Here is a 57,028-nt window from a genome sequence, read left to right as displayed (position 1 = left end):
CCGGCACGGTGCGCGACGTGCCACAGACCATCACCGTCGTGCCGCAGCAGGTGCTGCGCGAGCAGAATGTCACCACGCTGGACCAGGCGCTGCGCAACGTGCCGGGCATCACCTCCACCATCGGCGAGGGCAATGGCGGCGTCAGCGGCGACCAGTTCCGCATCCGCGGCTTCTCGGCCCAGAACGACGTGCTGATGGATGGCTTGCGCGACTTCGGCTCCTACCAGCGCGACGCCTTCACCTATGAGGATGTGCAGGTGCTGAAGGGGGCCGGGGGCCTCGCCATCGGCACCAGCGCCATCGGCGGCGGCATCAATGTGAACAGCCGCATGCCCAGCCTCACCAACCGCGCCGCCTTCGCGATGACGGGCGGCATGGGGCCCTATGGTCGCTTCACCGCCGATGTGAACCGCGCGATCAGCGACACCGCCGCCATGCGCCTCAACCTGATGGGCCAGCACAGCAGCCTGGTGGGCCGCGACGGGCAGGACACGCGGCGCTGGGGCATCGCGCCCTCCATCGCCTTCGGCATCGGCACGCCCACCACCTTCTCGCTGGAATACCTGCACTATGAGGACCGGCGGATCGTGGACAGCGGCATGCCCATCGTCTTCTCGGGGCCGGGGGCCATCGGGCGCCCCGCCTCGGAATACGGCGTGCGGCGCGGCAACTGGTATGGCATCCAGAATGACCGCGACGATGTGACGGTGGATCGGCTGACCGCTCGCTTCCAGCACCGCTTCGACAACGGCATCACCTTCAACAACGACACGCGGCTGATGCGGGTGGACCGCACCACCGCGCTGACGGCCGTGAGCTGCCCTGGCGGAACGACGGCGACGGCCTACGCCAGCAGCTGTTCGGGTCAGTTCTTCCGCGGGTTGAACCCGGTGCTGACCTATGGCGGCGGCAGCAACGCGCCCTTCCAGCAGATCAACCGCGCCATCCAGAACGTCACCAGTGTGACGGCGCGCTTCAACACCGGCCCCTTCCGCCACGAACTGGTCGCCGGCGTGGACGTGGCCCATGAGGTGGTGGAGCGTCGCGCCTTCCCCTATGCGTCGGCGCGGCCCTCCGTGCGACTGCTGAGCGCCTTCACCAACAATGAGCTGACCCTGGAGACGGGCCCGGCGAACAATCTGCGCGAGACGGTCTCCACCAATCTCGGCCTCTTCGTGAATGAGCGGCTGTGGCTGCTGCCCACCCTGTCGGTGTTCGGCGGCGTCCGCTGGACGCATTTCGACCTGGACTACCGCGCGGGCACGCCGGGGGCCGCGCCCACCACCGCCATCAACATCCGGGAGAACTACCTCGACCCGCGCATGGGCGTGATCTTCGAGCCGACGCCGGCGCAGACCTACTACTACTCCTACTCGACCTCCACGACGCCGCCCGGCACCTTCTTCACGACATTCCCGGCCAGTGCCGCCAACTTCAACGCCGGCTTCCAGCCGGAGCGCAACACCACGCACGAGATCGGCGCGCGGTTCGAGCTGTTCAACGGCCGTCTCGGCCTCAGCGGCGCGCTGTTCCAGTCGGAGAAGGGCAATGCGCTGGTGCAGGACGCGGCGGACCCGACCTCGCTGATCCAGACCGGCGACCGCCAGCGCGTGCGCGGGGTGGAGCTGGGCGTGGCGGGGCGCATCACGCCCGCCTGGTCCGTCCAGGCGGCCTACAGCTACATGGACAGCGAGACGACGCGCTCCACCACGCCCGCCAATGTCGGCCGGCGCGTGCAGTATGTGCCCACGCACGCGGCCTCGCTCTGGACCACCTATGACATCGCGCCGGGCGAGCGGTGGAACCTGACCCTCGGCGGCGGCGTCACCTGGCGCGACCAGGTTTTCCTGACGGCCGACAACACGGCCGAGGTCCCCGCCAACTTCACCTTCGACGCCATGGTGCAGCACCGCGTGCACGAGAACCTGACGGTGCGCGTGAACGGCTACAACCTGACCGACCGCCGCAACTACGACGCGCTGTTCGGCAACCGGGCGACCGTCGCGGCGGGGCGCACCGTGCTGGTCACGGTGGCGGCGGAGTTCTGAGCGCGTGCTGGTCCTGATCCCCCAATTGCTGACTCAAGCGGAGGTGGCGTATTGCCGCGAAAGGCTGGAGGCCGCGCCGTGGATCGACGGCAAGGCCACGGCCGGGCAGCAATCCGCGAAGGCGAAGTTCAACCTGCAAGTGCCGCAGGATTCACCTGAGTGCCGGGAGCTGGGGGAGCTTGTGCTGCGCGCGCTCGGCCGCAACGCGCTCTTCGCCACGGCGGCCCTGCCGCTGAAGGTCTTCCCACCCCTGTTCAACCGCTATGACGAGGGGATGACCTTCCACGCGCATGTGGACAACGCCATCCGCCCGGTGCCCGGCACCGGGCAGCGCATCCGCACCGATGTCTCCTCCACCCTCTTCCTCTCGCCGCCCGACAGCTATGACGGGGGCGAGCTGGTGATCCACGACACCTATGGCCGGCACGAGGTGAAGCCCGAGGCGGGCGACATGGTGGTCTATCCCGCCACCAGCCTGCACAGCGTGAACCCCGTCACCCGCGGCAGCCGCTGGGCCTCCTTCTTCTGGACGCAGTCCATGGTGAAGGAGGATGCGACGCGCGCGCTGCTCTACGAGATGGACATGGGCATCATCGCCCTGCGGCGGGACCTGGCGGACGACCATCCGGGCGTGCTGGCCATGACCGCGGCCTATCACAACCTGCTGCGGCACTTCGTCGAGATGTGACGCGCATCACACCGCGGGCCGCGCCAGGCCCAGATGGTCGCGCAGCGTGCGCCCCGTGTAGTCATGTCGGAACAGCCCGCGTGATTGCAGGATGGGCACCACCTGGTCCACGAAATCGTCGAAGCCGCCGGGGAAATAGGGCGGCAGGATGTTGAAGCCGTCCGCGGCATCGGCCTCGAACCATTCCTGCAAGGTGTCGGCCACCTGGGTGGGCGTGCCGCACACCACCCAATGGCCGCGCGCCGCGCCGGTCAAATTGTGCAGGTCGCGCCAGGTCATCTTCTCGCGCCGGGCCTTGGAGAGCATGGCGCGGGCGAAGCCGTGCGAGGTGTCGGGCAGGGGCAAGTCGGGCACCAGATCGTCCATGGCGAAGCCCGAGACATCCATGCCCAGCCGGTTCTTGAGCATGGTGGCCGCGTTGTCGCCGGTGACGAAGCTCTGCAGCGTGTTGAGCTTGTCGCGCGCCTCGGCCTCGGTGGCGCCCAGCACGGGCATGACGCCGGGCAGCAGCGCCACCTCCCGCCCCTCGCGGCCGAAATCTCCCATGCGGGATTTCAGCGCGGCCCAGGCGACGCGCGCCTCGCCCAGATCCTGCACCACCGAGAACACCACATCTGCCGTGCGCGCGGCAAGCGCGAGGCCCGGTGGCGAGGAACCCGCCTGGATGATGACAGGCCGCCCCTGCGGCGAGCGGCTGGCGTTCAACGGGCCCTTCACCTGGAAGAAGCGGCCCTTGTGGTCCAGCGTCCGCACCTTGGATGGGTCCACGTAGAGGCCCGTTTCGCGGTCCGCCACCACGGCGTCGTCATCCCAGCAATCCCAGAGGCCGCGCACCACGTCCACGAACTCCTCCGCCACCTCGTAGCGGGCGTCATGGCGCGGGTGCTCGCGGCCGAAATTGGGACCGGCGCCCGGCTCACTGCTGGTGACGGCATTCCACGCCGCGCGGCCGGAGGTGAGATGGTCCAGCGAGGCGAATTGCCGCGCCAGGTTGTAGGGCTCGTTGTAGGTGGTGCTGGCGGTGCCGCCGAGGCCCACATGCGTCGTGGTGCCGGCCAGCGCGGCCAGCATGGTCAGCGGCTCGAAGCGCACGAGGAAGGAAGGGTGCGCGCCCATCTGCGCCGAAAGCCCGTCGCCCACGAAGAGCAGGTCGAACTTCCCGCGCTCGGCCGTGCGGGCGATCTGCTGCACGACATCGAGGCGCACGAAGCTGTCGGCGGCACCCGGATAGCGCCAGCCCGCGATGTGGTTGCCGGTGCCGAGGACGAAGACGCCCAGATGCATCTGCCGGTGTGTGCTGGACATGCTTTCCCCGCCTGCCTGACGATGTGCCGATCATGCCGCCGGCGGGCCGGTGCGGCTGCCCGGGGGCATGGGCAAGACCTCGGGCGTCCGCACAGGAAATGCCCAAATGAAAGTCGGTTGGTGCGGGTTTCGCCTCGCGTGCGGGCAGATGTCCTGATGGTAAGCATATGCGCCGGGCGCGGGCCGTTGTGCGCCTCTCGGGCATCGCTTCAACTTCCCTCCGGAAGATGAGGGACGCCCCATGATGCACCGTCTGCTCCGCTGCGCGCGCCTTGTGCTGCTTCTCGCCGCCGCGCCCCTGATGGCCAGCGCGCAGACCGCGCCGCGCCCCCTCGTCTGGGGTGACACCCTGCCGGCCACGCTCGACCCGCACGCCATCTTCGACGTGCCGAGCCAGTTCATTCTGCTGAACGTCTATGACGGGCTGTACCGCTACCAGGGCAACCCGCCGCGCCTGGAGCCCTGGCTCGCGGAATCGCACACCGTCTCCGCGGATGGGCTGACCTGGGAGTTCACGCTGCGCGCCGGGGCGAAGTTCCACGATGGCAGCGAGATCACGGCCGAGGACGTGGTCTATTCCTTCCGCCGCCTGCTGGCCATGCGCCGCGCGCCGGCCGCCGCCTTCACGCCCGTGCTGACGGCCGAGGCGGTGACGGCGGTGAACCCCCGCACCGTGCGCTTCGTGTTGAGCCGCCCCTACGCGCCCTTCCTCTCCGCACTGCCGCTGGTGGCGGTGGTGAACCCGCGCGTGCTCTCGCAGCACGTGGCGGGGGATGACTGGGGCAGCGCCTGGCTCGCCGCCAACAGCGCGGGCTCGGGGGCCTATCGCGTGAACGCCACCAACTACCAGCCGCGCGTCTCGCTGGACCTGGAGCGCTTCCCCGAGCATTTCAGCGGCTTCGCCGGCAACCCGCGGCCCATAGAGGCGGTGCGCGTGCGCCCCGTGCTCGAAACCTCCACCCGCGTGCTGGCGCTGCTGCGCGGCGAGATTGACGCCACCGACAGCTACCTGCCCGCCGACCAGGTGGAGCGCGTGGACCGCAACCCCGGCACGCGCGTGGCGCGCGACGAGAGCATGCGCGTCTTCGTCATCCGCATGAACAACCAGCGCCCGCCCTTCGACAACCACGACGTGCGGCTCTGCCTCGCCCATGCCTTCAACTATGAGGGTTTCAACAATGTGGTGCTGCGCGGCTTCGTCGCGCGCAACGCGGGGCCGAACCCCAACAACCTCTGGGGCAACCCCGAGAACCTGGCGCCCTACGCCTTCGACCTGGCCCGCGCCCGCACCCATTGCGACCGCGCGCGGGCGGCGGGCGTGGACCTCTCCCGGCCCCTCGAGATCCATGTGCAGAACGAGCTGCAGCAGACCACCCAGGCCGCGCAGCTTTTCCAGTCCGACCTGCGGCGCATCGGCATCAACCTGCGCATCGTGCCCAACACCTGGCCCAACATCACCAGCGCCACGGCGCGCGCCGAGACCACGCCGGACATGTGGATCCACTGGGTCTCGACCTACTTCGTGGACCCGGAGAACTGGATCGGCCAGATGTATGACAGCCAGTTCCACGGCACCTGGAAGGCCTCCTCCTGGTACAGCAATCCGCGCGTGGACACGCTGCTGCGCGCCGCGCGCGAGAGCCTCAGCCAGGAGGAACGCCAGCGCCTCTATGCCGAGGCGACGGCGCTGGTGGTGGCGGACAGCCCGGACATCTGGGTCTACAACACCGTGAACCTGCGCGGCCTCTCGCGCCGCGTCTCGGGCTACAGCTTCTCGCCCGTCGGCTCGGGTGGCGAGGTGCGGCTGATGTCGCTGGAGAATTGAGGGCAGGCGGGTGGCCCTCTACATCCTGCGGCGCATCGCCCTCTCGATCCCGGCGCTGCTGGGGTTGATCCTGCTCACCTTCGTGCTCTCGCGCGTGGTGCCCGGCGACCCGGCGGCGACATTGGCGGGCGATGCCGCCACTCCGGCGCAGATCGCGCAGATCCGCGCGCAATACGGGCTGGACCGGCCCATCCTGGAACAGGCGGTGATCCATGTGCGGCAGGTGCTGTCGGGCGATCTGGGCAATTCCATCTTCTCCGGCCGGCCGGTCGCGGAGGAAATCTGGCAGCGCCTGCCGGCGACGCTGGAATTGACCTTCGTGGCGCTGTTCCTCGCCACGCTGCTGGGCATCGGGCTCGGCCTCGTGGCGGCGCTGGATCACAACGGGCCGCTCGATCACCTGGTGCGGGTGGTGTCGGTGGGCGGGCTGGCCATCGCCTCCTTCTGGCTCGCCATCATGTTGCAGCTGCAATTCTCGATGGAGTGGAACCTGCTGCCGCTGCGCGGGCGCCTGGATGTGGCGCTGGGGCAGGTGCCGCGGCTGACGGGCTTCATGCTGGTGGACACGCTGGCGATCGGGCGCTTCGACCTGTTCCTCGACGCGCTGCGCCATTTGGCGCTGCCGGCCTTCACGCTGGCGCTGCCGGGCCTTGCCACCATCGCGCGCTTCACCCGCAGTGGCGTGCTGGAGGTGTTGCAGAAGGACTATGTGCTCTACGCGCGCGCGGCGGGCTATGGGCGCTTTCGCCTCGCCGCCATCTATGTGCTGCGCAATGCCGTCACCGTGACCGTCACGCAGGTGGGGCTGCTGTTCGGCGCGCTGGTCTCGGGCGCGGTGGCGGTGGAGGCGGTGTTCGACTGGCCGGGCCTCGGCACCTATGCGGTGCAGGCCATCCTGTCCGCCGACTACAAGGCGCTGCTGGCCGTGACCCTCGTCATCGGCGTGGTCTATGCGGTGGTGAACGTGGCGGTGGATGTGGCGCAGGCCATCATAGACCCCCGCGTGGCGGACCAGTGATGACCGCGCTGCGCCATTTGCTGCGTGATCCCGTGGCCGCGCTGGGCCTGCTGATCGTGGTCTTCGCGCTGTTCGTCGCCATCTTCGCACCCTGGATCGCGCCGCGGCCGGAGGATGCCTTCGAGAGCAACATCATGCTCCGCCTGCAACCACCCTCGGCGGAATTCCCCTTCGGCACCGATGACCTCGGGCGCGACATCTTCTCGCGCGTCATCCTGGGCACGCGCAGCGCATTGGTCGTGGCGGTGTCCGTCGTGCTGGCGGCCATCGTGATCGGCGTGCCCATCGGGCTGGCGGCGGGGTGGCGCGATGGCTGGCTGTCGGAGGTGCTGATGCGCGTCACCGACGTGTTCCTGGCCGTGCCGCAACTGATCCTGGCGCTCGCTCTGGGCCAGTTGCTGGCGCCCGGCCTGACCACGGCCATGGTGGCGCTGGCGCTGACCTACTGGCCCTTCTTCGCGCGCACCGTCTTCGCCGAGACGCGGCGGCTGCGTGGCGCGCTGTTCGTGGACGCGCTGGCCGGCATCGGCGCGCACCCCATGCGCATCCTGCTGCTGCATGTGTTGCCCAATGCCGCGCCGGCGGTGCTGGTGCGCGCCACCATCGGCATGGGCTTCACCATCCTGACGGCGGCGCTGCTGGGCTTCCTGGGTGTCGGCGCCGCACCCCCCGCACCCGATTGGGGCCTGGCCGTGGCCGAGGCCCGCCAGCACCTGCCCGACGCCTGGTGGTACGCGACCTTCCCCGGCCTCGCCATCATGCTGCTGGTGCTGGGCTTCAACCTGCTGGGCGACGGGCTGCGCGACGCGGCCGATCCTCGGCTGCGTCGGAGCCGCAAGTGATGGACGCCGCCCTGGTCATCGAGGACCTGGCCGTGCAGCTGCGCGGCCGGGGCGAGGTGGCGGACATCCTGGACGGCATCACCCTCACCGTGCCGCGCGGCAGCGTCACCGGCGTGGTGGGGGAGAGCGGCTGCGGCAAATCCACGCTGCTGCGCGCCATCCTGGGCATCCTGCCCGGCCGGGCCACCACGCCGCGCGGCCGCATCCTCTTCGAGGGGCGCGACATCCTGCCCGCCCGCGCGGCCAAACCCCATGGGCGCATAGGCTTCGTCCCGCAGGACCCCTATCTCTCGCTGAACCCCGTCTTTCGCGCCGGCGACCAGATCCTGGAAATCATGCGCCGCCACGCCCCCGGCACCCGCGCCGAGCATCGCGCGAAGCTGGTGGAACTCTTCCGCGCCGTGCAGCTCCCCGACCCCGAGGCGGCGCTGCGCAAATACCCACATCAATTCTCCGGCGGGCAGCGGCAGCGCCTGTTGATCGCGGCGGCGCTGTGCTGCGACCCGGCGCTGATCGTGGCGGATGAACCGACCACCGCGCTCGACGTCACCACCCAGCGTGAGATCCTGGGCCTGCTGCGCGAACTCGTGCGGGCGCGCGGCCTGTCCATGCTCTTCGTCACGCATGACTTCGGCGTGCTGGCCAGCCTCTGCGACCAGATGAGCGTGCTCTACGCCGGGCGCGTGGCCGAAAGCGGGCCCACGCGCGCCGTGCTCGACACGCCCACCCACCCCTACACGCGCATGCTGCTGGCCTGCCATCCGGACCGCGCGGTGGAGCTGCTGGGCATTCCGGGTGCGGTGCCGCCCGCCACCGCGCAGCCCGCCGGCTGCCGCTTCCATCCGCGCTGCCCGGTGGCCCAGCCCGATTGCCGCCAGGACGTGCCGCCCCTGCTCCCCTGGTCCGGCGGGCGCGCCGTGGCCTGCCCGCACACCGCGCGCATGGAGGCGCACGCCCTTGCCTGAACTGCTGCGCGCCGAGGCGCTCACCACCGATCTCGGGCGCCGCGCGGGCTTCCTCCGCCCCGCCGTCTCCCTGCGCGCGGTGGATGGCGTGACGCTTTCCATCGCCGAGGGCGAGGCCTTTGGCGTGGTGGGCGAAAGCGGCTGCGGCAAGACGACGCTGGCGCGCACGCTGCTGGGCCTCCAGCGCGAGGCGGCGGGCGAGATCACGCTGGGCGGCCGGCGCGTCTCGGGCCTTGCGCCGGCCGAGGCGCGCCGCCTGCGCGCCGACATCCAATATGTCCACCAGGACCCGGGCGCGGCGCTCGACCCCTGGTGGCGCGTGGGGGCCACACTGGATGAGGGGCTGCGAATCCATGGCGTCGGCAGCGCGGAAGAACGCGCCGCGCGCATCGCGGAAATGCTGGCGGCCGTGGGCCTCGATGCGGATTTCGGGCAGCGCTACCCGCATGAGCTGTCGGGCGGCCAGCAGCGGCGCATCGGGCTCGCGCGCATCCTGCTGCTGCGGCCGAAGCTGGTCATCCTCGACGAGCCCACGGCGGGGCTCGACCTCTCCGTGCAGGCCTCGGTGCTGCGGCTGCTGGCGGAGCTGCGCGCGCGCTTCGGCCTGACCTACCTCTTCATCTCGCACGACCTGACGGTGGTGCGCCGCGTCTGTGACCGCGTGGCGGTGATGTATCTCGGCCAGGTGGTGGAGGAGGGGCCGGCGGAGTCGCTCTTCGCCAACCCCGCGCACCCCTACACCCGCGCGCTTCTGGCCGCCGCGCCGCATCTCGACGGGCGCGCCGCTGGCCCTTCGCTGCCGGGCGAGCCGCCCTCGCTGCGCCGCATCCCGGCGGGATGCCGCTTCCATCCGCGCTGCACGCGGGCCACCGCGCTTTGCGCCGCGCAGGCGCCGCCCACGGAGGCCGCCGGCCCCGCGCACCAGGTCGCATGCCACCATTGGCGGGAGGCGGCATGAGCTGCGACGCCGTCACCCTCGAGATCATCCGTGGCGCCGCCCGCGCCGCCCAGGCCGAGATGGAGGCGTTGCTCGAACGCACCGCCATGTCCGCCTTCATCCGCGAGAAGAAGGATTTTTATACCGCTCTGTTTGATGCAGACGGCACCATGGTCGTGGGCAGCGATCTGCCCATCTTCGGCGATATCGTGGGTCCGGTCGCGAAAAAATTCCCGCTGGAGACGATGCGGCCGGGCGACCTCTACTGGTACAATGACTGCTACGGCAGCCAGGGCGCCGTCTCCCACACCAATGACCAGGTGTTTCTCGCCCCCGCCTTCCTCGATGGCGTGCGCGTCGGCTTCGTCATGGGTTGGGCGCATTTCTCAGATGTGGGCGGGCTGCGCGCGGGCTCGCTCAGCCCCGACGCCACCGATCATTTCCAGGAGGGCATCATCATCCCGCCCGTGCGCCTCATGCGCGATGGCGAGACCAATGACGCGCTGCTGGAGGTGTTCTGGCGCAATGGCCGCTTCCCCACCCAGTCGCGCGGGGACACGCGCGCGCTGATGGCCGCCGTGCGCCTGGGCGAGCGCCGCCTGGAGGAGATCGCGCGGCGCTTCGGCGCGGACACGCTGGCCGACGCCTTCGCCCAACTGCTCGCCCGCACCGAGGCCGTGGTGCGCGCGAAATTGCGCGAGGCCTTCCCCATCGGCACCACGCGCTTCACCGACGCGATAGACAGCGACGGGCAGGGGAATGGTCCCTTCCACCTGCGCCTCGCCCTCACCCGCACGGAAGATGACCGCTTCCTGCTGGACACCTCCGCCACCGACGACCAGGCGCCGGGCCCGGTGAACTTCCTCATGCATCCGGACGTGCCGGGCATGGCGCTCGGCCTCTACTTCCTGCAGAGCGAGACGGGGCAGGTGCTCAACGCCGGAGCGCCGCGCGCGCTGGACGAGGTGCGGCGGCGCGAGGGCTCCTTGCTCGCGCCGCGCGCGCCCGCGCCGCTTGGTCTGCGCGGCATCACCATGATGCGGCTGCTGGCCGCGCTGCACGGGCTGGTGGCGGTGGCCCGCGGCGGCGAGGCGCCCGCCGCCCACTCCGCCTATGTCGTGCTGGCGCTGCGCGGCATGCACGAAGGCAAGCCCTTCCTGATGAGCGATGGCGTGGGCGTGGGCTATGGCGCGCGCCCCTTCGCCGATGGCACGGACGCCGTCTACTTCGTCGCGCAGGAGAACTACCCGGCCGAGTTCATGGAGCATTCCTACCCCGTTCGCCTGCACCGCTACGCGCTGCACATGGATTCAGGCGGGGCAGGGCGGTTCCGCGGCGGCTGCGGCGTGGTGCGCGAGTATGAAATCCTGGCCGAGCAGGCGGTGCTGGCCATCCGCCTCGACACCGTGAAGAACCCGCCCTGGGGCGTGGCCGGCGGCATGAGCGGGGGTGCGGGCGCCGCCGTGGTCAATCCCGGCACGCCGGGAGAGCGGCATTTGCCCAGCCTCTCCGACGGTACGGTGCTGCGGCGCGGCGACATCCTGCGGCTCAGCACCGGTGGCGGCGGGGGCTGGGGGCACCCGCATGACCGGCCGGCCGAGGCGGTGCTGGCCGATGTGCGCGGCGGCTTCGTCAGCGCCGAGGCCGCGCGGCGCGACTATGGCGTGGCCATCGCCGATGGCGCGCTGGACGAAGCGGCCACGGCACGGCTGCGCGCCCAGCGCCCGCCCGCCGACGCCTTCCATCGCGGGACCTATGCCGATGCCCTCGACTGACCTGGGACTAAAGAGGGGCCCCTTGCTGGCCGCGGTGGACATCGGCGGCACCTTCACGGACATCACCTTGCAGGAGGCGACCACGGGCCGTGCCTGGACGGCCAAGACGCCCTCCACCCCGCGCGACCCGTCGGAAGCCTTCCTCACCGGGCTGCGCCTGGCGCTGGACCTGGCGGGCCGCGACCCTGGCGAGATCGGCCGCGTGCTGCACGGCACGACCGTCGCCACCAACATGATCCTGGAGGGCCGCACGGCGCGCACCGCCCTCGTGACCACTTCGGGCTTCCGCCATGTGCTGGAGATCGGGCGGGCGGATTTGCCGCGCCGCGACAACCTCTGGGCCTGGGTGAAGCCGCGACGGCCCGTGCCGCCCGAGCATGTCTTCGAGGTGGCGGGCCGCATCGCGGCGGATGGCACCGAGCTGGCGGAGCTGGACGAGGCGGGCGTTGCGGCGGCGGCACATTCCATCGCGGCCATGGGCGCGGAGGCGGTGGCCATCTGCTTCCTGCACGCCTACGCCAACCCGGCGCATGAGCAGCGCGCCGCCGCCCTGCTGCGCGAGCTGCTGCCGGGACTGGCCATCACCGCCTCGACCGAGGTTTTGCCGGTGCTGCGGGAATACGAACGCAGCATGGCCGCGGTGCTGAACGCCGCCGTCATGCCCGCGGTCTCGACCTATATCGCGCGGCTGCAGGCGCGGCTGGCCGAGGCCGGCATCGCGGCGCCGCTGCTGCTGATGAAGTCCAATGGCGGGGTGGCGGGGGCGGCCGCCATCCGCCGCAGCCCGGCGCAGACGGCGCTTTCCGGCCCCGCCGCGGGGGTGGTGGGCGCGCGCGCCATGGCGGCGGCGGAAGGGGTGGCGGACCTCATCACCGTGGATATCGGCGGGACCAGCGCGGATATCTGCCTGATCGAGGGCGGGCGCATCGGCCTCACGCAATCGGGCCGCATCGGCCCCTGGCCGCTGCCGCTGCCCATGCTGGACATGGTGACGATCGGCGCCGGCGGCGGTTCGCTGGCCCGTGCGGGGGCGGGGGGGCTCACCGTCGGCCCGGCCAGCGCGGGCGCGGAGCCGGGGCCCGCCTGCTACGGGCGTGGCGGCACGGAGCCCACCGTCACCGACGCGCATCTCTACCTGGGCCATCTGCCGCCGCGCCTGCTGGACGGGCGCATGGCGCTCGACCCGGCGCTGGCCGAGGCGGCGCTGGCGCGGGTGGCGGGGCCGCTTGGCCTCTCGCTGGAGGCGACCGCGCGCGGCATCCTGGCCATCGCCGACAACAACATGGTCGGCGCCATCCGCGTGGTGTCGGTCGAGCGGGGGCATGACCCCCGCGGCTTCGCGCTGGTGCCCTTCGGCGGCGCGGGGCCGCTGCACGGGGCGGCGCTGGCCGATCTGCTGGGCATGCGGACGGTCCTGGTCCCGCCCGCGCCCGGCGTGCTTTGCGCGCAGGGGCTGGTGGCCGCCGACCTGCGCGCCGAGTTCAGCCGCAGCCTGGCGCGCCCCCTGGACGCGATGACGGACGCGGTGCTGGAGGCCGGCTTCGCCGCGCTGGAGGCCGAGGCCGCCCAATGGTTCGCCGAGGAGGAAGTGCCCCCCGAGGCGCAATCCCGCAGCCGGGCGGTGCTGATGCGCTATGCCGAGCAGGGCTTCGAGCTGCCCATCCCCTTCGCCCCGGTGGCGGCGCTGGGCCGGGACTTCGCCGCCGCCCACCATTCCCTCTATGGCTTCGATCTGCCGGGCATCGCCATCGAGGTGGTGACGTTGCGGGTGACGGCGACCGGCAAGCTGCACGCCCTGCCGCCCCTGCCGCCCAGCGGCGGCGATGTGGCGGCAGCCACCCTGGGCACCCAGGCCATGCGGCTGGAAGGCCGGGTGGCGGAGGCGCCGGTCATCGCGCGCGCGGGGCTGGGCGTGGGGGCCTCTGTGGCCGGCCCCGCGATCATCGTGCAGCTCGACGCCACGACGCTGGTGCCGGAGGGCTGGCGGGCGGAGGTGGGGGCCACGGGCGCGCTGCTGCTGCGGCGCTGAGCGCGTCCGCTCGGCTTGAAGACGCTCTAGCCGGGCTTGTTCAGCTCCTGGAGGAGGGCTTCCACCCTTTCCTCCGGCAGCTCGCGGATGCGACGGGCCAACTGGTTCGCCAGCTCCGTGGCGCGCGGGCTCAGGCCCGAGGTGTCCACCACAACCCTCGGGTGGGAGATGCGCGCGAGGCGGACCAGCTCCTCCGCCTCGTCCCAGATCAGCCCGAAGAACTCGTTCACCTGGTGCACCAGCCCGGCCGAGGGACGGCCGCGCTTGCCATGCTCCAGCGCCGAGAGATAGGCGGGCGAGACATGCACCGCCGCCGCCAACTCGCTGAGGGTGACGCCGCGCTGTTCGCGCAGCGCGCGCAGGCGCAGGCCGAAGGGGGTCATGTTATTGTGCCCTCAGGCGCCGGGCGCGCGCTCCGCGCGCTTGGCTTGCGCGCCACGCGCTGACGCTCCTGAACCAGCGGGCGGTCGGGGCGCGGCGGCCGCTGTGCGGCCGCATCCTCGGAGCATTGCTCGTTGCCGGCAAAGTCGCGCTGGGCGCGCTGGGCCGGGCCGCGTCTGCGGCTCACCTGGCCCGCCGCAGCAGCAGGTGCACCGCGCCCGCATTGGCCCGGTGCGGGTGGGCGGCGCCGAGGATCACGCTGCGCAGGTCGGGCGCGTTCAGCCAGTGCGGCAATTCGCGGCGCAGCACGCCCCCCTCCGTGCTGCTGCCCTTGCCGGTGACGATGCACACCACCCGCGCGCCATCCATTTGCGCCGCGCGCAGGAAGGTGCGGACGGCGCCATGCGCGCGCTCGGCGGTCATGCCGTGCAGGTCCAGCTTGCGCTCGGGCCGCAGCGTGCCGCGGCGCAGGTCGCGCCAGCGCTTCGCGTCCAGCCCGTCGGGCTGGATGCCGACATTCAGCTCGGGCGGGGGGCGGCGGGGAGGGGGTGGCGCGGGCGGTGCCGGGGCGCGTGGCGGCGGCGTGATGGTGACGCTGGGCGGGGCTGGGGGCGCTTCCGGTTCGGCCAGCGCCTTGCCGGGCAGGGGGGTGATGGTGCGCGCCACCGCCGCCCAGGCCGCGCGGTCCTCGGGCGAGAGCCCGCGGCGGCGCTTCACGACGCGGGGAGGGACGCGGGGTCGTCATCCAGAAGCAGGATGTGAAGCCGGCGCGGCCCCCCGCTCGCGGAGCGAGCCTCAGCTTCAAGCATGGGCCGCGGCCTCGCGTTCGTCATCCAGAAGCAGGATGTGAAGCCGGCGCGGCCCATGCGCGCCCAGTTCCAGCGTCTGCTCGATGTCGGCGCTGCGCGAGGGGCCGGTCACGAACATCACGTTGCGGGGCATGAAGCCGCCGGTGCGGGCGTCCTGGTTCTCGGCGCGCAGCAGGTCCCAGGCCTCCTCATAGGCGCCGACGATGCGGCTGGCGCGGAGGAACACCATCTCGGTGTCGGGCAGCAGGTTCAGCGTGGTGGGGCGCTGGGGCGAGGAGGGCAGCATCAGCGTCCCCGTCTCCGCGATGCCGGCATAGCCGTGCTGGAGGCTGACGGAATCCTCCGGGTCACCGCGCCGCGCCTCGACCTGCAGCATGGGGCGCGAGGCCCAGTCCAGCCCCTGCAATTCCGGATGCGGGGCGATGGCGAGGCGCTGGGGCAGGTTTTGGGCCGCCAGGTATTCGGCGATGGCGGCGGGGATGTCGGCGGCGTCGGCCACGCGGCGGACGGTGCCGAATTCCTTCTCCACATTGCGGATGAACAGCGCCACCTGCTCAGGCCGCGCCACGCGGGAGCGCGCGGGGATGAGGTGGCGCGGATGCGTGGCGAGCCGGCCACCCAGCATGGCCTGCTGGTCGGCGGGCAGGGGGCCGCGGCGCAGCCCGCGCCGGATGGCGGTGAGAATGGCGTCCTTGCTCATCGGTTCCGCATCCGCTTCGCGTATTGCGCCATGAAGGTGCCGCCCTGGGGCACGGGCAAATCCCGCCCCGCCGTCCAGCCGCCGGCCAGCGGCAGCGACTTGAACGCCCCCTTGCCACGCCCCAACAGCCCCATCAGCCCCACCCCGAGGCGCGAGGCCAGACGGTAGGCGCCAGGCCGTTGCGCGAACCAGGCCCAGAGCCCGAGGCCGCTGCGGACCCCTTGTGGCGACAGATGCCGCTCGAACTCGCGCTCGCGCCAATGGCGCATCATTTTGGGTAGCGGGATCTTCACGGGGCAGACGCTCTCGCACTTGCCGCAGAAGGTGGAGGCGTTGGGCAGATGGCCGGCCTTCTCCACGCCGATCAGCGAGGGCGTCAGCACGGACCCCATCGGCCCCGGATAGACCCAGCCATAGGCATGCCCGCCCACCGCGCCATAGACCGGGCAATGGTTCATGCAGGCGGCGCAGCGGATGCAGCGCAGCATCTCCTGGAACTCGGTGCCGACCATGCTGGAGCGGCCATTGTCCACCAGCACCACATGGTATTCCTGCGGGCCGTCAATCTCGGCCTCGCGCCGGGCGCCGGTGCTGAAGGTGGTGTAGACGGAAAAATCCTGGCCGGTGGCGGAACGCGCCAGCAGACGCAGCAGGCTCACGCAATCCTCCAGCGTGGGCACCACCTTCTCGATGCTGGCCAGCGCGATATGCACGCGCGGCAGGGTCTGCGTCAGGTCGCCATTGCCCTCATTGGTGACGATCACGCTGCTGCCCGTCTCGGCCACCAGGAAGTTGGCGCCGGTGATGCCGACATCGGCCGCCAGGAATTTCTGGCGCAGCCGGGTGCGCGCCTCGGTCAGGATGTCGCGGCGTTCGTGGAAGACGCGATCGGGGTCGAGGTCCGTGTGGGCGCGGCGGAAATCCGCCTCCCAATCCTCACGGTTCAAATGGAAGGCGGGGGCGATGATGTGGGAGGGCGTCTCGCGCCGCAGCTGGATGATGTATTCGCCGAGGTCCGTCTCGACCGGCTCGATCCCGTGCTTCTCCAGGTGGTCATTGATCCCGAGCTCCTCGGAGATCATGGACTTGCCCTTGGTGACGGTCTTCGCGCCGGCCTTGCGGCAGATTTCCAGCACGGCGGCGCGGGCCTCCTCCGCCGTGCTGCACCAATGCACATGTCCCCCCGCGCGCTCCACATTGGCGGCGAAGGTCTCCAGGTAGAAATCCAGGTTCGCCAGCGTGTGGTTCTTGATGTCGCGGCCGATGTCGCGCAGCGCCTCGAATTCCGGCAGGCGGGAGACGGCCTCGGCCCGGCGCTGGAGGAAGGCGCCCTTGGCCTTGCCCAGCGCCTTCTGCAGCCCGGCATCGTCCAGGGCGCGCGCGGCATTGTCCTTGAAGGCGGGGGAGGTGGTGAGCATGCCCCCAGCATAGCGCAGCCGCGCCGCGACCGGAATGCTGCGCCCGCGGCCCCCGGGTGCTAAGCCGGGCCGCATGGAAACGGAATGGCAGCGCCTGAACCGCGCGAATTGGGATGAGAGGGTCGGGGTGCATCTCGGCCCGCGTGGCTATGACCTGACCTCGCACCGGGCGGGGCGGGGGCGGCTCGATGGCATCGTGACGGGGGTGCTGGGGCCGGTGGCGGGGCTCAGGGTGGCGCATCTGCAATGCCATATCGGCCATGACAGCATCGCCATCGCCCAGGCGGGGGCCAAGGAGGTGCTGGGCGTGGATTTCAGCCCCGCCGCGCTGGACGCGGCCCGCGCGCTCGCCGCCGAATGCGGCGCCTCCGCCTGCCGCTTCGCCTTGTCCGACGCGCAGGCCTGCGCCGAGACCCTGCCCGCCGAGGCCGGGCGCTTCGACCTGGCCTTCGCCTCCTGGGGCACCATCACCTGGCTGCCGGATGTGCGCGCCTGGGCGCGGAGCATGGCCCATTTCCTGCGCCCGGGCGGCAGCCTGGCCTTCGCCGACGCCCACCCCGCCGCCCTGGTCTTCGACGGGTGGGAGGGGGACCATCCGCGCTGGTCCTACCCCTATTTCGCCCGCGCACCCCTGCCCTTCGACAGCACCGAGGACTATGCGGACCCCGAGGCGCGCCTCTCCCACTCCCGCACCATCGAATTCCAGCACCCGCTCTCGGACATACTGGGCGCGCTGCTGGAGGCGGGCTTCCGCCTGGACCGCTTCGAGGAGCATGACGCCCTGCCCTGGGCGCTGTTTCCCGGCCTGCCGCGCGGCCCCGACGGCTTCTGGCGCTGGCCGGACAAGGCCTGGCTGCCGCTTTCCCTCTCGCTGCGCGCCACGCGCATCGGATAGGCCACGGACGGGGGCCTGACGCCGGGCGCGGCAGGGCCTATCCTGCCCCGCGAAGGAGCCCCGTGCCATGAACGAGATCTCGGTCCCGCGTCCGAACAACCTCGACGCGTTCTGGATGCCCTACTCGGACAACAAGTATTTCAAGGGCACCCCGCGGCTGCTCGCCCGGGCGGAGGGCATGCATTACTACACGCCGGAGGGCCGCGAGGTGCTGGACGGCACGGCGGGCCTGTGGTGCTGCAATGCCGGCCATGGGCGGCGCGAGATCGTGGAGGCCATCCAGAAGCAGGCCGCCATCCTGGACTTCGCCCCCACCTTCCAGCTCGGCCACCCCATCGCCTTCGAGGCGGCGGCGCGCGTGGCCGACCTGACGCCGGACGGGCTGGACCGGGTCTTCTTCACCAATTCGGGTAGCGAGAGCGCCGACACCGCGCTCAAGATCGCGCTGGCCTACCAGCGCGCCCGCGGCCAGGCGCAGCGGGTGCGCCTGGTGGGGCGGGAGCGCGGCTATCACGGCGTGGGCTTCGGCGGCATGTCGGTGGGCGGCATCGGCCCCAACCGCAAGCAGTTCGGCGCCATGCTGCCTTACGTGGACCACCTGCCGCACACCCATTTGCCGGCGCAGAACGCCTTCGCCAAGGGCCAGCCCGAGCATGGCGCCCATCTGGCGGACCATCTGGAATCACTGGTGGCGCTGCATGGCGACACCATCGCGGCGGTGATGGTGGAGCCGGTGGCGGGCTCGACCGGCGTGCTGGTGCCGCCCAAGGGCTATCTGGAGCGGCTGCGGGCGCTCTGCGACAAGCACGGCATCCTGCTGATCTTCGACGAGGTGATCACGGGCTTCGGCCGCATCGGCACGCATTTCGGCGCCGAGCGGCTGGGTGTTACGCCGGACATCATGACCATGGCCAAGGGGCTGACCAATGCCGCCGTGCCCATGGGCGCGGTGGCGGTGCGCAACGAGATCTACCAGACCATCGTGGACGGCACCCAGGCGGGCATCGAGTTCTTCCATGGCTACACCTATTCGGGCCACCCGCTGGCCGCCGCCGCCGCCATCGCCGCCATTGACATCCATGTGCGCGAGGATCTGCCCGGCCGGGTGCGCGCCATCGAGGGCTATTGGGAGGAGGCGACGCACGCCATGCGCTCCGCCCCCAACGTCATTGATACCCGCAACCACGGCCTGATCGCGGGGATCGAGCTTTCCCCGCGCGAGGGGGCGCCCGGCGATCGTGCCATGCGCGTCTTCCGCCGCTGCTTCGACGAGGGCGTGCTGATCCGCGTGACGGGCGACATCATCGCCCTCTCGCCCCCGCTCATCATCGAGAAGCCGCAGGTGGACCGCATCTTCGGCACGCTGGCCGACGCGATCCACAAGGAAGCCGCGTAAGGCGAGGCAACGCCCGGGGGGCTCAGTGCGGCTCCCCATGGCGCTGGGCATGAGCCTTGCGCGCCGCCTCCTTGCGGATGCGCTGCTGCTCCGCCGCGTCGCTGAAGGCGGCGGCGAGGATGCCCGTCGGGATGGCGATGAGGCCGATGCCCAGCACCGCGATGAAGCCCGCGCAAAGCCGGCCGAGCCAGGTGATCGGCGCCACATCGCCATAGCCCACCGTGGTGAGTGTCGCGATGGCCCACCACATGGAGCGCGGGATGGAGCCGAAGGCCTCGGGCTGGGCATCCCCCTCCACCACATAGAGCAGCGTGGCCGAGAGCACGAGCAGCCCGCTCGCCACGCACAGCCCCAGGAACAACTCGTGCCGGCGTGAGGCGATCGCCTCCTTCAGGAAGGCGAAGGCGCCGGAAAACTGCCCCAGCCGCGCGAAGCGCAGGATGCGCAGCATGCGCGCCAGCCGCAGCAGGAAGGCCTGCGGCCCCATCTCCTCCAGCAGCAGCGGGCTCAGTGCCAGCAGGTCCAGGATGCCGGCGGGCGAGGTGATGAAGCGCAGCCGCGCGCGCCAGGCGGAGCCGTCCGGGTCGGCCTCCGGGGCCACCCAGATGCGGGTGAGGTATTCCAGCAGGAAGATGCCGCCGAGGATGATCTCCAGCCAGGAGAAGATCGCCTCATTGCCCTCATAGATGGTGATCTCGCTCTCCAGCGTCGCCACCGCCACCGAGAACAGGATCAGCCCGCCGATCGTTTTGTTGGCGGGGGACATGCCCTCGGCCGGCCATTGCCGCGGGCTGAGCTGCACGAAGAGGCGGCGGCGGAGCGAGGGGCGGTCGGGTGCCAAGGCAAGCCTTCCAGCGAGGGCGGTTCAAGGGCGCGGCCCTGTCTACCCCTCCGGGGGCGGGTCGTCACCCTTGATGGCTTTCCCACGCGCCCAGACGCTGCTAAATATTCGGACAATCCATCAGGTCATGCGGGCCGGATTTCGTATGAATCCGTCCCGCACGGCCCAAGGCCGACCAGTTGTCGAATCGGAATGACGGTCAACCTGCCGTCGAGAAATTCGCCTCTGATTCGATGCATCTGTTGTTGTTGGTCGTGCGTTGGGCTCTGGAAGCGTGGTGTTCCGGTCGGATCATCTGCGGTTGAGTTTTTTCCGCAGAGGATACTGAGCGTCGTGCCGTGCTGCCCGATCCTGGTTCCCAGACCCAAGGGAGCCGCTGCCACGCCGGCCCCTCCGGCGCGGTGAAACTGCGCGAATGGAGGTCCGGATGGCGGAAGCCCGCCCGAGCAAGCCCAAGACGGCCCAACCGAAGGCCCGCGCCGCGGGTCCAGCACCCGCCCGCGCCAAGGCGGTGCCCAAGCCGCGCCCGTCCGAGGCGGTTGCCCGCGCGCCGTCACCCGCCGCACCGCCCGCACCCCGGCTCTACCTGCTGCATCCGCTGCTGGTGGGCGCCCTGCCGGCCTGGGATGCGGCGCTGGACCGCGCCGCGGCGCTTGGCTTCAACGGCGTGCTGATCCCGCCCCCCGTCGCCCCCGGCGGTGCCGGCCACCTCTATCAGATGGGCGATCCTGATGCGGCGCACCCCGTGCTGGAGGCCGCGGGCGACAGCGCCGCCGCGCTGAAGCAGCTCGCGGACAAGGCGCGCGCGCGCGGGCTCGATCTCTACATGGACCTGGTTCTGGACCGCGTGGCGGCCGATGGGCGCCTGGCCCATGACCATGCCGGCTGGTTCGAGGCCCCTGGCGCCGATGCCCTGCCGGACCCCCGCCTGCCGCCGCCCGACCGCGCCATCGCCCTGGCCCGCTGGAATGACGCGGAAGCGCTGGAGGCGCTGGGCGCCTGGTGGGAGGAACGTCTGCGCCGCTTCGTCGAGGCGGGCCTGGCCGGTTTCCGCTGCCATGCGCCGGCCTCCGTGCCGGCCAGCGTCTGGCGCCGGCTGATGGCCGCCGTCCCCCGGGCGCGCTTCCTCGCCTGGACGCCCGGCCTGCCGGCCGAGGCCGTGCCGGGCCTCGCGGGCCTTGGCTTCGCCGGCGCCTTCAACAGCCTGGCCTGGTGGGATTTGCGGGGCGGCTGGCTGGCGGAGGAGGCGCAGCGCCTCGCCCCCCTCGGCCCCACCCTCGCCACGGTGGAGGCACCCTTCGGACCGCGCCTTGCGGCGCAGGAGGCCGACCCCGGCCTCGCCCGGCTGGCCGCGCTGCGCCATCTGCGCCTCGCCGCCGGCATGGGGGCGGGGTTGCTCGTGCCCATGGGCTTCGAATTCGGCGCGCGCCGCCCGCTGGACGCCGCGCGCGACCGCCCCGGCGACTGGGAATGGCTGCGCCGCAATTCCGGCTTCGATCTGGAAGACGAGCTGCGCGCCACCAACGCCGCCCTGCAAGGCCAGGCGCTGGCGGCGGGTGAGCTGCGGCCGCTGACCGGCCCCGGCGCCCCCGTGGCCGCGCTGCTGCGCGCCCATGGGACGGATGCGCGGGGGGCGGAGGGGGCCACCCTCACCCTCGCCAACACCGACCTGCACCAGGTGGCCAGCGTGACGGCCGCGGCGTTGTTGCCTGGCACGGGCGGCGTCTTCACCCGCTTCACCCCCTGCTGTCCGGAGGAGGGCGCGCCCTTGCTGCCGGACGGTGAGGTCACGCTGCGCGGCGGCGAGACCCGCATCTATCGCGCCGAGGCATCCGCGCCCATCCGTGGCGCGGCCCTGCCCGCCGCGACCGAGGCGCCGCGCCTGGGCATCGAGGCCATTACCCCCAGCGTGGAGGATGGCCGCTTCGCCGTGAAGCGCATCGTGGGCGAGGTGGTCGAGGTCACCTGCGACATCATCTGCGACGGGCATGACAAGCTGGGCGCCGCCCTGCTCTGGCGCGCGGTGGATGAGGATTCGTGGCGCGAGGTGCGCCTGACGCCGCTCGGCAATGACGCCTGGACCGCGCGCTTCCCGCTGGAGCGCATGGGCCGCTACCTCTTCGTGATCGAAGCCTGGCGCGACGCCTTCGCCAGCTTCCACGACGAGTTGCAGAAGAAGCACGCCGCCGGTGTCGCCATCGGCGTCGAACTGGAAGAGGGCCGCCGCCTGGTCGAGGCCGCGGGCCAGCGCGCGGGCGGGGAGGTGGCGGCGCTGGCCGCGCGCATCACCGCGGCGGGCGATGCGGAGAAGCTGGCCCTGTTGCTGGCGCCCGACACGGCGCGGCTGATGGCGGCCGCCGATGACCGTCCCTTCAAGCTTCGCTCGGCCGAGATGCCGGTGGAGGCGGAACGTACCGGCGCGGGCTTCGCCAGCTGGTACGAAATCTTCCCCCGCAGCCAGTCCGGCAGCGAGACGCGGCACGGCACCTTCGACGATGTGATCCGCCAGCTGCCGCGCATCCGCGGCATGGGCTTCGACGTGCTGTACTTCCCGCCCGTCCACCCGATCGGGCGGAAGAACCGCAAGGGCCGCAACAACAGCCTGACGCCGGGGCCCGATGATCCGGGCAGCCCCTACGCCATCGGTTCCGAGGCGGGCGGGCATGACGCGCTGCACCCGGAACTCGGCACGCTGGAGGATTTCCTTCGGCTGGTGCGCGCGGCGCGGGAGCATGGGCTGGAGCTGGCGCTGGATTTCGCCATCCAGTGCAGCCCCGACCACCCCTGGCTGCGCGACCACAAGGACTGGTTCGAGTGGCGGCCCGACGGCTCCATCCGCTACGCCGAGAACCCGCCCAAGAAGTACGAGGACATCGTCAACGTCGATTTCTACGCGAAGGGTGCGAAGCCCGCGCTGTGGAACGCCTTGCGCGACGTGGTGCGCTTCTGGTGCGTGCAGGGTGTCAGGCTGTTCCGTGTGGACAACCCGCACACCAAGCCCTTCCCCTTCTGGGAGTGGCTGATCGCGGACATCCGCGCGGAATTTCCCGATGCGGCGTTCCTCTCCGAGGCCTTCACGCGGCCCAAGGTGATGTATCGCCTTGCCAAGGTCGGCTACAGCCAGAGCTACACCTACTTCACTTGGCGCAACGACAAGGCGGGGCTGACGGAGTATCTGACGGAGCTGACCACGACGGCGCCGAAGGATTTCTTCCGCCCGCACTTCTTCGTGAACACGCCGGACATCAATCCGAAATTCCTGCAGCAATCGGGGCGGCCAGGCTTCCTGATCCGTGCGGCGCTGGCCACCACGCTCTCGGGGCTGTGGGGCCTCTACCAGGGCTTCGAGTATTGCGAGGCGCGCGCCATGCCGGGCAAGGAAGAGTATCTCGACAGCGAGAAATACCAGCTCCGCGTCTGGCCCGACCGCGCGCCGGGCGACATCGTGGACGAGGTGACGCGGCTGAACGCCATCCGCCGCGGCAACCCGGCGCTGCAAAGCCATCTGGGCCTCGCCTTCCACCACGCCTTCAACGACCAGGTGCTGTGGTTCCGCAAGCAGAGCGCGGACCGGAGCAACGTGCTGCTCATTGCCGTCAGCCTCGACCCGCATGCGGTGCAGCAGGCCTCGGTGGAGGTGCCGCTCTGGGAATGGGGCCTGCCCGACCACGCGGCGCTGGAGGTGGAAGACCTCATGCGCGGACACAGCTTCACATGGAGCGGAAAAGTGCAGCAGATCACGCTTGATCCCCATGAACTGCCCTTCGGCATCTGGCGCGTCCGCCCGGCGGGGGGCGTCTGAGCCATGGCGCAGGATCCGCACTGGTACCGCGACGCGGTCATCTACCAGCTTCACGTCAAGAGCTTCTTCGACGGCAATGACGACGGCATCGGCGATTTCGCCGGGCTGATGCAGAAGCTGGACTACATTTCGGAACTCGGCGTGGACACGCTGTGGCTGCTGCCCTTCTACCCGAGCCCGCTGCGCGATGATGGCTATGACATCGCGGACTACCGCGGCGTGAACCCGAGCTACGGCAATCTCCGCGACGCCAAGCGCTTCGTGCGCGAGGCGCATGCGCGCGGCCTGCGCGTCATCACGGAGCTGGTCATCAACCACACCAGCGACCAGCACCCGTGGTTCCAGAAGGCCCGCGAATCCAAGCCCGGCTCGCCCGCGCGGGATTTCTATGTGTGGTCCGACACGGACGAGAAGTATGACGGCACGCGCGTCATCTTCTGCGACACCGAGAAGTCCAACTGGACCTGGGACGACAAGGCGAAGGCCTATTTCTGGCACCGATTCTACAGCCACCAGCCCGACCTGAACTTCGACAACCCGCGCGTGATGACCGAAGTGCTGGGGGCCATGAAGTTCTGGCTCGACATCGGCGTGGATGGGCTGCGGCTCGACGCCGTGCCCTACCTGGTGGAGCGCGAGGGCACCAACAACGAGAACCTGGAAGAGACCCACGCCATCCTGAAGCGCATCCGCGCCAAGCTGGACCAGGACTTCCCGGACAAGATGCTGCTGGCCGAGGCGAACCAGTGGCCCGAGGACACGCAGGTCTATTTCGGCGAGGGCGATGAATGCCACATGGCATTCCACTTCCCGCTGATGCCGCGCATGTACATGTCCATCGCGCAGGAGGACCGTTTCCCCATCACGGACATCCTGCGCCAGACGCCGGACATCCCCGAGGGCTGCCAATGGGCCATCTTCCTGCGGAACCATGACGAGCTGACGCTCGAAATGGTGACCGACAAGGAGCGTGACTACCTCTGGAGCACCTATGCCGCGGACAACCGCGCGCGCATCAACCTCGGCATCCGCCGTCGCCTGGCGCCGCTGCTGCAACGCGACCGCCGGCGCATCGAGCTGATGAACGGGCTGCTGCTCTCCATGCCCGGCACGCCCGTCATCTACTACGGCGACGAGATCGGCATGGGGGACAACATCTTCCTGCGCGATCGTGACGGCGTGCGCACGCCCATGCAGTGGTCGCCCGACCGGAATGGCGGGTTCAGCCGCGCCGACCCCGCCGCCCTGGTGCTGCCGCCCCTGCAGGACCCGATGTACGGCTTCCAGGCCGTGAATGTGGAGATGCAGGCGCGCGACCCGCATTCGCTGCTGAACTGGATGCGCCGCATGCTGGGCGTGCGCAAGCGCAGCCAGGCCTTTGGCCGCGGCGGCATGCGGCTGCTCTACCCTGCGAACCGCAAGGTGCTGGCCTATGTGCGCGAGTATGAGGAGGACACGATTCTCTGCGTGTTCAATCTCTCGCGCTCGGCCCAGGCGGTGGAGCTGGACCTCTCGGCCATGGCCGGCCGCGTGCCGGTGGAGATGCTGGGTGGCACGAGCTTCCCGCCCGTGGGCCAGCTTCCCTACCTGCTGACGCTGCCGCCCTATGGCTTCTACTGGTTCGTGCTGGCGGCGGACCAGGCGCTGCCGGCCTGGCACACGCCCTCGCCGGAGCCCCTGCCGGACCTGCGCACGCTGGTGCTGCGCGCCAATGTGAAGGAGATGCTGGGCGCCACCACGAGGGCGGAGCTGGAGCAGCAGGTGCTGCCCGAATACCTGCCCAAGCGGCGCTGGTTCGCGTCGAAGGGAGAGAAGCTCGGCGCGCTGCGCCTCGACGCCATCGCGACACTGCCCGAGACGCAGGGTGCGGTGGTGATGGCCGAGGTGGAGGTGAACCTCCCCGGCCGCACCGAGCGCTACGCCCTGCCATTGGCCGGCATGGAGGACATGGAGGGCAGCGGCCCGCTCTCCTCGCAGCTGGCGCTGGCCCGGCTGCGGCAGGGGCGGCGCGTGGGCTACCTCACCGACGCCTTCGCCGATGACCGCATGCCGGCCGCCGTGCTGTCCGCCTTGCGCGCCGGGCTGCGCCTGAACAGCGATGCGGGGGAGATCCGCTTCAACGCCACCTCGCGCCTCACCGACATCGTGATGCCGGAAGCCGCCGAAGTGCGGCGGCTTTCCGCGGAGCAGTCCAACTCCTCCCTGATTTATGGCGAGCAGGTGGTGCTGAAGATCATCCGCCGCATCAACCCGGGCATCCACCCGGAGGCGGAGATGACGCGCCACCTGACCGAGGCGGGCTTCGCCAACATCGCGCCCCTGCTGGGCGAGGTGGTGCGCGTGTCCCCCGACGGCATGCCGCACACGCTGATGCTGGTGCAGGGCTTCGTCCGCAACCAGGGCGATGGCTGGGGCTGGACGCTCGACTGGCTGGGCCGCGCCATTGACGACGCGGCGCTGCATGACGAAACGCCGGAGGATGTCTTCGCGGGCTACCAGGGCTTTGCCGCGCTGCTGGGCCGCCGCCTGGGCGAGCTCCACGCCACCCTGGCCTCGGCCAGCCGCGACGAGGCCTTCGCCCCGGAGACCGCCACCGAGGCCGACCGTGCGGCCTGGGCGAAGGGCGTGCTGGAACAGCTCGACCCCGCGCTGGACCTGCTGGCCCGCGCCGAGCTGGATGAGGCGGATGCCGAACGTGCCCGCTTCGTCATCGGGAAGCGCAAGGCCCTGCACGAGGCGGCCAAGCGCCTCGCGCAATCGGCGGAGGGCGCGCTCAAGACGCGCGTGCATGGCGACTTCCACCTGGGCCAGGTGCTGGTGGCCCAGGGCGATGCCGTGATCGTGGATTTCGAGGGCGAGCCCGCGCGCACGCTGGAGGAACGCCGCGCCAAGGGCAGCCCGCTGCGGGACGTGGCGGGGCTTCTCCGCAGCCTCGACTACGCGGCGCATGTGGGCGAGGGCAACGACACCGTGGCCGCGGCCCCGGCCGATCGCCGCGCCGCCCTCTTCGCGCGCTGGAAGCAGGAGACCGCGACGGTCTTCCTCGACGCCTATCGCGAGGTGCATGCCGCGGCACCCGAGCCCTGGGTGCCGGCGGGGGCGGAGGCCGCGCTGCTCGACCTCTTCCTGCTGGAGAAGGCCGCCTACGAAATACGTTACGAGGCCGCCAACCGCCCCACCTGGATCGGCGTTCCCTTGCGCGGCCTCGTGGAGCTCGCCGAAAGGATGACATCATGATCGCAGGATTGGAGGAGCTGGTTACCGGCCATCACGGAGACCCCTTCGCCATCCTGGGCCGTCAGGGCGGGGAGGTTCGCACCTTCCAACCCGGCGCGCGCGCCGTGACGCTGCTGGCGCGCGAGGGCGGGCAGGAAATGGGCCGGCTGGAACCCGTCCACCCCGGCGGCCTGTTTGCCGGCCCGGCGCGGGAGGCGCCCTACCGGCTGCGGATCGAATGGCCCGGTTCGGTCCAGGAGACCGAGGACCCCTATGATTTCGGCCTGCTGTTGGGGCCGCTGGACCTGCATTTGCTGGCCGAGGGCCGGCATTTCGAGATGGGCCGCGTCTTCGGCGCGCAGCCCATGGAGATCGAGGGCATCCCCGGCGTGCGCTTCGCCGTCTGGGCGCCCAATGCGCGCCGCGTCTCCGTGGTGGGCGACTTCAACGGCTGGGATGGCCGCCGCCACCCCATGCGGCTGCGGCGCGAGGCGGGGGTGTGGGAGCTGTTCGTCCCGCGCCTCGCCCCCGGCACCGCCTACAGTTACGAGATGCTGGCCGCCGATGGTTCCGTGCTGCCGCTGAAGGCGGACCCGGTGGCGCTTTCCACCGAGGCGCCGCCCGCCACCGCCTCGCGCGTGCCGGACGCCGCACCTTTCCACTGGACGGATGAGGCCTGGATGGCCGGCCGCGAGGCGCGCCAGGCACTGGACGCACCGATCTCCATCTACGAGGTCCATCCCGGTTCCTGGTGGCGCGATGCGAATGGCGACGCGCCCGACTGGGACCGGCTGGCCGACCGCCTGATCCCTTACGCGCAGGGGCTGGGCTTCACGCATCTGGAATTCCTGCCCATCACGGAGCACCCTTTCGGCGGTTCCTGGGGCTACCAGCCGCTGTCGCTCTTCGCGCCCAGCGCGCGGTTCGGCGATGCGGCGGGCTTCGCGCGCTTCGTGGATCGCGCCCATGCGGCGGGGCTCGGCGTGCTGCTCGACTGGGTGCCGGCGCATTTCCCGACCGACCCGCACGGGCTGTATCGCTTCGACGGCAGCCCGCTCTATGAGCACGCCGATGCGCGCGAGGGTTTCCACCGCGACTGGAACACCGCCATCTACAATTTCGGGCGGAACGAGGTGCGGTCCTTCCTGATCTCCTCCGCGCTGCACTGGCTGGAACGCTTCCATGTGGACGGGCTGCGCGTGGATGCGGTGGCCTCCATGCTCTACCGTGACTATTCGCGGCCGCAGGGCGAATGGATTCCCAACCGCCATGGCGGGCGCGAGAATCTGGAGGCCGTGGCCTTCCTGCGCGAATTGAACACCATCGTGCGCGAACGTTGCCCCGGCGCGGTGATGATCGCGGAGGAGAGCACCGCCTGGCCCGGCGTGACCAAGGCGGTGGACGAGGGCGGCCTGGGCTTCCACTACAAGTGGAACATGGGCTGGATGAACGACACGCTCGGCTACATGCACCAGGAGCCGATCCATCGTCGCCACCATCATGGCGCCATGACCTTCGGCCTCGTTTATGCCTGGAGCGAGAACTTCATCCTGCCCATCAGCCATGACGAGGTGGTGCATGGGAAGGGCTCGCTGCTGGGCAAGATGCCCGGCGACCCATGGCAGAAGCTGGCCAATCTCCGCGCCTATCTGGGCTTCATGTGGATGCACCCGGGCCGCAAACTGCTCTTCATGGGCAATGAGCTGGCACAGCCCGCCGAATGGAACCACGACGCCGCCCTCGCCTGGCCGTTGCTGGACCAGCCCGCGCATCGCGGCGTGCAGCACCTGCTGCGGGACTTGAATGCCCTCTACCGCGCGCAGCCCGCCTTGCACCGCGCCGATGCGCGGCCCGAGGGCTTCCGCTGGATCACCGCCGACGATGCCGATCACAGCGTGCTGGCCTGGCTCAGGCTGGGCGCGGAAGGAGACGAACCCGTGCTGGTCGCCTGCAACATGACACCCGTGCCCCGGCACGGCTATCGCCTGGGCGTCCCCGCCACGGGCGAATGGGCCGAGCTGCTCAATACAGATGCCGGCCTCTATGGCGGCGGGAACATGGGCAATGGCGGCGCGGTGAGGGCCGAGCCCCATGGGGCGCACGGCTTCGCGCAATCGGTCACGGTGACGCTGCCGCCGCTGGCCACCCTGGTCCTGGGGCGGCGCGCCTAGGATGGCCCCCCTCCCGGACCGGCTGCTGCCTGGCCGCGCGGACCCGCTCGGCGCCCATTGGGATGGGCTCGGCGTGAACTTCGCGGTGTTCTCGGCCCATGCCGAGCGCATTGACCTGTGCCTCTTCGACCCGGCCGGCCGGCGCGAGATCGCGCGCCTGCCCCTGCCCGAATGCACCGACGAGGTGTGGCACGGCTACCTGCCCGAGGCGCGGCCGGGCATGCTCTATGGCTATCGCGCGCATGGTCCCTATGATCCGCGCAACGGCCACCGCTTCAATCCGAACAAGCTGCTGCTGGACCCGTATGCGCGGCAGCTCTCGGGCGAGGTGCGCTGGTCCGATGCGCTGTTCGGCTATCGCCTCGGCGCGGGCCGCGGGGACCTCACCTTCGACCGGCGCGACAGCGCGCCCGCCATGCCCAAGGGCGTGGTGGTGGATGAGAGCTTCCACTGGGGCGACGACCGCCCGCCGGAAATCCCCTGGGACCGCACCGTCATCTACGAGGCGCATGTCCGCGGCCTGACCAAGCTGCGCGAGGACGTGGCACCCCGCGAGCGCGGCACCTTCGCCGCGCTCGCCGATCCGGGCATGATCGAGCACCTGAAGCGCATCGGCGTGACGGCGGTGGAACTGCTGCCCATCCATGCCTTCCTCCAGGACCGCTTCCTGGTGGAGAAGGGCCTCAGGAACTACTGGGGTTATTCCACCCTCTCCTTCTTCGCGCCCGAGCCGCGCTACCTCATCGAGCCCTGGATGCGGAACGAGCTGAAGGTGGCCGTGCGCCGCCTGCACGCCGCGGGCATCGAGGTGATCCTGGATGTGGTGTACAACCACACCTGCGAGGGCAGCGAGCTGGGGCCGACGCTCTCCTGGCGCGGCCTGGACAACGCCTCCTACTACCGGCTGCTGCCCGACAACCCGCGCCACCTCATCAACGACACCGGCACGGGCAACACGCTGAACATCAGCCACCCGCGCGTGTTGCAGATGGTGATGGACAGCCTGCGCTACTGGGTGCAGCACTTCCACATCGACGGCTTCCGCTTCGACCTCGGCACCATCCTGGGGCGCGAGGCGCATGGCTTCGACCCCGGCAGCGGCTTCTTCGACGCCATCCGCCAGGACCCCGTGCTGGCGCGCGTGAAGCTGATCTCGGAGCCGTGGGACATCGGGCCGGGCGGCTATCAGGTGGGCAACCACCCGCCCGGCTGGGCCGAGTGGAATGACCGCTATCGCGATGGCGTGCGCCGCTTCTGGCGGGGCGACAGCGGCATGCGAAGCGACCTCGCGGCGCGGCTGACTGGCTCGGCCGAGATGTTTGATCGCCGCCGCCGCCGCCCCTGGGCCAGCGTCAACTTCCTGGCGAGCCATGACGGCTACACCCTCTATGACCTCACGGCCTATGAGCAGCGCCACAACGAGGCCAATGGCGAGGATGGCCGCGACGGCCATTCCGACAACCACAGCCGCAACTGGGGCCATGAGGGCGAGACGGAGGATGCGGGCATCCGCGCCACCCGCGCCCGTGTGGCGCGCGCCATGCTGACCACGCTCTTCGCCTCGGCCGGCACGCCCATGCTGCTGGGCGGCGACGAGATGGCGCGCAGCCAGGGCGGCAACAACAACGCCTATTGCCAGGACAACGACATCTCCTGGTTCGACTGGGAACACGCGGAGACGGAGGAGGCGCAATCCCTCCAACGCTTCACCGCGCGCCTCGCTGGCCTGCGCCAGCAACTGCCGCCGCTGCGCCCGGCGGTCTATGAGCATGGCGAGGCGGAGCTGCGTCCCGGCCTTTCCGCCATCGGCTGGTTCGACCAGCACGGCCAGGGGATGACGCCCGAGGCCTGGGCCGAGCCGGAGGCGCGCACATTGATCTTGCGCCGTGCGGTGGTGGCGCCGGAGGGGCATGTGGATGCGGTGCTGCTGCTGCTGAACGCGGATTCCGACGGCCACCGCTTCACCCTGCCCGAGCCCGCGATGGACTGGACCATGGTGCTGGACAGCGCCCATCCGGATCTCGCCGAACACCCGGCAGCCGGGCGCTCGGTGCTGGTGGCGGCGCATTCGGTGGTGCTGATGGCCACCCGGTTGCCGCCCGAATGACCACGCTCTGGGGGCCGGTGGCACGGCCCGGCGGCGGCACGCGCTTCCGCCTCTGGGCGCCGGACAGCGACGCGGTGCTGCTGGAGGTGGAGGGCCAGGCCCCCATCCCCATGGCCGCGCAGGCGCAGGGCTGGTTCACGCTGGACGCGCCGGTGGGGGAGGGCGCGCGTTATCGCTTCCGCGTCTCGCCGGGGCTGGTGGTGCCGGACCCGGCCTCGCGCGCGCAGGCGGGCGGGGTGCATGGGGCCTCTGTGCTGACGGACCTTGCCACCTTCTCGTGGCGGCATGACGAATGGCAGGGCCGCCCCTGGCATGAGGCCGTGATCTACGAGGTCCATGCCGGCGCCATGGGCGGCTTCGAGGGCGTGCGCGAAGCCCTGCCGCGGCTGAAGGCGCTGGGCGTCACCGCCATCGAACTCATGCCCGTGGCCGAGGCGCCCGGCGCGCGCGGCTGGGGCTATGACGGCGTGCTGCCCTTCGCGCCGCACGCGGCGCTGGGTTCGCCGCAAGACCTGCAAGCGCTGGTGGACGCCGCTCATGGCGAGGGGCTGATGGTCCTGCTCGACGTGGTGTTCAACCATTTCGGGCCGGATGGCGCCTATCTGCACGCCTATGCGAAGCGCTTCTTCGACGAGGGCGTGCACACGCCCTGGGGTGCCGCCATCAACTTCGCCGAGCCCGCGGTGCGCGCCTATTTCGAGGAATGCGCGCTGCATTGGCTGCGCGACTACCGCTTCGACGGGCTGCGCCTCGATGCTGTGCACGCCATTCCCGACGCCGACTGGCTGGATCACCTGGCGCGTCGCATCCGCGCGGAGCTTCCCGGCCGCCACATCCACCTGGTGCTGGAGAATGAGCGCAACGCCGCGCGCCACCTGGCGCCGGACGGCCCCTTCGACGCGCAATGGAATGATGACGGCCACAACATCCTGCACCCGCTGCTGACGGGCGAGCGGGAGGGCTATTACGAGGACTTCGCCGAGGATGGCGCGGCCAAGCTCGCCACCGTGCTGGGGCAGGGCTTCCTCTTCCAGGGGCAGCATTCGGCGCATCTGGGCGCCACGCGGGGAGAGCCCTCGGCCCATCTGCCGCCCACCGCCTTCGTGCTGTTCCTCCAGAACCACGACCAGGTGGGCAACCGCGCCTTCGGCGAACGTCTGCCCGCCCTGGCCGACCCCGAGGCGCTGGCGGCGGCCACCGCGCTGCTGCTGCTCTGCCCACAGATCCCGCTGCTCTTCATGGGCGAGGAATGGGGGGCCACTTCCCCCTTCCTCTTCTTCACCGACCACAATGCGGAGCTGGCGCCGTTGGTGCGCGAGGGACGACGGCGCGAATTCGCGCGCTTCGCCGCCTTCGCGGACCCCGCGATGCGCGCCCGCATCCCCGACCCGAACGACGCCACGACCTTCACCGCCTCCATCCCGGATGTGGCGGAGGCCGCGCGCGAACCCCATGCGACGGTGCTGGCGCTTTACAAGCACCTGCTCGGCCTGCGCCACGCGCGCATCATCCCGCATCTGCCCGGCGCGCGCGCGCTGGGCGCCGAGGCGGTGGGCGAGAAGGCCGTGCTGGCGCGCTGGCGCCTGTCCAACCAGGAGGAACTGACTCTGGCCTGCAATCTGGGAGAGGCGCCCGCCGCCTGCACGGCACGCGGCGCCTTGCTGTTCGAGGGGCGGGAAGGGGCCGCCGCCGCGCTCGCGGCCGGCACGCTTCCGGCGCGCACCACCGTGGCGTTGCTCGGCGCATGACCCCGCGCGCCACCGCCCGGCTGCAATTCCATGCGGGCTTCACGCTGGATGACGCGGTGCCGCTGGTGCCCTATCTCGCGCGGCTGGGCATCAGCCATCTCTATGCCTCGCCCATCCTGAAGGCGCGGCCGGGCTCCACCCATGGCTATGACATCGTGGACCATGGCGCCATCAACCCGGAGCTGGGCGGCGAGGACGCGCTGCGCCGCCTCGTCGCCGCGCTGAAGGCGGAGGGGCTGGGCCTCATCCTCGACATCGTGCCCAACCACATGGGCGTGGGCGGTGCCGACAATGCCTGGTGGCTGGATGTGCTGGAATGGGGCCGCCACAGCCCCTACGCCACCTTCTTCGACATTGACTGGGAGCCGCCCGACCCCGCCTTGCGCCACAAGCTGCTGGCCCCCTTCCTGGGCGCGCCCTATGGCGAGGCCCTGGCCTCGGGCGATCTGCGCCTGCATTTCGACGCGAAGCTGGGCAAGTTCCACGCCCAGTATTTCGAGCACCGCTTCCCCATCGCGGCCCCGCACCATGCCGCGCTGCTGCAAGGGCAGGGGCCGGCGGTGGGCTTCGCCGCGCTGCGCCCATCGAGCCGCGCCGCGGCGCAGGCCGCGCATCTGGCGCTGGCCGAGCATGCGGCCACGCCGGAGGGCGAGGCGCTGATCGCCATGGTGCTCGGCGCCCATGACCCCACGACCGAGGAAGGCCGCGCCGCCCTGCACGCGTTGCTGGAACGCCAGCATTACCGCCTGGCCTGGTGGCGCGCGGCGGCGGACGAGATCAACTGGCGGCGCTTCTTCGACATCACCTCCCTCGCCGGTCTGCGCGCGGAGGACCCCGCGGTCTTCGACGCCACGCATGAACTCGTGCTGCGCCTCTATGCCGAGGGCGCCATTGACGGGCTGCGCATTGACCATGTGGACGGGCTGGCCGATCCGCGCGCCTATTGCCGCAAGCTGCACCGTCGCATGCAGACGCTGCGGCCGGATCAGGAGCCGCTGATCTGGGTGGAGAAGATCCTCGCCCCCTTCGAGGCGCTGCGCCCCGATTGGCAGGTGCAGGGCACCACCGGCTACGACTTCATGGACGAGGTGGGCGGCGTCCTGCATGACCCGGCGGGCGAGGAACCGCTCACCCGCATCTGGACCGAGCGCACCGGCCGCCCCGCGCATTTCGAGGAGGAGGCGCAGGAGGCCCGCCGGCAGATTTTGCGCGACAACCTCGCTTCCGAACTCAACGCCACCGCGGCGGCGCTGAAGCGTGTGGCCAATCAGGACATCGCCACGCGCGACCATTCGCTGACGGCGCTGCGCCGCGCGCTGGCGGAGGTGCTGGTGCATTTCCCGCTCTATCGCCTCTACATCTCCAAGGGCGGGCGCAGCGAGGAGGACCGGCGCATCCTGGACTGGGCCATCGCCGGCGCGCGCCGCACGCTGCGCCCGACCAGCCGCCATCTGCTGCCGCTGCTCGATGACTGGCTGGGCGGCGAGCCGCCGCGCAGCCTGCCCCCCGCGCAGCGGCGCGAGAGGTTGGTGGCGGCGGTGCGCTTCCAGCAGCTTTCGGCGCCCGTTGCGGCCAAGAGCGTGGAGGACACGGCCTTCTACCGCTATGGCCGCATGCTCTCGCGCAACGAGGTGGGATCGGAGCCGGGGCGCTTCGCCGTATCGCCCGGCGCCTTCCACGGCACCGCGCGCATGCGGGCGAAGCGCTTCCCGGGGGCGATGCTCGCCACCGCCACGCATGACCACAAGCGCGGCGAGGATGTGCGCGCGCGGCTGGCCGTGCTGTCCGAGATTCCCGGCGAATGGGAGGCGGCGGTGGACCGCTGGACGCGGCTCAATGCGCCCTTGCGCCGCGAATTGCCCGACGGGCCCGCGCCGGGGATGAGCGCCCAGCTCATGCTCTACCAGATGATGGTGGGCGCCTGGCCGCTCGATCTTTCGCCCGCCGATGACGAGGGCGTCGCCGCCTTCGCCGCGCGCCTGGCCGACTGGCAGCGCAAGGCGCTGCGCGAGGCGAAGCGCCGCACCGAATGGGCCGTGGAGAACGCGGATTACGAAGCCGCCTGCCAGGATTTCCTCCACACGGCGCTGGCCGCGGACCGCGCCAGCCGCTGGCGGGAGGAGGTGGCGGGCTTTGCCATGCGCCTCGCCCCCGCCGGCGCGGTGAACGGGCTCTCCCAGGCGCTGCTGCGCTGCACGGCGCCGGGTATTCCTGATCTCTACCAGGGCACGGAGTTCTGGGATTTCTCCCTGGTGGACCCCGACAACCGCCGCCCGGTGGATTTTTCCGCGCGCATGTCCGCGCTGGAGCAGGGCGTGCCGCCGGCCGAGCTGCTGGGTCATTGGCGCGATGGCAGGGTGAAGCAGGCCATCATCGCCCGCGCCCTGGAGCTGCGCCGCGCGCGGCCGGAGGTCTTCGCGGCGGGCGACCACCTGCCGCTCCAGGCCGAGGGCCCCTCGGCGCAGCACGCCCTGGCCTTCGCGCGCCCGCACCGCACGGGCACGGTGCTGGCCATCACCACGCGACTGCCGGCGGCGCTGCTTGGTGCGGCCGAGGCGCCGCTGGTGCCGGGGGCGGCCTGGGTGGAGACGCATCTCGTCCTGCCCGCGCGCCTGTCCGCCGCCACTTGGCGGGACGTGCTGACGGGCCAGATGCTGCGCGCCCGTGGCGGGCGGCTGCGGCTGGACGAGGCGCTGTCTCAGCTTCCCGTGGCGCTGCTCGAGATGGAATGAGCCAGCGCCGCATGGGCGCGCGCGCTGGCGCGGCCCAGGCGGATCAGGGCGGGCAATTCCCAGGGCCGCCGTGCGAGCCCGGCCAGGACGGGCCACAAGGCGGGGCGCCCATCCGGGGTCAGCGCGTGACGGGCGGCGTGCGGCAGGGCGTCCTCCGGCCCATCGGCCACGGCGCGCAGCACGGCGAAGGGCAGGCCGCGCGCCGCTGCGAAGCGCGCCACGGCGCCGCTTTCCATGTCCACCGCCTCGGCGCCGGTTGCGGCGTGCAGGGCGCGCTTGGCCTGGACATCGGCCAGCAAGGTGTCGCTGGCGGCGAGCGGCACCACGCGCGCCCCCGTGCCGATGGCCAGCGCTGTGGTCCAGCCCTCATCGGGGGCGAAGGGTCGGCCCGCATGCAGCGTGCCGGCCAGCAGCACATCGCCGGTGCGGGCCTCCGGCGCCAGACCTCCGGCGATGCCAAAGGACAGCACGCAGGTCACATCGGCGGGCAGGGCGTCGAGCATCGCCGCCAGCCGCGCCGCATCGCCGCCCGAGACCAGCACGCGCGTGCCGGCCGGCAGCAGCGCGGCCTCGCTCGCCAGCCCCACCGCCACAACCGCGCCATCCGGGATCAGCAAGGGGGCGCGTAGTCCTTCCAGGGGGCGGCGCGCTCATAGCCATGGGCGGCGCGCAGCAGCAGCGCCTCGGCATGGGCGGGCGCGGCCAGTTGCAGCGAGAGCGGCAATCCCTTCGACGACAGCCCGCTCATCAGCGTGATGGCGGGTTGGCCGGTCACGTTGAAGGGCGTGCGGGCCTGGCGGGGATAGGTGCGTTCCACCTCGGGCTCGTCGTCAATGAGGGCGGCTTCCTCCATGCTGCTCGCGGTCAGCAGCAGGTCCACCTGGCCGAAGACCTCGTTCACCCGCGCCAGCAACTGGGTGCGGCGGCGGGCGGCGTGCATGTAGTCCACCGCCGGCAGGAACATGCCAGGCAGCAGGCGGCGGCGCGTGACGGCGGCATAGTCCTGCGGGCGGGTCTTGAGCCATTCCTCGTGCACCACGCTGCTCTCCGCGGCCAGGATGGTGCGGTTCACCGCGGCGAACTCGTCGAGGCTGGGCAGCGTCACGTCCATGACGATGGCGCCCTCGGCCGCCAGCAGCCTTGCCGCCTCGTCCAGGGCGGCCGCCATCTCGGCCGAGGCCGGCTGGTCCTTCTCATGGAAGTGCCGGACATAGCCGATGCGCAGGCCGCGCAGCCCGTCCGTCAGGCCGCGCGTGTAGTCCTGCCCGCCATCGGCCATCACGTTCAGCATCAGCGCGGCGTCGCGCACCGTGCGCGTCAGCGGCCCCACATGGTCGAGCGAGAAGGCCAGCGGGAAGACGCCCGCGCGCGGCACCAGCTCATAGGTGGGCTTGAGACCCACGATGCCGCAATGGCTGGCCGGGTGCCGCACCGAGCCGCCCGTGTCCGTGCCCAGCGCCGCCGGCAGCATGCGCGCCGCCACCGCCGCACCGGAGCCGGAGGAGGAACCGCCTGGATGATGCGCCCGGTTCCAGGGGTTGCGGGCGGGCGGGAAGGGCAGGTCGAAGGCCGGTCCGCCGATGGCGAATTCATGGGTGGCGAGCTTGCCCGGGAACACCGCCCCCGCCGCGCGCAGCCGCGCCACCACCGCCGCATCCGCATCGGCCATATGGTCCAGGCGCTGCTTCGAATGGCAGGTGGTGGGGTGGCCCTTGAGGTCGATGATGTCCTTCAGCCCCACCGGGATGCCATGCAGGGGCGAGCGCGGGCCGTGCCGGGTGATCTCGGCCTCGGCCTCGCGCGCGGCCGCCTCGGCCTCTGCGATGGTCATGCGGATGAAGGCGTCGAGTCGCGGCTGCAGAGCGGCGATGCGCGCGAGGCAATCCTCCAGCAGCTCCACCGGCGAGAGCTTGCGGGCGGCGATGAGGGCGGCGGCCTCGGCCAGCGTCAGAAGGTGCGGGCTCACGGGCGGGGCGCCACGAAAGCAGGCGTCGGTTCCAGCGCGGGGTCGCCGCTGCGGGGCAATTGCCCGCGCTGCCGGGCCAGCTGCGCCAGCGCCGCCCGCACATCGGCCGGGTAGCGCGCGGCGGTGTCCTCCAGCCCCGCGGCCTTCACGAGGGCGGCGATCTCTTCATCGGTCATGGTGGGCACCCCTGCTGTCCGCGCGCAGCTTGGGCCGGGCGGGAGAGGCGGAAAAGGGGGGAAAAGCAGGGGGCGGCCGCAGTCGGGGGGGAGATTTGGCGCGGCCGCCCCCTGAAGTTGGGCTCCCTGGCGGCGAGGCGCCGCCCTGGGAGGTCCGGGAGAGACGGGAGTGCTCGGGGGGAGAACACATCCCATGCCGCAATGTGGGGAGGCCGAGTTACGGAAGTGTTGCCGGTGCCGCACGAATTGTCGCGGGCGGCGGCCGGGTCTATGCCGGGGGCCGGATCTGGGAAGGATGACGGATGCTGCCGCTCACGGGCCTCAAGGTGGTGGAACTCGGGCACTACATCGCCGCCCCCTTCTGCACGCGGCTGCTGGCCGATCTGGGCGCCGAGGTCATCAAGGTGGAGCCGCCCGGCGGCGACCCCTTCCGCGGCTGGGGCGCCAAGCACAACGGGCATTCCGTCTGGTTCAGCGTGCATGGGCGCAACAAGCTCTCGGTCACGCTCGACCTCAAGAGCGAGGAAGGGAAGCGCCGGGTGAAGGCGCTCTGCGCCCGCGCGGATGCCGTGGTGGAGAATTTCCGCCCGGGCTACCTGGAGCGCATCGGCCTCGGCCCCGAGGTGCTGCACGCGGCGAACCCGAACCTCATCATCGCGCGCATTTCGGGCTATGGGCAGGACGGGCCCTATCGCGACAAGCCGGCCTTCGGCGCCATCGGCGAGGCCATGGGGGGCTTGCGCCACCTGACGGCCAATCCGGGCCAGAGCGAGTATCCGCCGCCGCGCTGCGGCGTCTCCATCAGCGATGATCTGGCGGGGATGTATGCGGCGCTCGCCATCGCCTCGGCCTGCTGGGGGCGGGAGCGGGGGAACAATGCGGGCAAGGTGCTGGACCTTGACCTGGTGAGTTCGGTGTTCTCGCTGATGGAGGGCATGCTGCCCGAGCACGGCCTCTTCGGCTGGGTGCGCCAGCCGGCGGGGGCGGCCATCCCGACCGCGGCCCCCACCAACACCTATCCCTGCGCCGATGGGAAGTGGCTGTGCGTCGCCGGCAATTCGGATTTGATCTTCGCGCGGCTGATGGCGCTGATCGGCCGGCCGGACCTCGCGGCCGATCCGCGCATGGCCACCAATGGCGGCCGCTGCGAGCACGCGGCGGAGCTGGACGCCGCCATCGCCGACTGGACGCGCACCCTGCCCGCCAAGGAGGCCGAGGCGCTGCTGGAAGGGGCGGAGGTGCCGTGCTCGCGCCTCTACGACATCGCGGATTGCGCGACGGACCCGCATTTCCTCGCGCGCGGCATGGTGCAGAAGGTGGCGGACCCCCTGCTGGGCGAGGTGCTGCACCCGGCACCCCCCTTCCGCTTCGACGGCGTCAGCCCCGCCGAGATGATCCGCTGGCCCGGCCGCGCGGCGGGGGCGGACAATGACCATGTGTTCCATGAATTGCTGGGAGAAGCCCGATGAACGTCACCCTCTCCGAAGTCTCCCCGCGCGACGGGCTGCAGCCCATCAAGGAATGGGTGCCGACCGAGACCAAGGTGGCGCTGGTGCGCGCCCTGCACGCGGCCGGCGTCACGCGCATGGAGGTGGGCAGCTTCGTCAGCCCCAAGGCCATCCCGCAGATGGCCGACACGAATGAGGTGCTGAAGGCGGCCAAGCAGCTCGATGGGCTGGAATGCACGGTGCTGGTGCCCAACCGGCGCGGCTTCGACACGGCCATCCAGGCGGGCGCGGACCGGCTGGGCTTCTTCATGTCGGTGACGGAGAGCCACAACAAGGCGAACCTGAACCGCACGCGCATGGAGAGCTTCGCGGAACTCGCCAAGCTGGTGCAGGAGACGCCGAAGGGCACGAAGATCCGCTTCAACCTCTCCTGCTCCTTCCACTGCCCCTTCGAGGGCGTGGTGCCGGAGGCCGAGGCGCTGGACTGGATCGAGCGCGCCCAGGCGCTGGACGCCGACATGGAGGTGGCCATCGCCGACACCACCGGCAATGCGGCCCCGGATCAGGTGCGCCGCGTCTTCACCCACGCGATCGAGAGCTGGGGCAACCGCTTCGCCTTCCATGGGCATGACACCTACGGCCTCGGCCTGGCCAACATGCTGGCTGCCTGGGAGGCTGGGTGCCGCGTCTTCGACGCGGGCTCGGGCGGTATCGGGGGCTGCCCCTATGCGCCGGGTGCAACGGGCAACACGGCGATGGAGGATGCGGTCTGGATGTTCGAGCGCATGGGCGTCTCGACCGGGCTGAACTGGCCGAAGCTGCTGGAGGCCGCGGACATGGCCGCCGCCATCCCGGGCGCCATGCCGGGTGGGCGGGTGCGTGGCGTGCCCGGGGCGCGCGGGTGAAGTTTTGGCCCGGGGCGCGCGGATGACGTTTTGGCCGGGGCCGCGCGCGGCCTGACGGGCCGCACGGCGCCGCACGGACGCAAGGAAATCTTCAAGACTTCCTGGCATTTCTTGCCGCATGCGGGACCAGGAAGCTTCCAGCCACCCATTCGTTCTGGTTCTGCTCGGGGCCAGTTGCATCTTCCTGCTGCTGGCCGTGCTGTGGCCGCGCGCGGGGCAGCCGGTTCTCCTGACACTTCCCGCCGCCGCGTCGCCCTCCGTGCTTGCCGTCGCCGGCTGGCGCGTGACGGGCTGGCGTGACCTGGGACCGCTGCGCCTTCTCCACCTCCAGCCCGATCACCCGCAGGCCAGCCCCATGGCGCTGCTGCGGCAGACGGGCGGCTGGCTGGCCATCAACTCCACCCGCTCCGGCGGGTGCCTGTAGGGGCTACACCATGGACCTCACGCATTTCCGCGCCCAGACGGGCCGCTTCCTCCTGTGCCTGATGGCGGGGATGATCCTATTGACGCCCCTGGTCGGGCTCTCCTCCAGCGCCCCGATGGAGGACCTTCTCCTCGGCACGCTCGGGGTGGCGCTGCTGGCCCTGGCCGCGGGCCTCGCGGCACGGCGTGGCGCCGGCAGCCCCGTGGCCGGGCAGACCATGGCGGTGGCGCTGATGGCGGCCATCTCCGTCCAGGTCTGGCTGGCGCCCGCCGCCTGGACCCTGGACGCGCATATGGCCTATTTCGCCGGCCTCGCGCTGCTGGCAGGCTATTGCGACTGGCGCGCCGTGCTGGTGGCCACCGTCACCGTCGCCCTGCACCACCTGGTGCTGAGCTACCTGGCCCCCATGGCCGTGTTCGGCGTGCCGGACGGCAATCTCGGCCGGGTGCTGCTGCATGCCGCCATCCTGCTGGTGGAGGCGGGCGGGCTGCTGCTGCTGGTGCGTGGCCTGCCCCGGGCTGCGGCGGCGGCCGATGCCGCGCTGGCCGAGGCCCGCGCCGCCCGCGCCGCCGAGGCCGTCGAGGCGCAGCGCCGCCTGGCCGGCGAGGCGGAATCCCAGGCCGCCAGCCGCCGCACCCGCGCCGCCACCGCGGACAGCGTGGAGCACGCCCTGGGCGGCGTGGCCCGCGAGGTGGACACGGCATCGGCCGCGCTGGACGAGGCCGCGCGCCGCATCAGCGGGGAAGCCAATGCCGCGGCGGAACAGGCCGAGGCCGCCCGCAGCGCCGTGGCCGAGGCGGCGAGCGGCGTGCAGACCGTGGCCGCCGCCTCGGAGGAGCTGGCCGCGGCGGTGTGCGAGATCACCCGGCGCGTGGCCCAGGCCAGCCAGGTCGCGGGCCGCGCCGCCGCCCAGACCGAGAGCACCGGGGCCATCGTGAACGGCCTGTCGGATAGCGCGCAGCGCATCGGCGACGTGCTGCGCCTGATCAGCGACATCGCGGGGCAGACGAACCTGCTGGCGCTGAACGCGACGATCGAGGCGGCGCGGGCCGGTGAGGCCGGCAAGGGCTTCGCCGTGGTGGCGAGCGAGGTAAAGAACCTGGCCGGGCAGACCGCCCGCGCCACGGAGGAGATCGGCCAGCAGATCAGCGCCATCCGCGCCGCGACCGCTGATGCCGTGGCGGCCATCCAGGCCATCAGCCAGGTGGTGGGCGAGGTGAATGAGGTGGCCGGCACCATCGCCTCGGCCGTGGAGGAGCAGGGGACGGCCACGCGTGAGATCGCGGGCGCCAGCGCCACCGTGTCGCAGGGCACCGAAGCCGCCGCGGCGGCGGTGAGCCGGGCGGTGGACCGCATGGGGCGCACGGCCGAGGCGGTGTCGGAGCTTGAAAGCATGGCCGATGCCCTCCGGAACGAGGCCGTGATCCTCCGCAACACCTTGCAGGACACGACAGAGGGCCTGCGCGCCGCCTGAGACCTTGCCGGCGGCGCCGGCATCGCCTACACCCCGCGCCAGGGCGGCACCCCTGGAGGCCGCCTGCTTCCGTTCGGGCATCTGCCTGGGCAGGGGCGAAACATACCCGCAGCAAGGAGTTTCTGGCATGGTCCAGACCATTCGGATCGAGGCCGAGGCGCGCGGGCGTGCCGGTAAGGGGGCGGCGCGCGCGACCCGGCGAGAGGGGCTTGTCCCCGGTGTCGTCTATGGGGCGAAGCGGGAGGCCACGCTGGTCGCCTTCGACCCCCGCGACATCATGAAGGAGCTGCACAAGGGCTCCTGGCAGTCGCACGTCTATGACGTGGTGGTGAAGGACGGCCCGACCGAGCGCGCCCTTCTGCGCGAGGTGCAGTTCCACCCCGTGACCGACCGCCCCATCCACATTGACTTCCAGCGCCTGGCGCCGGGGGCCCGCATCCGCATCAAGGTGCCGGTCGTGTTCAAGCATGAGGAGAGCTGCCCCGGCCTGAAGGCGGGCGGCGTGCTGAACGTGGTCCGGCGTGAACTGGAAGTGCTGGTGGACCCCGAGGCGGTGCCCGAGACCTTCCACATTGACCTGGCCGAAGCCAAGATCGGCGACAGCATCCGCTGGTCGGCCGTGGTGGACAAGGCGGACGCCAAGCCCGTGATCACCGGCCGCGACTTCGTGGTGGCCACCATCGCCCCGCCGACCGTGGTCGAGGAGGTGGCCGCCCCGGTCGCCGCCGCCGAGCCCGCGAAGAAGGGCGGCAAGGCCGCGGCCAAGCCGGCCGCGAAGGCGCCTGCCGCCGCCGCCGCCGCCGCCCCGGCGAAGAAGAAGTAAGCCGGGAGGTTCGTGGTGCGGCTTTGGGTGGGCCTCGGCAATCCGGGGTCCGAACATGCGAAGCAGCGCCACAACATCGGCTTCATGGCGCTCGACGCCATCGCACGCCGCCACGGCTTCGCGCCGTGGCGGTCCAAGTTCAAGGGCGAGGTTTGCGATGGCAGCGTGGGCGGGCAACGCCTGCTGCTGCTCAAGCCCATGACCTACATGAATTTGAGCGGCGAGGCGGTGCAGGCCGCCTGCGCCTTCCACAAGATCCCCCCCGCCGACATCTGGGCCTGGCATGACGAGCTGGACCTCGCCCCCGGCAAGGTCCGGGTGAAGAAGGGCGGCGGCACCGCCGGCCATAACGGACTGCGCGACATGCAGCGCGCGCTGGCCACGCCCGATTTCGGCCGCGTGCGCCTCGGCATCGGCCACCCCGGCCACAAGGACCGCGTGACCGGACATGTGCTGGGCAATTTCGCCAAGGCCGACACCTGGGTCGAACCCCTGCTGGACGCGCTGGCCGATGCGGCCCCCTTGCTCGCCACCGGCAAGGCGGAGGAATTCATGACCCGCGTGGCCTATCTGACCCAGGAGACCCCCTGATGGAGCCCATGGTCGTGGAGGAATTCTTCGGCGGGCCCGGTCCCGAGGACATGGCCAATGCCGCCGCCGCCATCGCCCAGGCGCTGCGGCAATTCGCGGCCACCGAGGCGCAGGCGGCCGCCGGGCTGCGCGCCTGCCTGCCCACGCCGACCGAAGCCGGCCCCCTCTCCGACGTGCGGCGCCTGCGCGCCGTCTCCGCCGCGGCCGGCGAGGCCGCCATCCGCGCGGCCCTGCTGCTGGAGGCGGCCGACATCATCGCTCCCGGCGGGCCGGCGCCCGAGCTCGGCGCGGCACTCGCCGCCGCGACCAAGCGCGTGGGCCTGCCGCCCACCGTGCTGGTGCCGCTGCTGCGCGCCGCCGCCCTCAGCCTGCCCACGGATGACGCCTCGGCCCGGATCGCGGCCGCCATCCGCGTGCAGGACCTCGCCGCCGCGATCGCCGGCTGACACACCCCTTACCGCCAAGGCCAATTCCATGGGTTTCAACTGCGGCATCGTGGGCCTGCCCAATGTGGGCAAATCCACCCTCTTCAACGCGCTGACGCAGACGGTGGCAGCCCAGGCGGCCAACTACCCCTTCTGCACCATCGAGCCCAATGTGGGCCGGGTCGCGGTGCCGGACCCGCGCCTCGGCCAGCTCGCCGCCATCGCGAAGAGCCAGAAGATCGTTCCCACCAGCCTCGAATTCGTGGACATCGCGGGGCTGGTGCGCGGCGCCTCGCGCGGGGAGGGGCTGGGCAACCAGTTCCTCGGCAATATCCGCGAGGTGGACGCCATCGTCCACGTCCTGCGCTGCTTCGAGGATGGCGACGTCACCCATGTGGATGGCAGCGTGGACCCGCTGCGCGACGCCGAGACGGTCGAGACCGAGCTCATGCTCGCCGACCTCGACAGCCTGGAGAAGCGCGTGCCGCAACTCCAGAAGAAGGCGCGCGGCAATGACAAGGAAGCGGCCGCGCAGCTCGCCTTGGTCGAGGTGCTGATCCCAGCCCTTTCCGCTGGCCGCCCCGCCCGCACCGCCGTCCCCAAGGGCGAGGAGGAGGCCGCGCGCCGCCTGGGGCTGATGACCACCAAGCCCGTGCTCTATGTCTGCAATGTCGAGGAGGGCTCCGCCGCCACCGGCAATGCGCACAGCGAGAAGGTGATGGCCCGCGCCAAGGCCGAGGGCGCGCGCGCCGTCGTCGTCTCCGCCGCCATCGAGGCCGAGATCGCGCAGATGGCCGAGGCCGACCGCGGCGAATTCCTCGAAACCCTGGGCCTCAGCGACAGCGGCCTCGATCGCGTCATCCGCGCGGGCTATGAGTTGCTGGGGCTGGTCACCTATTTCACCTGCGGCCCCAAGGAAACCCGCGCCTGGACCATCACCCAGGGCATGACCGCGCCCCAGGCCGCCGGCGTCATCCATGGCGATTTCGAACGCGGCTTCATCGCCGCCGAAACCATCGCCTTCGACGACTACGTGAAGCTCGGCGGCGAACAGGGCGCCAAGGAAGCGGGCAAGATGCGGGTGGAAGGCAAGACCTACATCGTCCGCGACGGCGACGTGATGCTGTTCCGGTTCAACGTCTGAGGGGCATCGCGGGGGACGCTGTCCCCCGCACCCCCTGCCAAAGGCCATGGCCTTTGGAAACCGTCAGTTTTGGGGTTTGCGGGAGGGGGCATGGCCCGCCCGTGATCAGCGGCGCGCCCGTGACGCCCCCTCCCGAAAACCCCAACAATCGAATGGGTGTCCAGAGGCCCTCGGCCTCTGGCAGGTGGGGTGTGGGGAGGACGGCGTCCTCCCCGCGGCGCGCCCTCAGAAATCGCTGACCCGGCCCTTGCGTTCCCAGTCGTTGTAGCGCGTGGGCTCGGGGCCGGTGGGGCCGCCGTCTTCGCTTCCGGGTGGTGCGGGCGGGTGTTTCGGCCGCTCGATCTTCGTCAGCGGGGGTGCGGTGCGGGGCTTGCCGCCGGGGATGGCGTCTGTCGGCTTGTCTGGCGCGTTCATGCACACGATCTGGGGGTTTGGAAGGAGTTTCGGAAGATGGCCAAGACGTTCATCCTGCTGGCGGGCATGACGGCCTTGTTTCTGGCGGTCGGCTATCTGGTGGGGGGCAGGGCGGTGCCATGATCGCGCTGCTGATCGCGGGCGGCATGAACCTGTTCGCCTGGTGGGGCGGCGACGGGATGGTGCTGCGCATGCACAACGCCCAGCCCGTGACGCCGCAGGAGGCGCCGCAGCTCTACGCCATGACCGAGCGCCTGGCGCAGCGGGCCGGCATTCCCATGCCCGCGCTCTACATCATCCATGAGGACCAGCCCAACGCCTTCGCCACCGGCCGCAGCCCGGAAAAGGGTGTGGTGGCGCTGAACACCGGCCTGCTGAACATGATGAGCGAGCAGGAGGTGGCCGGCGTCATCGCGCACGAGATGGCGCACATCAAGAACCGCGACACGCTGATCATGGCCGTGACGGCGAGCATCGCGGGCGCCATCGGCTTCCTCGCGCAGTTCGGCTTCATGATGGGCGGCAACCGCGACAGCCGAAGCCCCTTCGGCCTGATCGGCATGATCCTGCTGATGATCCTGGGCCCGATCGCCGCCATGGTGGTGCAGATGGCCATCAGCCGTTCGCGCGAATACGAGGCGGACGCCGAGGGCGCGCGCATCTGCGGCGACCCGGCCTGGCTGGCGAACGGGCTGGCGCAGCTCGAGCGCTACAAGCAGGGGCGGGTGAACCAGGCGGCGGAGGCCAATCCGGCCACGGCGCATATGTTCATCATCAACCCGCTCTCGGGCTTCCGGATTGATGGGCTGTTTTCCACCCACCCGCCGACGGAGGAGCGCATCGCGCGCCTCATGGCCATGCGGGGCAGTGGCGGCGGTGCGGGCGTGGCGCCGGGCGGCTGGGCCAAGCCGGCCTCGGTGGGCGGTTCGCCCTGGGGCCAGGCGCCGCAGCGGCGGAACCCCTGGGCGCGCTGAGCGGCGCTGCCCCCTGAATGGGCCCCAGCCTGCCGCTTTGTCGGGCAGGCTGGGATTTGTCCGGATGGTTTGCGGGGGCGAAAGGGTTGTTCCCTGGGTGGCGCGTGCGAAGTTGCGCGCGAACCTCGACCCCTCAGGGAGAAACCCGTCCATGCTGAAGCGCGCCCTGCTTGCCTGCGGCCTTGCCTTCGCCGCCATCGCCCCCGCGGCCGCCCAATCCTTCGAACGGCCCATCCGCATCATCGTTCCCATCGCGCCAGGCGGCGGTACGGACGTCTTCGCGCGGCTGCTGGCGGAGCTGGTGGGGAACTCGCTCGGCCAGCCCATCGCGGTGGAGAACCGGCCCGGCGCCTCCTCCACCATCGGCACGCAGTTCGTGGTGGACCAGCGGCCCGATGGCCACACGCTGATGTTCACCGCCAACTCGCCCATCACCGCCGCGCCGCATGTGATGAACGTGCGCTACACCGTGGACCAGCTGGAGCCGATGTTCATGGTGGGCCATGTGGGCTTCACCCTCTGCGTGCGGAATGACAGCCCCCACCAGGACGCGCGGAGCCTGATCGCGGCCATGCGCGCCGACCCGGGCGGCTACACCTATGGCACCGACGGCGTGGGCGGGAACATGCACCTGGCCGCCGAGCGCGTCTTCCGCCGGCTGGGCGTGGAGGGGACCATGGTGCCCTTCCAGGGCGCCGCGCAGACGCTGACGGCCTTCAGCGGCGGGCATATCCAGCTCTATGGCGGCTCCATCGCGGTCGCCATGCCGGCCATCCGCGACGGGCGCGCCCGCTGCCTGATCCTGACGCAGCGTGACCAGCACCCGGCGGTGCCCACGGGCAGCGGCCTCGACGCGCTGGGCATCCCGGAGGAGGAGACGCTGATCTGGTGGGGCATGCTGGCCCCGCGCGGCCTGCCCGCCGACCGCCGCGCCGCGCTGATGACGGCCTTCGAGGCCGCCTGGCGCACCGAGCGCTTCCAGCAGCAGCTGGCCCGCAGCGGCGTGACGCCGCAGTTCCGCGGTCCCGAGGAATCCGCCCGCCTGATCGCGGCGGAAAGCGAGGCGCTGGGCCGGGTGGTTCGCGCCATCGGGATCGAGCGCAGCCGCTGAAGCTGCCCGCGGATTGACCGGGCGGGCCCCCCGCGCGACCCTCCTTCCCGTCAAGGAAGGGGGAAGCGGATGGAAGGGGCCGAATGGCTCGCCCGGTCATTGCGAGGGTCGGGCGTCTCGCATTTCTTCTTCGTGGATGCGGTGCTGCGGCGGACGCTGCTGGCGCTGGAACGGGTGGGCGTGCAGCCCGTCCTCGCCCATGCCGAGAAATCCGCCGCCTACATGGCCGATGGCTATGCGCGCATCGCCGGCCGGCCGGGTGTCGTGGCGGCGCAGGCGGTCGGGGCGGCGAACCTCGCGGCCGGGTTGCAGGATGCCTATCTCGGCCGCGCGCCGGTGCTGGCGCTGACGGGGCGCAAGCCGCTCGGCCACCAACACCGCAACGCCTATCAGGAATTGCCGCATGGGCCGCTCTTCCAGGCGGTGACGAAGCACGCGGCGCTGGTGGAGCGCGCGGAGGATTTCCCGCGCCAACTGCGACAGGCCTGGTCCGCCATGCTGGCGCCGCCGCCGCGCCCCGCGCATCTCGATCTGCACGGGCTGATGGGCGAGGTGATCGAGCGCGGCGAGATCACGGACGCGCCGCTGGAACTGGCCGATTGGCGCGCCCCGCGCCATCGCTCCATCGCCGATGGGCTGGACCGTGCGGCCGCGCTGCTGCTGGGCGCGAAGCGCGTGGCGCTGGTGGTGGGCGAGGGCGCGCTGCTCTCGGGCTGCGGCCCGGAATTGCTGGCGCTGGCCGAGGCCTTGCAGGCGCCGATCGCGCTTTCCCTCGGCGCGCGGGGCATCGTGCCGACGCGCCACCCGCTGCATCTGGGCGTGCTGGGCGCCTATGCCGGCCCACCGGCGAACGCGGTGGTGGATGAGGCGGAGCTGGTCTTCTTCATCGGCGCCGACACCTCGGACATGCTGACGAACTATTGGCGCACGCCGCGCCTGGGCCGGCGCTGCATCCAGCTCGACGCCGACCCGCTGGAGTTCGAGCGCAGCTACGCGCTGGAACATGCGCTGTGCGGCGACCCGAAGCTGAGCCTGGCCGCGCTCAACACGCTGATCGGCCGGCCGGAGCGTGATGGTGGCTACGCGCTGCGCGCCGCGACCGCCATGCGCGAATGGCGCGCGGCGATGGCGCCGCGCATGGCCTCCAATGACGCGCCCATAGACCCGGCCCGGCTCTGCGCCGAGATCAGCGCGGCCTTGCCCGAAGACGGCATCCTGGTGGCCGATACGGGCTATTCGGGCATCTGGACCGGCAATCTGGTGGAGCTGAACGGCGCGGGACAGTCCTACCTGCGCGCGGCGGGCTCGCTGGGCTGGTCCTTCCCCGCCGCGCTGGGGGCCAAATGCGCCGCGCCCCATCGCAAGGTGGTGTGCTTCTCGGGCGATGGCGCGCTCTACTACCACCTCACCGAGCTGGAGACGGCGCGGCGGCGGGGCATCGGCGTGGTGCTGGTGGTGAACAACAATTCGGGCTTCGGCCAGGGCTGGCCCAACTACCTCAAGCAGGCCGGCAACCGGCCCGTGGCGGCGGAGCAGGTGCTGCGCTTCGGCCCCACCAACTTCGCCCGCGTGGCGGAGGAATTCGGCGTCACTGGCATCCGCGTCGAGACGCCGGACGCCATCGGCCCAGCCTTGCGCCGGGCCATCGCCATGGAGGCGCCGGTGGTGGTGGATGTCGCCACCGGCATTGATTTCCGCGCCCCCGAACCCTGGACCCCACCCTCTTGAATCGCGGAGAATTAAGATGAGCCGACAGATGCGCGTGGCGGTGCTGGGCGCCGGCACGATGGGCCATGCGCTGGCCCTGGTCTTCGCCATGGGCGGGCACAGCGTCCGCCTGACCGATTCCCATGCCGAGACGCTCGCCCGCGCGCCGGAGCTGATGGCCAAGGCGCTGACCACCCTGACCGCCATGGGCGAGGCCCCGGCGGGCATGGGGCCGGAACAGCTGGCGCAAATCTGCACCTGCCACGCGGACCTTGCGGAGACGGTGGAGGGCGCGGAGCTCATCATCGAGGCCATCGTGGAAAACCCCGAGGCCAAGCGGACGCTCTACGCGCAGCTCGACGCCTGCGCGCCGCCGGACGCCATCTGGGCCAGCAACACCAGCTACCTCGACGTGTTTCCGCTGATGCCGCCGCATCGCCTGAAGCGCGCGCTGATCGCGCATTGGTACACGCCGCCTTACCTGGTGGACCTGGTGGATCTGGTGGCCAGCCCCGAATGCGAGCCGGAGGCGATGGCGACCGTGAAGGAGGCCATCGAGGCCATGGGCAAGGTGCCCATCGTCCTGAAGAAGTTCATCCCCGGCTACATCGCGAACCGCATCCAGGCCGCCTTCCAGAACGAGGTGCAGTTCCTCATTGATGAGGGCTATGCCACCGCGCAGGACATCGATGACAGCGCCATCCATGGCATCGCGCTGCGCTTCATGATCATTGGCATCATGGCCAAGGCGGATTTCACGGGCCTGCCGCTGCTGCAGCACACCTTCCGCAACAAGATGTACACGCCCCCGCCCGAGACCGACCACAGCCGCAGCATGGATGCGCTGATCGCGCGCGGGGATACGGGTGTCATGGGCGGGCGCGGTTACTACGACTGGGGCGGGCGCGCGCCCGCGGAACTGTTCGAGGAACGCGATGCCAAGCTCATCGCGCTCAAGAAGGCCATGCGGCAGATCGGCTTCATGGCGGGACGTGGCATGAAGGCGAATGACGCATGATCACCTATGACCTCAAGGGCAAGGCGGCGCTGGTGACGGGGGGTGCCTCGGGCATCGGCCTCGCCACCGTGCGGATGCTGGCGAAGGGCGGCTGCAAGGTCGCCATCAACCATTTGGCCGACGACCCGCGCGGGCCGGAGGTGGTGGAGGCGCTGCGGGCCGAGGGAATGGACGTGCTCTCCGCCCCCGGCAATGTCGGCGATGCGGCGGATGGCCCGCGCATGGTGGAACAGGCGGTGGCCGATCTCGGGCGCCTCGATTACCTCGTGAACAATGCCGGCACGCCGGGCACCCGCGCCTCCATCCCGCCCACCGCGCTCGACCGCATCACCGAGGAATTGTGGGAGGCGGTGATCGAGGTGAACCTGCTGGGCGTCTTCCGCTGTTCCAAGGCGGCCGCGCCGCATCTGAAGAAGACGGGTGGGGCCATCGTCTCCGTGGCGTCCATCGCCGGGATCAATTCGCCCGGCTCCTCCATGGCCTATGGGGCGACCAAGGCAGGCGTGATCTCGCTGACCAAGAACCTCGCGCGCGGGCTGGGGCCGGAGGTGCGGGTGAACGCCATCGCGCCGGGTGCGGTGAACTCCACCTGGCAGATCGAATGGACCAATGAGCAGCGCGCCACCTCGATCGACAAGGCCGTGCTGAAGCGGCGCTGCGAGCCGGAGGATTTGGCCGAGGTCATGGTCTTCCTGCTCGCCGGGGCCGCGATGGTGACGGGGCAGACGGTGGTGGTGGATGGCGGGCTGACGCTGTAGCGCGTCAGCCTGGCAGGCGGTGGCCGTAATCCACGGGATGGACCGAGACCATCTCGGCCGCCGCCCAGAAGGCCAGCAGGATGAAGACCATCTCGACGCGGATGGCGCCCGCCAGCCGCGCGCCGGCGCCCGCCTCGCCGCGTGCCAGGGCCGGCGTGTGGCGCAGACGGTTCCACCCGGCCAGCGCCAGCGCCGCCAGCACCGCCAGCGTCTTGGCCAGCAGCGCCCAGCCATGCCAGGCGTCCAGGATGCGGTCGAGGCGAAGGGTCAGATACCAGGTCAGCAGCATGCCGGTGACGAGCATGGCCAGCACGGCCAGGGTCGCGGCCCGGCTCCAATCCCGCACGAGCACGGCCGCCGCCGCGCCATCCGGTCGCCCTGCCACCCAGAGCAGGGGCGGCAGCGAACCCACCCAGAAGGCCACGACCACGAGGTGCAGCACCAGCAGCGCCACGATTTCCTGCCGTGGGCCGTAGAGGGTGGAATGGCCCATCGCGGCATAGGACCCCACGACCAGCGCCGCCCCCACCGCCGCGACCGCCGGACCCACCCGCCAAGGCAAGGCCACCGCCGCGAGCAGCACCAGCCCCGCGCCGCGCAGCCAGAAGGCATCCCCGATGCGCGAGCGCAGGACGGCCGCCCAGACATCGGGGTCGGTGGCACTCGCCCCCGCGGTCAGCACGAGCACCCGCAGGACCAGCGCCAGCACCGATAGCGCGAGGCCGGCCCCGATGGCCGCCAGCACCGTGCGCCGCAGCCGCGCGGCTTCCGTCCCATCCAGCCGATGGCCAAAGCCCAGCGCGAAGATGACGAGGCCCGCCGCTCCCAGCGTGGCCGCATGCTGGGCGCCGCGCAGCAGGACGGTCAGGCCATCCAGCAGCGAAGGGTCCGGCTGGAGATACTCCAGGATCATGGCTGGCGCGTCCCCGCCACCCGGAAGGGAATGACCCCGCCGACCGGATGCCCATCGGCCGAGATGATGCGCCATTCGGCCCGATACTCGCCGGGTTCCAGCGGCGGCAGGGCGATGATCTCGGTGCGCTCCGGCCGGATGGGGCGGCGCGGCAGCGGGATTTCGACGTTGTCGGCGCGGCGCAGGCGCAGCGCGGTCAACTGCACCCTTTCGCTGAAATGCAGTTCGATCCGCTCCGGCGCGCGGTCAAGCACGGCGCCCGCGGCGGGCACGCTGCGCCGCAGTTCGGAATGCGCCGCCGCGGGCAGCGCCAAGGGCGTGGCGGCAAGGCCGAGCAGCGCGAGGCGGCGTCGCATCGGGGGCATGCCAAAGGCTCGAAAACGAATCATCTGATCAGCATGGAGCTTCCCATAATGGGAAGATCAAGAGGCCTCACCCCACCGCCACGATCGCCTCGATCTCCAGCAGGAAGTCCGGCACCGGGAGTGCCGCCACCACGCTGGTGGTGCGCGCCGGCAGGTGCGCCGCGTCGAAGGCCGCCGCATAGAGGCGGTTCATCTCCGGCACGTCGGTCGCGCGCACCAGCAGCACGCTGGTCTTGAGCACACGCGTCATATCCGTGCCGGCCTCGGCCAGGATGGCGTGCAGGTTGCGGATCACCTGGTCGAACTGCGCGGCGAAATCCCCGCGCGCGATGTTCCCCTGCGGGTCCACCGGCCCCAGCCCCGAGACATACAGCGTGCCGCCATGCCGCACGGCCATGGAGAACGGCGGATAGGCACGCCCGCCCAAAGGCGTGGCAAAACGGGTGATCTCGGACATGTCGCCCCCCTCGCGGCCCATTGCCGCCCTCGCATCATGGCCTATCCTCGCCCGCTTCGCGAAAGGGGTGCGGCATGGCGCAGGTGGACACGGAACGGTTCCTCAAGGACCTGAACGAGCTTCGGAAGATCGGGGCCTACAAGACCGGCGTGCACCGCCCCACCTTCTCGCCCGAGGACATGGAAAGCCGCCGCTGGCTGATGGACCGCATGCGCGAGGTGGGGCTGGAGCCCAGCATGGACGGCATCGGCAATGTCTTCGGCCGCCACCCCGGGCCGGGTCCGCATCTGCTGGTGGGCAGCCATATCGAAAGCCAGAATCAGGCCGGCTGGCTGGATGGCGCGCTGGGTGTGATGGCGGGTGTCGCGCTTGCCCGCGCCGGGCTGCCGGTGGATGTCGTCGCCTTCGCCGATGAGGAGGGCCACTACGGCAGCTTCATCGGCAGCCGCTCGCTGCTCGGCATCCTGGAAGACAGCGAGATCGACGGTCTGAAGAACCGCTACCACGGCAAGCCGCTCCGCGAGGCGCTGCGCGAGGCGGGCCTTGAAGGCCTGCCGCGGCCGAAGCTGGACCCGTCCCGCTACAAGGGCTTCTTCGAGATGCATATCGAGCAGGGAACCCAGCTCGAATCCCAGGGGCTGCGCGCCGGCGTGGTGACGGGCATCGTCGCCATCTGGCAGTTCCGCCTTGTCATCGAAGGCATGCAGGACCATGCCGGCGGCACCACCATGGCCGAACGCAAGGATGCGGGCCTGACGGCGGTGCGGCTGCTGGCCCGCGTGGACCGCGAATTCCCCATGATCTGCGGGCCCCGCACGGTCTGGACCTGCGGGCGCATCGCGCTGGACCCCGGCGCGCCCTCCATCATCCCCGGCCGCGCCGAGGTGCTGTTCCAGTTCCGCGACATTGACGTGCCGACGCTGGAACGGCTGGAGGAATGCCTGCGCCGCATCGTGCAGGAGATGAACCGCACCGAGCGCACCACCACCACGCTGGAGGCGATGAGCCGCTCCAAGCCCGCCCCTGCGACCCCGCCATGCAGGCTGCACTGGCCGAGGCCGCGACCAAGCACGCCAATGGGCAATGGCAGCACATGCCCTCGGGTGCGGGCCATGACGCGCAATACATGGCGCGCATCATGCCGGCCTCGATGCTCTTCACGCCCTCCATCGGCGGCATCAGCCACCATTGGGCCGAGGACACGAAGGAGGAGGATCTGGCGCTGAACATCCGCATCATGGCGGACGCGGCGGAGGCCTATCTCCGTGGCTGAGCCCGATACCGCCCGCTTCCTGGCCGACCTGCATGAGCTGCGGCAGATCGGCAAGTTCAAGACCGGCGTCCACCGCCCGACCTACACGCCGCAGGACATGGAAAGCCGCCACTGGCTGATGGACCGCATGCGCGAGGTGGGGCTGGAGCCGGAGATGGACGGCCTCGGCAATGTGCTGGGCCGCCACCCCGGGCCGGGCAAGAAGCTGCTGGCCGGCAGCCATATCGAGACGCAGAACGAGGCCGGCTGGCTGGACGGCGCCTTGGGCGTGCTGGCGGGCCTGGCGCTGGCCCGCGCGGGCATGCCCGTGGACGTGGTCGCCTTCGCCGATGAGGAAGGCCATTACGGCAGCTTCCTCGGCAGCCGCTCCATGGTGGGCGAGGTGACGGAGGCCGAGATTGATGCCGCCCGCCACGCCACCGAAGGCAAGCCGCTGCGCGAGGCGCTGCGCGAGGCCGGGCTGGAGGGCCTGCCGCGGATGCGCCTCGACCCCGCGCGCTATCGCGGCTTCCTGGAACTGCACATCGAGCAGGGCACGCAGCTCGAACAGGCGGGGCTGCGCAGCGGCGTCGTCACCGGCATCTTCGGCATCCGCTATTTCAAGATCACCGCCATCGGCCAGTAGGACCACACCGGCGGCACCACCATGGCCGAGCGCAAGGATGCCGCGGTCGCCGCCATGCGCGTGCTGGCGCTGATCGACGAGCAATTCCCGATGCATATCGGCGAACGCACGGTCTGGACCTGCGGCCGGGTGGTGCTGGAGCCCAACGCGCCGCACATCATCGCCGGCCGGGCGGAGCTGATCTTCCAGTTCCGCGACCTGTCGGAGGAGGTGCTGGACCGGCTGGAGACTCTGCTGCACCGCATCGTGCAGGAGGTGGACCGGCGCGACCGCTGCGCCCTCAGCATCGAACGGCTGGGCCGTTCGGCGCCGGCCATCGCCGACCCCGTGCTGCACGGCGCGCTGTGCGAGGCCGCGACGCGCCACGCCAATGGCCAATGGCAGCCCATGCCTTCCGGCGCCATCCATGACGCGCAGCATGTGGCGAAGATCATGCCCATGGCGATGCTCTTCACGCCCTCCATTGGCGGCATCAGCCACCATTGGGCCGAGGACACGAAGGAGGAGGATCTGGTCCTTTCGCTCCGCATCCTGGCCGACGCGGCGGAGAAAGCGCTGGGGACTTGATCGCGCGGCCGCTTCACGCCCCAGGCCCGGGGCCCGGGGCGATCGGACGCTGAGGTGATGCCCCTACTCGCCCTCGCCTTCCTCGCCTTCATCGGGTTGGGCCTGCCGGACCCTTTGCCCGGCAGCCTCTGGCCCGAATTGCAGCCGCATTTCGGCGTAGCCAATGCGGGGCTGGGCCTCGTGCTGGCCGCCAATGCGGCGGGCTACATCACGGCCGGTCTGCTGGCGGCCCGGCTGATCCGGGGGCTGGGCATCGGGCTGCTGCTGTCCGTCAGCCTGGCGGCCACCGCGACGGCCGCCCTGGGGCAGGGGCTCGCGCCGCCCTGGTGGGGCTTCGTGGCGCTCTCCGTGCTGGCGGGCATGGGCGGGGGCGCGGTGGATGCGGCGCTGAACCTCTTCGCCGCGCATCGCTTCCGGCCGCGCCACCTCAACTGGCTGCACGGATGCTGGGGCATCGGCGCCACGCTGGGGCCGCTGGCGGCGGCGCTGCTGCTGGCGGGCGGCTTCGGCTGGCAGGCGGGCTACCTTGTGGTGGGCGCCGTGCTGGCCGCGCTGTCACTGGCCTTCGGGCTGACGCGCCGGCGCTGGGATGCGGGCGGGCACCAGGGGGGCGGGGCGGACCTCTCGGCGCTGGCCGTGCTGCGGCACCCGGTGGCGCGGCTGCAGATCGTTCTCTTCTTCGTCTACACCGGCATCGAGGCCGGGGCGGGGCAATGGGCCGCCACCATCCTCACCGCCGCGCGCGGCGCCACCCCGGCCGAGGGCGCGGCGGCCGCCACCACCTTCTTCGCGGCGCTGACGGCGGGGCGCATCGGCCTCGGCTTCGTGGTGGATCGGGTGGGGGCGGACCTTCTGCTGCGCCTTCTCACCCCCGTCACCGTGCTGGCGGCGCTGCTCCTGGCCACGGCTTGGGCGGATTTCGCCGCACTCGGGTTGATGGCGCTGGCCCTTGCCCCGATCTATCCGACGGTGATGGCCCGGACGCCCTCACGCCTCGGCACCCAGGCGGCGGCGCAGGCGGTGGGGTTCCAGGTCTCCGCCGCCATGCTGGGCGTGGCGGTGGTGCCGGCCCTGCTCGGGCTGGCGGCCGACCTGGCCGGGGCGCGCATCCTGCCCTGGCTGCTGGCGTTGGGCTGCGTGGGGCTTTCCGCGCTGGTCTGGCGCCTGCCCGCCGCGAAGGAGTGAATGCCCCATGGGCCTGCTGATCAACGGCGCCTGGCACGCCGAGACCCCCCTCGTCGCCACCAAGGACGGCGCCTTCGTCCGCAACGAAAGCCCCTTCCGCAACTGGGTCACGGCCGACGGCGCGCCCGGCCCCACGGGCGAGGGCGGCTTCAAGGCCGAGCATGGGCGCTACCACCTCTATGTCTCGCTGGCCTGCCCCTGGGCGCACCGCACGCTGATCTTCCGCGTGCTGAACGGGCTGCAGGACTCCATCAGCGTCTCGGTCGTGAACTGGCTGATGCTCGACCATGGCTGGACCTTCGTGGAGGGCGAGGGCGTGATCCCCGACCCCATCCAGAACGCCCGCTTCCTGCACCAGGTCTACACCGCCGCCGACCCGCGCTTCACCGGCAAGGTCACGGTGCCCGTGCTGTGGGACAAGGCGCGCGGCACCATCGTGAGCAATGAGAGCGCCGACATCATCCGCATGCTCGACACCGCCTGGGGCGGCGGCGGGCGCCATTACCCGGAGGCGCTGCGCGAGGAGATAGATGCGCTCAACGCGCGCATCTACGACACGCTGAACAACGGGGTCTACAAGGCGGGCTTCGCCACCACCCAGGCCGCCTATGAGGCGGCGGTGCATCCGCTCTTCGAG

The 57,028-nt window shown here is 71.1% G+C and carries 49 protein-coding genes (2 of these 49 running past the window's edge); 35 read left to right on the top strand and 14 right to left on the bottom strand.

The features are described from left to right. Positions 1–2,048 carry the 3' portion of a TonB-dependent receptor gene (locus ICW72_RS08565; protein ID WP_191085807.1) on the top strand. Its footprint begins 157 nt before the window's first position, so 2,048 of the gene's 2,205 nt are visible here — the last part of the coding sequence; its start codon lies off the left edge, out of view; the stop codon is at positions 2,046–2,048. Between the two features lie 4 nt (positions 2,049–2,052). Further along, positions 2,053–2,736, top strand: a complete 684-nt coding sequence (locus tag ICW72_RS08560; protein ID WP_191085806.1) for a Fe2+-dependent dioxygenase — start codon at positions 2,053–2,055, stop codon at positions 2,734–2,736. Positions 2,737–2,742: 6 nt separating this feature from the next. On the opposite strand, the gene ICW72_RS08555 is transcribed toward ICW72_RS08560, so the two are convergent. Then, a complete protein-coding gene (locus ICW72_RS08555) occupies positions 2,743–4,041 on the bottom strand; it encodes an LLM class flavin-dependent oxidoreductase (protein ID WP_191085805.1) in 1,299 nt (432 codons plus the stop codon). Positions 4,042–4,282: 241 nt separating this feature from the next. Between ICW72_RS08555 and ICW72_RS08550 the strand changes: the two genes are divergently transcribed. The 7 genes from ICW72_RS08550 to ICW72_RS08515 are packed head-to-tail and all read left to right on the top strand — an operon-like array spanning position 4,283 to position 13,432. Beyond that, positions 4,283–5,866 carry an ABC transporter substrate-binding protein gene (locus ICW72_RS08550; RefSeq protein WP_191085804.1) on the top strand — a complete coding sequence of 528 codons (1,584 nt, stop codon included), beginning with the start codon at positions 4,283–4,285 and terminating at the stop codon, positions 5,864–5,866. Between the two features lie 10 nt (positions 5,867–5,876). Beyond that, positions 5,877–6,884 (top strand): ABC transporter permease, encoded by a 1,008-nt coding sequence (locus ICW72_RS08545; protein ID WP_191085803.1) that lies wholly within the window; start codon positions 5,877–5,879, stop codon positions 6,882–6,884. Beyond that, a complete protein-coding gene (locus ICW72_RS08540; protein WP_191085802.1) occupies positions 6,884–7,726 on the top strand; it encodes an ABC transporter permease in 843 nt (280 codons plus the stop codon). Before ICW72_RS08545 ends, ICW72_RS08540 begins: the two co-directional genes overlap by 1 nt. Next, positions 7,726–8,691 (top strand): ABC transporter ATP-binding protein, encoded by a 966-nt coding sequence (locus tag ICW72_RS08535; protein WP_191085801.1) that lies wholly within the window; start codon positions 7,726–7,728, stop codon positions 8,689–8,691. The genes ICW72_RS08540 and ICW72_RS08535 overlap by 1 nt, the downstream gene beginning before the upstream one ends. Then, positions 8,684–9,649 (top strand): ABC transporter ATP-binding protein, encoded by a 966-nt coding sequence (locus ICW72_RS20640; protein ID WP_223880923.1) that lies wholly within the window; start codon positions 8,684–8,686, stop codon positions 9,647–9,649. The genes ICW72_RS08535 and ICW72_RS20640 overlap by 8 nt, the downstream gene beginning before the upstream one ends. Then, positions 9,646–11,403, top strand: coding sequence for a hydantoinase B/oxoprolinase family protein (locus ICW72_RS08520; protein WP_223880922.1), 1,758 nt, complete (start codon positions 9,646–9,648; stop codon positions 11,401–11,403). Before ICW72_RS20640 ends, ICW72_RS08520 begins: the two co-directional genes overlap by 4 nt. Before the next feature lie 22 nt (positions 11,404–11,425). Continuing rightward, on the top strand, positions 11,426–13,432 hold the full coding sequence (locus ICW72_RS08515; RefSeq protein WP_223880921.1) for a hydantoinase/oxoprolinase family protein: 2,007 nt from the start codon (positions 11,426–11,428) through the stop codon (positions 13,430–13,432). A gap of 26 nt (positions 13,433–13,458) precedes the next feature. Here the strand turns inward: ICW72_RS08515 and ICW72_RS08510 are convergent, their stop codons facing one another. The 4 genes from ICW72_RS08510 to ICW72_RS08495 all read right to left on the bottom strand — a co-directional run bounded on the left by ICW72_RS08510 (position 13,459) and on the right by ICW72_RS08495 (position 16,740). Then, complete coding sequence (locus ICW72_RS08510; RefSeq protein WP_191085798.1) at positions 13,459–13,815, bottom strand: helix-turn-helix domain-containing protein; 357 nt, start codon at positions 13,813–13,815, stop codon at positions 13,459–13,461. A gap of 181 nt (positions 13,816–13,996) precedes the next feature. Further along, positions 13,997–14,530, bottom strand: coding sequence for a Smr/MutS family protein (locus ICW72_RS08505; protein WP_191085797.1), 534 nt, complete (start codon positions 14,528–14,530; stop codon positions 13,997–13,999). A gap of 84 nt (positions 14,531–14,614) precedes the next feature. Beyond that, complete coding sequence (locus tag ICW72_RS08500; RefSeq protein ID WP_191085796.1) at positions 14,615–15,322, bottom strand: LutC/YkgG family protein; 708 nt, start codon at positions 15,320–15,322, stop codon at positions 14,615–14,617. Next, on the bottom strand, positions 15,319–16,740 hold the full coding sequence (locus ICW72_RS08495) for a LutB/LldF family L-lactate oxidation iron-sulfur protein (protein ID WP_191085795.1): 1,422 nt from the start codon (positions 16,738–16,740) through the stop codon (positions 15,319–15,321). Before ICW72_RS08495 ends, ICW72_RS08500 begins: the two co-directional genes overlap by 4 nt. A gap of 73 nt (positions 16,741–16,813) precedes the next feature. Between ICW72_RS08495 and ICW72_RS08490 the strand changes: the two genes are divergently transcribed. Then, on the top strand, positions 16,814–17,635 hold the full coding sequence (locus tag ICW72_RS08490; protein WP_191085794.1) for a class I SAM-dependent methyltransferase: 822 nt from the start codon (positions 16,814–16,816) through the stop codon (positions 17,633–17,635). A gap of 67 nt (positions 17,636–17,702) precedes the next feature. Continuing rightward, positions 17,703–19,031: an aspartate aminotransferase family protein gene (locus tag ICW72_RS08485; protein WP_223880920.1), complete on the top strand. Its 1,329-nt coding sequence runs from the start codon at positions 17,703–17,705 to the stop codon at positions 19,029–19,031. A gap of 22 nt (positions 19,032–19,053) precedes the next feature. Here the strand turns inward: ICW72_RS08485 and ICW72_RS08480 are convergent, their stop codons facing one another. Beyond that, entirely contained in the window at positions 19,054–19,872 is an 819-nt protein-coding gene (locus ICW72_RS08480) for a potassium channel family protein (RefSeq protein WP_223880919.1), read from the bottom strand. Between the two features lie 427 nt (positions 19,873–20,299). On the opposite strand from ICW72_RS08480, the gene ICW72_RS08475 reads away from it, so the two are divergent. From ICW72_RS08475 to treY, 6 genes are read left to right on the top strand one after another with little or no spacing between them, the layout of a single operon-like run. Then, positions 20,300–23,674: a maltotransferase domain-containing protein gene (locus ICW72_RS08475; protein WP_191085793.1), complete on the top strand. Its 3,375-nt coding sequence runs from the start codon at positions 20,300–20,302 to the stop codon at positions 23,672–23,674. A gap of 3 nt (positions 23,675–23,677) precedes the next feature. Then, a complete protein-coding gene (gene treS / locus ICW72_RS08470) occupies positions 23,678–26,911 on the top strand; it encodes a maltose alpha-D-glucosyltransferase (protein WP_191085792.1) in 3,234 nt (1,077 codons plus the stop codon). Further along, complete coding sequence (gene glgB, locus ICW72_RS08465; RefSeq protein WP_191085791.1) at positions 26,908–29,061, top strand: 1,4-alpha-glucan branching protein GlgB; 2,154 nt, start codon at positions 26,908–26,910, stop codon at positions 29,059–29,061. Before treS ends, glgB begins: the two co-directional genes overlap by 4 nt. A gap of 1 nt (position 29,062) precedes the next feature. After that, complete coding sequence (gene glgX, locus ICW72_RS08460) at positions 29,063–31,168, top strand: glycogen debranching protein GlgX (protein ID WP_191085790.1); 2,106 nt, start codon at positions 29,063–29,065, stop codon at positions 31,166–31,168. Then, positions 31,165–32,916: a malto-oligosyltrehalose trehalohydrolase gene (treZ, locus tag ICW72_RS08455; RefSeq protein WP_191085789.1), complete on the top strand. Its 1,752-nt coding sequence runs from the start codon at positions 31,165–31,167 to the stop codon at positions 32,914–32,916. The genes glgX and treZ overlap by 4 nt, the downstream gene beginning before the upstream one ends. After that, positions 32,913–35,648, top strand: coding sequence for a malto-oligosyltrehalose synthase (gene treY, locus ICW72_RS08450; protein ID WP_191085788.1), 2,736 nt, complete (start codon positions 32,913–32,915; stop codon positions 35,646–35,648). Before treZ ends, treY begins: the two co-directional genes overlap by 4 nt. On the opposite strand, the gene ICW72_RS08445 is transcribed toward treY, so the two are convergent. Genes ICW72_RS08445 through ICW72_RS08435 form a run of 3 tightly spaced genes read right to left on the bottom strand, consistent with a single transcriptional unit; the run spans position 35,615 to position 37,790 of the window. Next, positions 35,615–36,265, bottom strand: coding sequence for a phosphorylase family protein (locus ICW72_RS08445; RefSeq protein WP_191085787.1), 651 nt, complete (start codon positions 36,263–36,265; stop codon positions 35,615–35,617). The genes treY and ICW72_RS08445 overlap by 34 nt on opposite strands. Then, positions 36,259–37,614 carry an amidase gene (locus ICW72_RS08440; protein ID WP_191085786.1) on the bottom strand — a complete coding sequence of 452 codons (1,356 nt, stop codon included), beginning with the start codon at positions 37,612–37,614 and terminating at the stop codon, positions 36,259–36,261. The genes ICW72_RS08445 and ICW72_RS08440 overlap by 7 nt, the downstream gene beginning before the upstream one ends. After that, positions 37,611–37,790, bottom strand: coding sequence for a hypothetical protein (locus tag ICW72_RS08435; RefSeq protein WP_191085785.1), 180 nt, complete (start codon positions 37,788–37,790; stop codon positions 37,611–37,613). Before ICW72_RS08435 ends, ICW72_RS08440 begins: the two co-directional genes overlap by 4 nt. Before the next feature lie 302 nt (positions 37,791–38,092). Between ICW72_RS08435 and ICW72_RS08430 the strand changes: the two genes are divergently transcribed. The 8 genes from ICW72_RS08430 to ychF all read left to right on the top strand — a co-directional run bounded on the left by ICW72_RS08430 (position 38,093) and on the right by ychF (position 45,024). Continuing rightward, positions 38,093–39,259, top strand: a complete 1,167-nt coding sequence (locus ICW72_RS08430) for a CaiB/BaiF CoA transferase family protein (RefSeq protein WP_191085784.1) — start codon at positions 38,093–38,095, stop codon at positions 39,257–39,259. Continuing rightward, positions 39,256–40,143: a hydroxymethylglutaryl-CoA lyase gene (locus ICW72_RS08425; RefSeq protein WP_191085783.1), complete on the top strand. Its 888-nt coding sequence runs from the start codon at positions 39,256–39,258 to the stop codon at positions 40,141–40,143. Before ICW72_RS08430 ends, ICW72_RS08425 begins: the two co-directional genes overlap by 4 nt. A gap of 118 nt (positions 40,144–40,261) precedes the next feature. Then, on the top strand, positions 40,262–40,567 hold the full coding sequence (locus ICW72_RS08420) for a hypothetical protein (protein WP_191085782.1): 306 nt from the start codon (positions 40,262–40,264) through the stop codon (positions 40,565–40,567). A 10-nt stretch (positions 40,568–40,577) separates the two neighbouring features. After that, entirely contained in the window at positions 40,578–42,041 is a 1,464-nt protein-coding gene (locus ICW72_RS08415) for a methyl-accepting chemotaxis protein (RefSeq protein WP_191085781.1), read from the top strand. Positions 42,042–42,168: 127 nt separating this feature from the next. Continuing rightward, positions 42,169–42,864 (top strand): 50S ribosomal protein L25/general stress protein Ctc, encoded by a 696-nt coding sequence (locus tag ICW72_RS08410; protein WP_191085780.1) that lies wholly within the window; start codon positions 42,169–42,171, stop codon positions 42,862–42,864. 15 nt (positions 42,865–42,879) lie between these two features. Further along, the gene (pth, locus tag ICW72_RS08405; RefSeq protein WP_191085779.1) at positions 42,880–43,455 is read left to right on the top strand and encodes an aminoacyl-tRNA hydrolase; all 576 of its coding nucleotides are present in this window, start codon (positions 42,880–42,882) and stop codon (positions 43,453–43,455) included. After that, positions 43,455–43,901 (top strand): hypothetical protein, encoded by a 447-nt coding sequence (locus ICW72_RS08400; protein ID WP_191085778.1) that lies wholly within the window; start codon positions 43,455–43,457, stop codon positions 43,899–43,901. Before pth ends, ICW72_RS08400 begins: the two co-directional genes overlap by 1 nt. A gap of 28 nt (positions 43,902–43,929) precedes the next feature. Further along, positions 43,930–45,024 carry a redox-regulated ATPase YchF gene (gene ychF / locus ICW72_RS08395; RefSeq protein WP_191085777.1) on the top strand — a complete coding sequence of 365 codons (1,095 nt, stop codon included), beginning with the start codon at positions 43,930–43,932 and terminating at the stop codon, positions 45,022–45,024. Between the two features lie 225 nt (positions 45,025–45,249). On the opposite strand, the gene ICW72_RS08390 is transcribed toward ychF, so the two are convergent. Further along, positions 45,250–45,438, bottom strand: coding sequence for a DUF1674 domain-containing protein (locus ICW72_RS08390; protein ID WP_223880918.1), 189 nt, complete (start codon positions 45,436–45,438; stop codon positions 45,250–45,252). 119 nt (positions 45,439–45,557) lie between these two features. Between ICW72_RS08390 and ICW72_RS08385 the strand changes: the two genes are divergently transcribed. The 5 genes from ICW72_RS08385 (at position 45,558) to ICW72_RS08365 (ending at position 51,006) form a co-directional block, all read left to right on the top strand. Continuing rightward, on the top strand, positions 45,558–46,412 hold the full coding sequence (locus tag ICW72_RS08385) for a M48 family metalloprotease (RefSeq protein WP_456300183.1): 855 nt from the start codon (positions 45,558–45,560) through the stop codon (positions 46,410–46,412). A 151-nt stretch (positions 46,413–46,563) separates the two neighbouring features. Further along, on the top strand, positions 46,564–47,523 hold the full coding sequence (locus ICW72_RS08380) for a tripartite tricarboxylate transporter substrate binding protein (protein ID WP_191085776.1): 960 nt from the start codon (positions 46,564–46,566) through the stop codon (positions 47,521–47,523). A gap of 69 nt (positions 47,524–47,592) precedes the next feature. Continuing rightward, positions 47,593–49,251, top strand: a complete 1,659-nt coding sequence (locus ICW72_RS08375) for a thiamine pyrophosphate-binding protein (protein ID WP_191085775.1) — start codon at positions 47,593–47,595, stop codon at positions 49,249–49,251. A 16-nt stretch (positions 49,252–49,267) separates the two neighbouring features. Continuing rightward, complete coding sequence (locus tag ICW72_RS08370) at positions 49,268–50,248, top strand: 3-hydroxyacyl-CoA dehydrogenase family protein (RefSeq protein ID WP_223880917.1); 981 nt, start codon at positions 49,268–49,270, stop codon at positions 50,246–50,248. Then, on the top strand, positions 50,245–51,006 hold the full coding sequence (locus tag ICW72_RS08365) for an SDR family NAD(P)-dependent oxidoreductase (protein WP_191085774.1): 762 nt from the start codon (positions 50,245–50,247) through the stop codon (positions 51,004–51,006). The genes ICW72_RS08370 and ICW72_RS08365 overlap by 4 nt, the downstream gene beginning before the upstream one ends. 4 nt (positions 51,007–51,010) lie before the next feature. Here the strand turns inward: ICW72_RS08365 and ICW72_RS08360 are convergent, their stop codons facing one another. The 4 genes from ICW72_RS08360 to ICW72_RS21205 all read right to left on the bottom strand — a co-directional run bounded on the left by ICW72_RS08360 (position 51,011) and on the right by ICW72_RS21205 (position 53,454). Further along, positions 51,011–51,919: a CopD family protein gene (locus tag ICW72_RS08360; RefSeq protein ID WP_191085773.1), complete on the bottom strand. Its 909-nt coding sequence runs from the start codon at positions 51,917–51,919 to the stop codon at positions 51,011–51,013. Then, on the bottom strand, positions 51,916–52,275 hold the full coding sequence (locus ICW72_RS08355) for a copper resistance CopC family protein (RefSeq protein ID WP_191085772.1): 360 nt from the start codon (positions 52,273–52,275) through the stop codon (positions 51,916–51,918). Before ICW72_RS08355 ends, ICW72_RS08360 begins: the two co-directional genes overlap by 4 nt. A 76-nt stretch (positions 52,276–52,351) precedes the next feature. Beyond that, a complete protein-coding gene (locus ICW72_RS08350; protein ID WP_191085771.1) occupies positions 52,352–52,741 on the bottom strand; it encodes a RidA family protein in 390 nt (129 codons plus the stop codon). Positions 52,742–52,782: 41 nt separating this feature from the next. Then, entirely contained in the window at positions 52,783–53,454 is a 672-nt protein-coding gene (locus ICW72_RS21205) for a hypothetical protein (RefSeq protein ID WP_332308988.1), read from the bottom strand. 224 nt (positions 53,455–53,678) lie between these two features. Between ICW72_RS21205 and ICW72_RS21200 the strand changes: the two genes are divergently transcribed. The 5 genes in view from ICW72_RS21200 to ICW72_RS08330 are tightly spaced (at most 57 nt apart) and all read left to right on the top strand, a layout consistent with a single transcriptional unit that may run on beyond the window. Beyond that, positions 53,679–54,014: a M20/M25/M40 family metallo-hydrolase gene (locus ICW72_RS21200; RefSeq protein ID WP_332308987.1), complete on the top strand. Its 336-nt coding sequence runs from the start codon at positions 53,679–53,681 to the stop codon at positions 54,012–54,014. Then, on the top strand, positions 54,007–54,639 hold the full coding sequence (locus tag ICW72_RS20635; RefSeq protein ID WP_223880916.1) for a M20/M25/M40 family metallo-hydrolase: 633 nt from the start codon (positions 54,007–54,009) through the stop codon (positions 54,637–54,639). Before ICW72_RS21200 ends, ICW72_RS20635 begins: the two co-directional genes overlap by 8 nt. Positions 54,640–54,660: 21 nt before the next feature. Beyond that, complete coding sequence (locus ICW72_RS20630) at positions 54,661–55,206, top strand: M20/M25/M40 family metallo-hydrolase (protein WP_223880915.1); 546 nt, start codon at positions 54,661–54,663, stop codon at positions 55,204–55,206. Positions 55,207–55,263: 57 nt separating this feature from the next. Continuing rightward, on the top strand, positions 55,264–56,391 hold the full coding sequence (locus ICW72_RS08335) for an MFS transporter (RefSeq protein ID WP_191085770.1): 1,128 nt from the start codon (positions 55,264–55,266) through the stop codon (positions 56,389–56,391). Positions 56,392–56,398: 7 nt separating this feature from the next. Then, on the top strand, positions 56,399–57,028 hold the 5' portion of the coding sequence (locus ICW72_RS08330; protein WP_191085769.1) for a glutathione S-transferase family protein. It continues 351 nt past the right edge of the window; only the first 630 of its 981 coding nucleotides appear in the window; the start codon lies at positions 56,399–56,401; its stop codon lies beyond the right edge, outside the window.

This window comes from Roseococcus microcysteis (genome assembly GCF_014764365.1).
Taxonomy (GTDB): Bacteria; Pseudomonadota; Alphaproteobacteria; order Acetobacterales; family Acetobacteraceae; genus Roseococcus; species Roseococcus microcysteis.
Note: the sequence above shows the minus strand (reverse complement) of the source record. Positions and strands in the feature narration are given on the sequence as shown.

What these genes read in the sequence shown, in the direction of transcription:
- ICW72_RS08510 (WP_191085798.1), bottom strand. Translation starts at nt 13,815, where the DNA reads ATGACCCCCTTCGGCCTGCGCCTGCGCGCGCTGCGCGAACAGCGCGGC.
- treY (WP_191085788.1), top strand. Translation starts at nt 32,913, where the DNA reads ATGACCCCGCGCGCCACCGCCCGGCTGCAATTCCATGCGGGCTTCACG.
- ICW72_RS08360 (WP_191085773.1), bottom strand. Translation starts at nt 51,919, where the DNA reads ATGATCCTGGAGTATCTCCAGCCGGACCCTTCGCTGCTGGATGGCCTG.
- ICW72_RS08355 (WP_191085772.1), bottom strand. Translation starts at nt 52,275, where the DNA reads ATGCGACGCCGCCTCGCGCTGCTCGGCCTTGCCGCCACGCCCTTGGCG.
- ICW72_RS20630 (WP_223880915.1), top strand. Translation starts at nt 54,661, where the DNA reads ATGGCCGAGCGCAAGGATGCCGCGGTCGCCGCCATGCGCGTGCTGGCG.
- ICW72_RS08415 (WP_191085781.1), top strand. Translation starts at nt 40,578, where the DNA reads ATGGACCTCACGCATTTCCGCGCCCAGACGGGCCGCTTCCTCCTGTGC.
- ICW72_RS08540 (WP_191085802.1), top strand. Translation starts at nt 6,884, where the DNA reads ATGACCGCGCTGCGCCATTTGCTGCGTGATCCCGTGGCCGCGCTGGGC.
- ICW72_RS08375 (WP_191085775.1), top strand. Translation starts at nt 47,593, where the DNA reads ATGGAAGGGGCCGAATGGCTCGCCCGGTCATTGCGAGGGTCGGGCGTC.
- ICW72_RS08390 (WP_223880918.1), bottom strand. Translation starts at nt 45,438, where the DNA reads ATGAACGCGCCAGACAAGCCGACAGACGCCATCCCCGGCGGCAAGCCC.
- ICW72_RS08550 (WP_191085804.1), top strand. Translation starts at nt 4,283, where the DNA reads ATGATGCACCGTCTGCTCCGCTGCGCGCGCCTTGTGCTGCTTCTCGCC.
- ICW72_RS08500 (WP_191085796.1), bottom strand. Translation starts at nt 15,322, where the DNA reads ATGAGCAAGGACGCCATTCTCACCGCCATCCGGCGCGGGCTGCGCCGC.
- ICW72_RS08555 (WP_191085805.1), bottom strand. Translation starts at nt 4,041, where the DNA reads ATGTCCAGCACACACCGGCAGATGCATCTGGGCGTCTTCGTCCTCGGC.
- ICW72_RS08400 (WP_191085778.1), top strand. Translation starts at nt 43,455, where the DNA reads ATGGAGCCCATGGTCGTGGAGGAATTCTTCGGCGGGCCCGGTCCCGAG.
- ICW72_RS08350 (WP_191085771.1), bottom strand. Translation starts at nt 52,741, where the DNA reads ATGTCCGAGATCACCCGTTTTGCCACGCCTTTGGGCGGGCGTGCCTAT.
- glgX (WP_191085790.1), top strand. Translation starts at nt 29,063, where the DNA reads ATGGCCCCCCTCCCGGACCGGCTGCTGCCTGGCCGCGCGGACCCGCTC.
- ICW72_RS08520 (WP_223880922.1), top strand. Translation starts at nt 9,646, where the DNA reads ATGAGCTGCGACGCCGTCACCCTCGAGATCATCCGTGGCGCCGCCCGC.
- ICW72_RS08335 (WP_191085770.1), top strand. Translation starts at nt 55,264, where the DNA reads ATGCCCCTACTCGCCCTCGCCTTCCTCGCCTTCATCGGGTTGGGCCTG.
- treS (WP_191085792.1), top strand. Translation starts at nt 23,678, where the DNA reads ATGGCGCAGGATCCGCACTGGTACCGCGACGCGGTCATCTACCAGCTT.
- ICW72_RS08420 (WP_191085782.1), top strand. Translation starts at nt 40,262, where the DNA reads ATGCGGGACCAGGAAGCTTCCAGCCACCCATTCGTTCTGGTTCTGCTC.
- ICW72_RS08475 (WP_191085793.1), top strand. Translation starts at nt 20,300, where the DNA reads ATGGCGGAAGCCCGCCCGAGCAAGCCCAAGACGGCCCAACCGAAGGCC.
- ychF (WP_191085777.1), top strand. Translation starts at nt 43,930, where the DNA reads ATGGGTTTCAACTGCGGCATCGTGGGCCTGCCCAATGTGGGCAAATCC.
- ICW72_RS08495 (WP_191085795.1), bottom strand. Translation starts at nt 16,740, where the DNA reads ATGCTCACCACCTCCCCCGCCTTCAAGGACAATGCCGCGCGCGCCCTG.
- ICW72_RS08425 (WP_191085783.1), top strand. Translation starts at nt 39,256, where the DNA reads ATGAACGTCACCCTCTCCGAAGTCTCCCCGCGCGACGGGCTGCAGCCC.
- ICW72_RS08365 (WP_191085774.1), top strand. Translation starts at nt 50,245, where the DNA reads ATGATCACCTATGACCTCAAGGGCAAGGCGGCGCTGGTGACGGGGGGT.
- ICW72_RS08435 (WP_191085785.1), bottom strand. Translation starts at nt 37,790, where the DNA reads ATGACCGATGAAGAGATCGCCGCCCTCGTGAAGGCCGCGGGGCTGGAG.
- ICW72_RS08490 (WP_191085794.1), top strand. Translation starts at nt 16,814, where the DNA reads ATGGAAACGGAATGGCAGCGCCTGAACCGCGCGAATTGGGATGAGAGG.
- ICW72_RS21200 (WP_332308987.1), top strand. Translation starts at nt 53,679, where the DNA reads ATGCCTGCGCCGCATCGTGCAGGAGATGAACCGCACCGAGCGCACCAC.
- ICW72_RS08385 (WP_456300183.1), top strand. Translation starts at nt 45,558, where the DNA reads ATGATCGCGCTGCTGATCGCGGGCGGCATGAACCTGTTCGCCTGGTGG.
- ICW72_RS08410 (WP_191085780.1), top strand. Translation starts at nt 42,169, where the DNA reads ATGGTCCAGACCATTCGGATCGAGGCCGAGGCGCGCGGGCGTGCCGGT.
- ICW72_RS08430 (WP_191085784.1), top strand. Translation starts at nt 38,093, where the DNA reads ATGCTGCCGCTCACGGGCCTCAAGGTGGTGGAACTCGGGCACTACATC.
- glgB (WP_191085791.1), top strand. Translation starts at nt 26,908, where the DNA reads ATGATCGCAGGATTGGAGGAGCTGGTTACCGGCCATCACGGAGACCCC.
- ICW72_RS08380 (WP_191085776.1), top strand. Translation starts at nt 46,564, where the DNA reads ATGCTGAAGCGCGCCCTGCTTGCCTGCGGCCTTGCCTTCGCCGCCATC.
- ICW72_RS21205 (WP_332308988.1), bottom strand. Translation starts at nt 53,454, where the DNA reads ATGGTCCTGCATGCCTTCGATGACAAGGCGGAACTGCCAGATGGCGAC.
- treZ (WP_191085789.1), top strand. Translation starts at nt 31,165, where the DNA reads ATGACCACGCTCTGGGGGCCGGTGGCACGGCCCGGCGGCGGCACGCGC.
- ICW72_RS08535 (WP_191085801.1), top strand. Translation starts at nt 7,726, where the DNA reads ATGGACGCCGCCCTGGTCATCGAGGACCTGGCCGTGCAGCTGCGCGGC.
- ICW72_RS08485 (WP_223880920.1), top strand. Translation starts at nt 17,703, where the DNA reads ATGAACGAGATCTCGGTCCCGCGTCCGAACAACCTCGACGCGTTCTGG.
- ICW72_RS08370 (WP_223880917.1), top strand. Translation starts at nt 49,268, where the DNA reads ATGAGCCGACAGATGCGCGTGGCGGTGCTGGGCGCCGGCACGATGGGC.